This window comes from Blastococcus sp. CT_GayMR20 (assembly GCF_004570345.1).
Window position 1 is genome coordinate 1 of record NZ_SPQM01000012.1, and the last position, 56,100, is coordinate 56,100.

The window sequence follows — 56,100 nt, forward strand, 5'->3', positions numbered from 1 at the left end:
GTTCGCCACTGATCCCCCACCGAAGCGGGTTCACCGTTCGACTTGCATGTGTTAAGCACGCCGCCAGCGTTCGTCCTGAGCCAGGATCAAACTCTCCGTAGATGAACTCGATCACAGGCCGAGAACCAAGAGTTGGCACTCTTGATATCAATCAACCAAAGGAATCCCAAACCAGAACCCGAAGGCCCCGGCACGGGGTATTACTTGGCACTGACTTTCGGCACGCTGTTGAGTTCTCAAAGAGCGGACGCGCACGGACCCGACCCTCGCGGGCTTCGTCCGAGACGTTTTCTCGTTGTACACCGCACAACGGTCAGGCCCCGCAGGACCTTCCCGCCGGCCCCAGACGGGGTCTCGCGCGGCGCAGAGAGAAAGTTACGTCCGTGTGGGCCCCGGTGTCAAACCGGTGGAGCCGTGACGCCCGACACGCGCGAGCCACCTCGCTGACACGCTGCCGAAACACACCGGCAGGGGTCGTCAGGCCGTCCGCTGGACCCCCGCGATCGACCGCTTCCCGCGCCGCAGGACCAGCCAGCCACCGGCCAGCCAGGCGTCCTGGTCCGGCACCGCGTCGGCGTCCGTCACGCGCTCGTTGTTCACGTACGCGCCGCCCTCCTTCACCGTCCGGCGGGCCTCCGACAGGCTTCCCACCAGGCCGGTGAGCTGGAAGAGCTGGGCGACCGTCGGCATCTCGCCGTCCACGGTGACACTGCCGGCCTCCCGCAGGGCGGCGCCGAGGGTCTCCTCCCCCAGTGCGGCCAGGTCGTCGCGGCCGAAGAGCGCCCGACCGGCGGCCTCCGCCTGCTCGAGCTGCTCCTGGCCGTGGACCAGGACTGTGAGCTCCTCGGCCAGCGCCCGCTGGGCGGTACGGGCCGCCGGCCGCTCCACGCTCTCCGCGATCAGCGCCTCGATCTCCTCGGCCGGACGCTCGGAGTACAGCGGTAGCCAGGTGCGGGCGTCGGCGTCATCGGCGTTGAGCCAGAACTGGAAGAAGGCGTACGGCGAGGTGAGCGAGGGGTCGAGCCAGACGGCGCCGCCTTCCGACTTGCCGAACTTCGTCCCGTCGGACTTGGTGACCAGCGGCGTCGACAGGGCGTGCACCGAGGCACCCTCGACGCGGCGGACGAGATCGATCCCCGCGGTCAGGTTGCCCCACTGGTCCGAGCCGCCGGTCTGCAAGGTGACGCCGTTGCGGCGGAACAGCTCGAGGTAGTCGTTGGCCTGGAGGATCTGGTAGCTGAACTCGGTGTAGCTGATGCCGGCCTCGGAGTTGAGCCGGGCAGCCACCGCCTCCTTGGCGAGCATCCGGCCGACCCGGAAGTGCTTGCCGAGGTCCCGCAGGAAGTCGATCGCGGAGACGGGCGCCGTCCACTCGAGGTTGTCGACGTAGATGGGCCCCTTGAGTCCCTGCGTCTCAGCCGGGAGGTCCAGGAACGGCGCCACCTGCTCGCGGATGCGGTCGACCCACTCCGCCACGGTGCCGCGGTCGTTGAGCTGCCGCTCGGCCGTCGGCCGCGGATCCCCGATCAGTCCCGTGGCACCGCCGACGAGCACGACCGGCTGGTGCCCGGCCCGTTGCAGGGCGCGCAGCACCATGAACTGCAGCAGGTGCCCGACGTGCAGGCTCTGCGCGGTCGGGTCGAAGCCGGCGTAGTACGCGATCGGGCCCTCGGCCAGGTGGCTCCGCAGGGCGGCCTCGTCCGTGCTCTGGGCGATCAGCCCGCGGCGGTGCAGCTCGTCGATCACGTCTTCCGTCACAGGACACCATCCTGCCCGGCGGTGCGTCGCCGGGACTTGCCGCCCGGTCGGAACACGCTGACCGACGCCGCATCCGTCTCCCAGAACCGCCACGGCAGATCGGTCGCCTGGGTGATGCCCACGCGGGGGCCGGCCGAGATCGCCGGGGGCGGGCATCCGGAGTGCAGCCGCACCGAGCTGTCCGGCGAGAGGAGGTCGGCGTCCAGGTCGTCCGGGCCGATGCCCAGAGCCTGGCTGAGTCGCGCCGGGCCGCGGGCGAGGTCCCGGGGCACGCGGGCCGCCGGTCGTCGGGATCGCGCGAGCTCCTCCCCCACCACTATCTCTCCGGCACGCAGCAGGACCGCCGACCCCTCGCCCGGCCGACCGACGACGACGTTGGCGCACCAGTGCACCCCGTAGCTGAAGTACACGTAGAGCCGACCGGGCGGTCCGAACATGATCGCCGCGCGCGGCGTCGGGCCGCGATGCGAATGGGCCGCCGGATCCGTGCCGTTCCCGGAATAGGCCTCGACCTCGGTGAGCCGCAGCGCCACCTGCCCGTCCGGTCGGTCGGTGACCAGCACACAGCCCAGCAGGGACGGCGCCACGGCCTCCGGTGGACCCAGCAGGTCGTCGACGCGAAGGAGCTCGCCCGGCTGCACGATCAGAGGACGGCCGCCACCGGGGACGACGTCGCCCAGTCGGCGTGCTCGCTGGCGAGCTGCTCGAGCGCCGTCATCTGCTCCGCCACCCGCTCCGGCGCCGTCCCCCCGCGGGCCTTGCGGGCGGCGAGCGCGCCGGACACCGACAGCACCGACCGGACCGCCGGGGTGAGCCGCTCGTCGATGCCTGCGAGCTGGTCGTCCTCCAGCTGGTCGAGCTCGAGGCCGGTCTCCTCGCAGAACGAGACCATCGCGCCGGAGATCTCGTGCGCCGAGCGGAACGGCACCCCGTTCGAGACGAGCCACTCGGCCACGTCGGTGGCCAGGGCGAAGCCCTGCGGCGCGGCGGCCTCCAGGACCTCGGGGCGCAGGGTCAGTGTCGCGATCATGCCGGTGACCGCGGGCAGCAGGAGCATCAGCTGCTCGAGGGAGTCGAAGACCGGCTCCTTGTCCTCCTGCAGGTCGCGGTCGTAGGCCAGGGGCAGGCCCTTGAGCATCGTCAGCAGGCCGGTCAGGTTGCCCACGAAGCGACCGGACTTGCCGCGCGCCAGCTCCGCGATGTCAGGGTTCTTCTTCTGCGGCATGATCGACGACCCGGTCGCCCAGGCGTCGTCGAGCCGGGCCCAGCCGAACTCCGTCGACGTCCAGAGGACGACCTCCTCGCCCAGCCGGGAGAGATGGACGCCGAGCAGCGCCGCGGCGAAGCAGAACTCGGCCGCGAAGTCACGGTCGCTGACGGCGTCGATGGAGTTGTCGGCGGCCCGGTCGAAGCCGAGCTCGGCCGCGACCGCGTCGGGGTCCAGCTTCAGCGACGAGCCGGCGAGGGCGCCGGCGCCCAGCGGACTGACCGCCGTCCGCCGGTCCCAGTCCTGCAGCCGGTCCACGTCCCGCGCGATCGCGTGGGCGTGGGCCAGCAGCTGGTGGGCGATGAGCACGGGCTGCGCGTGCTGCAGGTGGGTCATGCCCGGAGCGGCGACGTCCTGGTACCGCTCGGCCAGTCCCAGGAGCGCGTACTCCAGCGACGACAGCTCCGAGACCAGCGCACGGACGTTGTGCCGCAGGTACAGGCGGAGGTCGGTGGCCACCTGGTCGTTGCGGCTGCGACCGGCACGCAGCTTGCCGCCCAGCGGCCCCAGCTTCTCCAGCAGACCGCGCTCGAGCGCCTCGTGGACGTCCTCGTCGGCCTCGATGGGTGCGAACGTGCCCGCCGCGACCTCGGCCGACAGCTCGGTGAGCGCGCCGACCATCGAGGCGAGCTCGTCGTCGGTGAGCAGCCCGGCCCGGTTCAGCACGCGCGCATGCGCCCGGGACGACGCCAGGTCGTAGGGCGCGAGCCGCCAGTCGACCTCCGTGGACTTGGACAGTGCGGCCATCGCCGGCGAGGGGCCGCCGCCGAAGCGGCCGCCCCACAGCCGGGTCTGGCTCGCCTGGGAGGGGGTGCCGGGATCGGCGGCGGGTGGCACGGCTCCCGTCACGAACCCAGCCGCTGCTCGCGGGCCGCGGCGAGCTTCGACGGCATGCCCCAGAGCTGGACGAAGCCCTTGGCCAGGCCCTGGTCGAAGGTGTCGCCGGTGTCGTAGGTGGCGAGGTTGAAGTCGTAGAGCGAGGCCTCGCTGCGCCGTCCGGTGACCGTGGCCCGGCCGCCCTGCAGCGTCATCCGGATCTCGCCGGTGACGTGCTGCTGCGACTCGGCGATGAAGGCGTCCAGCGACCGCTTCAGCGGGGAGAACCAGAGGCCGTCGTAGACGAGCTCGGCCCAGCGCTGCCCGACGGTCCGCTTGAAGCGCGCCAGGTCGCGCTCGACGGTGACCGCCTCGAGCTCCTGGTGCGCGGTGATCAGCGCGATCGCGCCGGGAGCCTCGTAGACCTCGCGGCTCTTGATGCCGACGAGCCGGTCCTCGACCATGTCCAGCCGGCCGACGCCGTGGGCACCGGCGCGGGCGTTGAGCTGCTCGATGGCCTGCAGCATGGTCACCGGCTGCCCGTCGATCGAGGTGGGGACGCCGTGGGTGAAGCCGATGGTGACCTCGTCGGCGTCCTTGGGGACCGTCGGGTCCTGCGTGTACTCGTAGACGTCCTCGATCGGGCCGTTCCAGATGTCTTCGAGGAAGCCGGTCTCGACGGCGCGGCCCCAGACGTTCTGGTCGATCGAGTACGGCGACTTCTTGGTGGTCGCGATGGGCAGGCCGCGCTCCTCGGCGAAGACGATCGCCTTGTCGCGGGTCATGCCGGAGTCCCGGACCGGGGCGAGCACCTGCAGGTCCGGCCCCAGGGCGCCGATGCCGACCTCGAAGCGCACCTGGTCGTTGCCCTTGCCGGTGCAGCCGTGGGCGACCATCGAGGCGCCGTGGTACTTCGCGGCGGCGACCAGGTGCTTGACGATCAGCGGCCGGGACAGCGCGGAGACCAGCGGGTAGCGGTCCATGTAGAGCGCGTTCGCCTGCAGCGCCGGGAGGCAGAAGTCGTCGGCGTACTCGTCCTTCATGTCGGCGACGATCGACTCGACGGCGCCGCAGTCCAGCGCCCGCTGGCGGATGACCTCCATGTCCTCGCCGCCCTGGCCGACGTCGCCGGCGACGGCGATCACCTCGGCCCCGGTCTCCTCGGCGATCCAGCCGATGGCAACGGAGGTGTCCAGGCCACCGGAGTAGGCCAGGACGACACGATCAGTCACGGGATGCACTCTCTTCCAGGTCGGTCTTCAGTTCGGGATAGATGGCGGGCGTGCGCTCGGCGAGAGAGCGGAGGCGGTCGGCCAGGGCCGGTCCGCCGTCGGGATCGCGTGAGACGACGAGCAGCGTGTCGTCGCCTGCGATGGTGCCCAGGACGTCGGGCAGCCCAACCTTGTCCAGCGCCGAGGCGAGGAACTGGGCGGCACCCGGCGGGGTCCGGAGGACCGCCAGGTTGGCGCTCCCCTCGGCGTTGGTGAGCAGGTCGGCCAGCAGACGGGTGAGTCTGGCGGGGGCGGCCTGCGCCGGTCGCAGCGGGGCGTTCTCGGGCGGCAGCACGTAGCTGGCCGGGGCGCCGTCCGAGCCGCGCAGCTTGACGGCGCCGAGCTCCTCCAGGTCGCGGGAGAGCGTGGCCTGGGTGACCTCGATGCCGGACTCGGCGAGCAGCGCGGCGAGCTGCGTCTGCGAGGTGACCGGCTGTGCGTCGATCAGCTGGACGATCCGCGCCTGGCGGGCGGACCGGGTGAGGGCCGTCGTCACGAGCGCTCCAGGAGCCGAGGCGAGCCTGCGGAGCAGAGGTGAGCCGACCGGTCGACCGTCACGAGTTCTTCTCCAGGAGCCACATGAGCAGGGCCTTCTGGGCGTGCAGGCGGTTCTCGGCCTCGTCCCAGACGGCGCTCTGCGGCCCGTCGATCACCTCGGCGGCGATCTCCTTGCCGCGGTAGGCCGGCAGGCAGTGCAGGACGACGGCGTCGTCCGCGGCCCGGGCGAGCGCGGCCTCGTCGAGCGCGTACGGCAGGAACGGCGCGATGCGCGCGTCGTACTCGCCCTCCTGCCCCATCGAGACCCACGTGTCGGTGGCCAGCACGTCGGCGCCGTCCGTCGCGGCTGCCGGGTCGGCGGTCCAGAGCACGGATCCGCCGGTCTCGGTGGCGATGTCGGCGGCCCGCTCCAGGACGTCCTTGGAGGGCCGGAACTCCTCCGGCGAACCGATCCGGACGTGCATCCCGGCCGTCGCGCCGCCCAGCAGGTAGGAGTGCGCCATGTTGTTGGCGCCGTCGCCGAGGTAGGTCAGGGAGCGTCCGGCGAGGGAGCCCTTGTGCTCGACCACGGTCTGCAGGTCGGCCAGGATCTGGCACGGGTGGTACTCGTCGGTGAGCGCGTTGACCACCGGCACACGGCTCGCCGACGCCATGGCCTCGATCCGGTCCTGGCCGAAGGTGCGCCAGACGATCGCCGCCACCTGCCGGTCCAGGACGCGGGCGGTGTCCTCCACCGGCTCGCCGCGACCGAGCTGGCTGCTGCCGGCGTCGATCACCAGCGGGTAGCCGCCGAGCTCGGCGACCCCGATCGAGAAGCTCACCCGGGTGCGGGTGGACGGCTTGTCGAAGAGCACGGCCACCGCTCGGGGGCCGGCCAGCGGCATCGGCGCCTCCGCGGTGTGCCGGGTGGCCTTGAGCGAGGCGGCCAGCGCCAGCACCTCGGCCTGCTCGGCCGGGCTCAGGTCGTCGTCCTTGAGGAAGTGCCGGGTCATGAGGTCGTCTCCATCGAGGAGTCAAGGGCGGCGGGGAGGGCGGAGACGAAGGCGTCCACCTGCGCGTCGGTGAGGACGAGGGGCGGGGCGAGTCGCAGCACGTTCGGAGCCACCGCGTTGGTGAGGAACCCGGCGGCGCGCAGCTTCGTCTCGAGCGCCCCGGCGACGTCCGCGGTGAGGACGACACCGAGCAGTGCCCCGCTCCCCCGGACGCCGCTGATGCCGGCGTGGCCGAGACCCTCGATGCCGGACGTGAAGCGGGCCTCGAGCTCCTTGGCCCGCTCGAGCAGACCCTCGTCACGGATGGTGTCGAGGACGGCGAGGGCGGCCGCCGCGGCGATCGGGTTGCCGCCGAAGGTCGAGCCGTGGGCTCCGGCGGTCAGCAGCTCGGCCGCGTCGCCGAAGGCCAGGAGTGCGCCCATCGGCAGTCCGCCGCCCAGCGCCTTGGCCAGGGTGATGATGTCCGGCTGCAGGCCGTCGGCCTGGTGGGCGAACCAGTGCCCGGTCCGGCCCATGCCCGTCTGCACCTCGTCGACGGCGAAGAGCGCGCCGGCACCCGCGGCCACCGAGGCGGCCGTGGTCAGGTAGCCCGGAGGCGCCGGCAGCACGCCGCCCTCGCCCAGCATCGGCTCCAGGAGCACCATCGCCGTCCGGTCGGACACGGCCCCGGCCAGCGCCTCGCCGTCCCCGAAGGGCACGTACCGGACGCCGCCGGGCAGTGGTGCGAACGCCGCAGCCTTCGACGGCTGCCCGGTCAGGGCCAGCGCGCCCATGGTCCGGCCGTGGAAGGCACCCTCGGCGGTGATCACCTCGGGCCGCCCGGTGAGCCGGCTGATCTTGAAGGCCGCCTCGTTGGCCTCGGCGCCGGAGTTGCAGAAGAAGACCCGGCCCGGCCGGCCGGCGAGGTCGAGCAGGCGCTCGGCGAGGTGCAGACCGGGCTCGTGCATCGCCAGGTTGGAGACGTGGCCCAGCTTGTGCGCCTGCACGCTGATGGCCTCGACGACCTTCGGGTGGGCGTGGCCGAGGATCGTCGTCGCGATGCCGCCCAGGAGGTCGATGTACTCGCGGCTGTCGACGTCCCAGACGGTGGCGCCCTCGCCGCGGGCCAGCGCGACCGGCGGCACCTTGTAGTTGCTCATCATCACGGCCGACCAGCGGGCGGCCAGCTCCTCGGTACGCGTCATGCTGTCGCCTCCCTGCTCTGATCGGCCGGGACGACCATCGTCCCGGTGCCTTCGGTGGTGAACATCTCCAGGAGCAGGGCGTGCGGCAGGCGCCCGTCGACGACGGTCGCCCGCTTCACCCCGCCCTCGACCGCCCGCAGGCAGGCGGCCATCTTCGGGACCATGCCGGCGTCGAGCGCGGGCAGGATCTCCGCCAGCTCGCGGGCGTCGATCTGCTCGACGAGGGAGTCGCGGTCGGGCCAGTCGGCGTAGAGGCCCTCGACGTCGGTGAGGACGACGAGCTTGACGGCCCCCAGCGCGACGGCGAGCGCCGCGGCCGCGGTGTCGGCGTTGAGGTTGTGCAGCTGGCCGGTGGCATCGGGCGCGACGGTCGAGACGACGGGGATGTGGCCGGCGTCGAGCAGCGCGGTCACCGGCGTGGGGTCGACGTCCACGACGTCGCCCACGAAGCCGATGTCGACGAGCTCACCGTCGACCACGGCGTGGGTACGGGCGGCGGTCATGAGTCCGCCGTCCTCACCGGACAGGCCCACGGCCCGGCCCCCGTGCTCGTTGATCAGGCCGACCACCTCGGGGCCGACCTGCCCGACCAGAACCATGCGGACGACGTCGATCGACTGCTCGGTGGTGACCCGCAGGCCGCCGCGGAACTCGCTCGGGATGCCGAGGCGGGTCAGCATCGAGGAGATCTGCGGGCCGCCGCCGTGCACGACGACCGGGAAGATCCCGCAGGTCCGCAGGAACACCATGTCCTCGGCGAACGCGCGACGGCACGCGTCGTCGACCATGGCATGCCCGCCGTACTTGACGACGACGACGTTCCCGTGGAACTCCTTGAGCCACGGCAGCGCCCCGGTGAGGACGGCGACCTTCCGCGCGTCGCCCTCCGGGTCGTACTTGCGCATGACCCGGCTCGTGCCGACCTTCTTCGGCAGCCGCGGCTGCGGCGAGGGCTCGTCGATCCGGACGTCCGGCGGGGTGGGGTCCTGGTGTGCGGTCACGTCGAGTAGGCCGAGTTCTCGTGGACGTAGGCGATGGACAGGTCGTTCGTCCAGATCGTCGCCCGTTGCGCGCCGGCCTTCAGGTCGACGTCGATCGTGATGGCCCGGCCGGTGAGGTCGACGCCCTCCCGGGGGTCGCCGATCGCGCCGCCGCGGCAGACGGTGACCCCGTTGATGGTCACGTCGACCTGGTCGGCCTCGAACGCGGCGTCGGTGGTGCCGATCGCGGCCAGCACCCGGCCCCAGTTCGGGTCGTTGCCGAACAGCGCCGTCTTGAGCAGGTTGTTGCGCGCGCAGGCCCGGCCGGCGGTCAGGGCGTCCTCGACGCTGGCGGCGTTGCGGACCGTGATCGCGATGTCCTTCGTCGATCCCTCGGCGTCGGCCAGGAGCTGCATCGCGAGGTCGGTCGCCGCGGCGGTGAGGGCCTCGGTGAACTCCTCGGCGCTCGGCGTGACCCCGCTCGCCCCGCTGGACAGGACGAGCACCGTGTCGTTGGTCGACAGGCAGCCGTCGGAGTCCACGCGCTCGAAGGACAGGCTCGTCGCCGTCTTCAGCGCCGACGGCAGCACGCCGGGCGGCACGACGGCGTCGGTGGTGAGGACGACGAGCATCGTGGCGAGGCTGGGGGCGAGCATCCCGGCGCCCTTCGCCATGCCGCCGATCGACCAGCCGTCGCACTGCTGCACTGTGGTCTTGGGGACGCTGTCGGTGGTCATGATCGCGCGGGCGGCGTCGGGTCCGCCGTCCTCGCTCAGGGCCGTCACCGCGGCGGTGACCCCGGCGGTCAGCTTGTCCATGGGCAGCCGGACGCCGATCAGTCCCGTGCTCGCCACAGCGACGTCGATCGCGCCGAGGCCGAGCTCGGCGGCCGCGTGCTCCGCGGTGGCGTGGGTGTCCTGGAAGCCCTCGGTGCCGGTGCACGCGTTCGCCCCTCCGGAGTTGAGGACGACGGCCCGCGCCCGCTCCCCCGCGAGGACCTGCCGGCTCCACAGCACGGGTGCGGCCGGGAAGCGGTTGGTCGTGAAGACGGCCGCCGCGGCGTCGTCCGGGCCGTGGTTGAGGACGACGGCGACGTCGGGGTCGCCGCTGGACTTGAGCCCGGCGGCGACACCGGCGGCGGAGAAGCCCCGGGGCGAGGTGACGCTCATGGCGCGACTCCTACGAGCGGGAGGCCCGTGGTCTCGGGGAGGCCGAGGGCGAGGTTGGCGCACTGCAGCGCTCCCCCGGCGGTGCCCTTCGTCAGATTGTCGACCACGGCGACGACGACCAGCCGGCCGGCGTCGGGGTCGACGGCGATCTGCAGGGCCACGGTGTTGGCGCCGAGCACCTGCGCGGTCGTGGGCCACTGCCCTTCGGGCAGCAGCTGCACGAACGGCTCGTCGGCGTAGGCGTTCTCGTACGCGGCCCGTGCCGCCGTGGCGTCCGTCCCCGGGGCGAGCTTCGCCGAGCAGGTGGCGAGGATGCCGCGGCTCATCGGCACCAGCGTCGGCGTGAAGCTGACCCCGACCGGCCGTCCGGCGGCCTGCGACAGGTTCTGGATCATCTCGGGGGTGTGCCGGTGGACGCCGCCGACGCCGTACGCGCTGACCGAGCCCATGACCTCGCTGCCGAGGAGGTGCGGCACGGCCTTCTTCCCGGCGCCACTCGTCCCGCTGGCCGCGACGACGACGATCTCGGGCTCGACGACGCCGGCGGCCAGGGCCGGGGTCATCGCCAGGGTGACCGAGGTCGGATAGCAGCCAGGGACGGCGATCCGCCGGGCGTCCGCGAGCTTCTCCCGCTGCCCCGGCAACTCGGGCAGCCCGTAGGGCCAGGAGCCCGCGTGCTCGCCCCCGTACCAGCGGGCCCAGGCCGCTGGGTCGTTGAGCCGGTGGTCGGCACCGCAGTCGATGACGAGGGTGTCGTCGGGGAGCTGCGCGGCGATGGCCGCGGACTCCCCGTGCGGGAGCGCCAGGACGACGACGTCGTAGCCGGCCAGGTCCTCGGCGCCGCTCGGCCGGACCTCGAGGTCGGCGTACGGGGTCAGATGGGGTTGCAGTTCGCCCAGGCGTCGACCGGCGCTCGAGTTGGCGTGCACCCCGCCGAGGCGGAGGTTCGGATGACCGGCCAGCAGCCGGCACACCTCACCACCTGCGTACCCGGTGGCGCCGGTGACCCCGACCGTCCACTGCCCTGTACCCACGGTGCATGAACATACACTGCCCTGCATGACCGTGCACGGGGGGGGTCTCAGCCGACCGGGTCACCGTCCCCGTAGGGCTGCAGGCGGAGCTGGCGGGCGGAGCCCTCGGGCGTCGTCCGCCGCACCGTCTCCAGGTCGTCGCCGCCCGCGCGCAGGTAGCGGCCCGACCAGGCGTCGAGCTCACCGGCGGCGATCGCGGCGACCATCTCGACGACGCGCTCCGGCGGCGTCCAGTCGGTGAACCCCTGCCACATGTCCATCGAGCGGGTCATCGGGGTGTCCACGACACCCGGCGCGACGTCGAAGGACATGACCCCGCTGCCCTGCAAGGAGAGGTCGAGCGCCTCGGTGAGCCGCATGAGGCCGGTCTTGGCGACCGAGTAGGCGGAGTAGTCGCGGTTGGCCGTGGCGCCCATGCCGCTGGCCAGGTTGACGATCCGGCCGTGGCCGCGGGCGAGCATGCCCGGGACGACCGCCCGCACCAGCAGCTGGGCGCCGCGGATGTGGCTGCTCACGACGTCCCACCACTGGTCGGCGTCTGCCTCCCAGACCGGCACCTCCGCGGCGTCGATGATCCCGGCGTTGTTCACCAGGAGGTCGACGCGCCCGAGCTCGTCGGCCACCCGGGCCACAGCGGCATCGACGGCCGCACGGTCGGTGACGTCCGCCGCGACGGCCAGGGTGCGCACACCGCTGGCCTCGGCGACCTCGGCCATCGCCGCGCTCAGGCGCTCCTCGTTGCGCGCCAGCCCCGCCACGGCGACCCCGCGCGCGGCCAGCCCGTCGACCAGGTGCCGCCCGATCCCGGTGCTCGCCCCGGTGACGAGCGCGACCTGGCCGGCGAGACTCATGGCCTCGTCCGGAGGCTCGCGCCGAGCCTGCGAGGCGTGAGAGGGACGAGGTCCTTACGCACGCAGCTCCGCCCCCGTCCGCTGTGCCGCGGCGGCCACGGCGGCGTCGCGCACGGCGGTCGCCTCCTCGCTCGTCAGCGTCCGGTCCGGCGCCCGGAGGGTCAGCGCGTAGGCCAGCGAGCGCGAGCCGGCCGGCACCGGGGCGCCGGTGTAGACGTCGAAGAGCCGGATCGACTCCAGCAGCTCGCCCGCCCCGGTCTCGAGGGCGGCAGCCACCTCGGCCGCCGGAACCTCGTCCTCCACGACCAGCGCCAGGTCCAGCAGCACCGGCGGGAACGCCGAGATCGGCGGCCCGACCGGGACCTCCGACGCGGGCAGGGCGTCGAGGTCCAGCTCCATGACCGACGTGCGCGCCGGGAGCTCCAGCGCGGCGCAGACCCGCGGGTGGAGCTCGCCCGCGTGGCCGACAACCGTCTCCCCCACCAGCAGCTCGGCGCAGCGGCCGGGGTGCCAGGGCGCCCGGTCGCCCGCCCGCACGGTCAGCTCGCTGCCCGCCGCGGCGGCCACCAGGCGGGCAGCCTGCACCGCGTCGGCCCACGTCGCCGGCCGGCCGGACCCCCACCAGCCGCGCGGCTCGCGATTGCCGGCGAGCGCCACGGCCACGTGCCACGGCTGCTCCGGGACGGCGCCCAGCAGCGCGGCGAGGGTCTCGTCGTCCGGCCGCCGGTCGACACCCGGCAGCGGAGCCGGCGTCCGCCGGTCGCCCGGGAAGACCGCACCGTGCTCGAAGAGGGCGAGGTCGCGCTGCCCGCGCGAGAGATTCCGGGCGAGCGTCGCCAGCAGCCCCGGCAGCAGGGTGGTGCGCAGCGCCGGCTCCTCCTCCGACAGCGGGTTGCGGACCACGACCACCTGGCGGCGCGGATCGTCCTCGGGGAGGCCGAGCGCGTCGAGCACCGGCAGCCCGATGAACGGGTAGGACGGCGCCTCGACGTAGCCCGCCTCGGCGAGCGTGCGGCCGACGCTGCGCCGGCGGCGCTGCCGTTCGGTGAGCCCCCGGCCGGGAGGCGCGGTGGGCAGCACCGACGGGATGTCGTCGTACCCGGCGAGGCGCACCACCTCCTCGACCAGGTCGGCCGGGTCGGTCAGGTCGGGCCGCCAGGTCGGGGGGGTGACGACGAGCGGGTTGCCGCCGGCGTCGACGTCGCAGCCGACGGCGCCGAGGAGCTCCACGACCTGCGCGGCGGTGTAGGGCACGCCGGCGACCCGGGCTGGCTTGGCGGCGTCCAGCTCGATCGTCGGCCGCGGGGCGCGGGTGTCGAGGTCGACCACTCCACCGATCACGCGCGCACCGCCGTACTCGCTCAGCAGCTGGGCGGCCCGGGCGAGGGCGACGACGGTCATCTCGGGGTCGACGCCGCGCTCGAAACGCTTGGCGGCCTCGCTGGGCAGGCGGTGCCGGCGCGCGGTGCGGGCCACGCCGGTCGGCTCCCAGTGCGCTGCCTCGAGCAGGACGGCGGTGGTGCCGTCGCCGATCTCGGTCGAGGCGCCGCCCATCACGGCGGCCAGCCCGATCGGGCCGCTGTCGTCGGTGATCAGCAGGTCGTCCGACGTCAGCCTGCGCTCGACGCCGTCCAGCGTCGTCAGCTCCTCGCCGTCGCGCGCCAGCCGGACGGTGATCGGCCCGTTGACGGCATCGCGGTCGAAGGCGTGCATCGGCTGGCCCAGCTCGAGCATCACGTAGTTGGTGACGTCGACGGCCAGGGAGATGCTGCGGACGGCGGCCTGGGCGAGCCGTCGCCGCATCCACCAGGGGCTCGGCGCCGTGGGGTCGAGCCCCTCCATGGCGATCATCGAGAAGCGGTCGCAGCGGTCGGGGTCGGCGACGGTGACCTTCCACGCCGGCTCCCCCGACCAGGCCGGCGGGGTGACCGCGCCCGGATCGCGCCAGGGGGCGGCCAGGCCGGTGCCCATCTCGCGGGCGATCCCGCGCATGGCCAGGCAGTAGCCGCGGTCGGGCGTGACGGCGAGTTCGATGACGACGTCCTCGAGCCCGACGATCGGCGCCGCCGGCGTTCCCGGCGGCGGGACGTCGTCGGTGCCGGAGCCCAGGACCAGGATCCCGGCGTGGTCGTCGCCGACGCCCAGTTCGCGGACCGAGCAGATCATGCCGTCGGAGACCCGGTCGTACGTCTTCCGGGCGGCGATCTCGAAGCCGCCCGGCAGCACGGCGCCGGGCAGCGCGACGACGACCGTGTCGCCGGCGGCGAAGTTGGTGGCCCCGCAGACGATGCCCCTTACATCCCGCCCTCCATCCCCGGCAACGCCCTCGCCGACGTCGACCTGGGTGTAGCGGATGGGCTTCTTGAATCCGGTCAGGTCCTCGATCTCGAGGACCCGGCCGATGACGAGCGGGCCGGCGACGCCCTCGGGCCGGTGGATCTCCTCCACCTCGAGGCCGAGGCGCACGAACGCGGTGTCCAGGTCCTCGACGGACGTTCCCGCGGGAAGGTCGACGTACTCGGCCAGCCAGCCGATGGGGACTCTCACTCTGCTGCCCCTTGCCTGTGACGGTCGGTCACTGTTCAACCCCGAACACTCGTGTGAACCGGACGTCGCCCTCGACGATGTCGCGCATGTCGCCGACGCCGGAGCGGAACTGCAGGGCGCGCTCGATACCCATGCCGAACGCGAACCCGGAGAACTCCTCGGGGTCGATGCCGCAGGCGACGAGCACCCGGGGGTTCACCATCCCGCAGCCGCCCCACTCGACCCAGCGCGGGCCGTCGCGGTGCTCGGGGAACCAGACGTCGAACTCCGCCGACGGCTCGGTGAACGGGAAGTACGACGGCCGCCACCGGGTGAGCGCGTCGGCGCCGAACAGCGCCCGGGCCAGGTGGTCCAGCGTGCCGCGCAGGTGCGCCATGGTCAGGCCGCGGTCCACTGCGAGCCCCTCCACCTGGTGGAAGACCGGGGTGTGCGTGGCGTCCAGCTCGTCGGTCCGGTAGACCCGGCCGGGCGCCACGACGTAGATCGGCGGCTGCCGCTCCAGCATCGTGCGGGCCTGGACTGGGCTGGTGTGCGTGCGCAGGACCAGCCCGGAGTCCTCGGGCGCGACGAAGAAGGTGTCCATCATCGTGCGGGCCGGGTGGTCGCGGCCGATGTTGAGCGCGTCGAAGTTCAGCCACTCCGCCTCGAGCTCGGGTCCGTCGGCGACCTCGTAGCCCATGCCCACGAAGATGTCGGCGATGCGCTCGGTGAGCGTCGTCAGCGGGTGGCGGGCACCGCGCGGGAGGCGGTCCCAGGGCAGCGTGACGTCGACCCGCTCCTCGGCCAGCACCCGGGCGTCGCGCTCGGCCTCGAGCTCGGCGAGCCGGGCGTCGTACGCCTTCTGCACCGCCTGGCGCGCTGCGTTCACGCGCTTGCCGGCGTCGCTGCGGGCGGCGGGCGGCAGCGCACCGAGCTCACGGCGGGCCAGCAGGACCGGCGCCCGGTCGCCGAGGTGGGCGGGCCGCACGGCGGCCAGCGCCTCCAGGTCACCGGCGTCGCCGAAGGCCTTCTGCGCGGCGGTCACCGCGTCCTCGAGGGCCTCCGGTGAGAGCGCGGCGACCTGCTTGGGGTCGTAGGGATCATTGGCGCCAGACACGGGAGTCCATTCTGCCCGGCTGTCCCGCCGCCCCGCGCCTGGGTTGCCGGCCGCGCGGGTCGGCCGTCGGGAGCGGGTGCTACAACGGCGGGACGGGGGCGTCCGGGCCCGCCCGGGGATCGGAGGTCGGCGTGGCAGTGGTGCTGGCCCTGGCGTCGGCCGTCGTCTACGGCACGGCGGACTTCCTGGGCGGCCTCTCCAGCCGGCGTGCCTCGGTGTTCGGCGTCGTGGCCGTCTCCCAGCTGGTGGGCCTCGTGGCGCTGCTCGCCCTGCTCCCGTGGCTCGGCGGGCCGGTCGGCGCCGAGGACCTCGCGTGGGGTGCGGCCTCGGGACTGGCCGGCGCGACCGGGCTGGTCATCTTCTTCCGCACGCTGGCCGGCGGCGTCATGAGCGTGATCGCGCCCGTGACCGCGGTGACCGCGGCCGCCGTGCCGGTCCTCGTCGGGGTGCTGGGCGGCGACACGATCGGTCCCTGGGCGGCGGCCGGGATCGTGCTGGCGCTCGCGGCCGTCGTCCTGGTGTCCGCGGAGGGTGGCCTGGCGGCGCTGCGCTCGGCGCGGCCGGCGACCCTGGCGCCCGCCCTCGCCGCCGGAGGGGCGTTCGGCCTCTTCTTCGTGCTGCTCGACCGCACGTCCCAGGACTCCGGGCTGACCCCGCTGGTCACCGCGCGGCTGGCGTCGGTCGGGCTGGTCGTGCTCATCGCCCTGGCCGGGAAGCGGTCGCTGACGGTAGGCCGTACGGCCCTGCCGCTGGTCGCGCTGTCCGGGGTCGCCGACATGACGGCCAACGCGCTGTTCCTGCTCGCCACCCAGCAACCGGGACAGCTCGCGATCACCGGGGTGCTCGCCTCGCTCTACCCCGTCAGCACGGTGATCCTCGCCCAGGTGCTGCTGCGCGAGCGGCTCGCGGGGGCGCAGGTGGCCGGTCTGGGCACCGCGGTCGCCGCCGTCGTCCTCATCACGCTGCCCGGCTGACCTGGGGTCAGCGGTCCAGGTCCGCGCCGTCCAGGACCTCGACCGGGAACGGCGGCCGGTCGCCGCCGGTCACCCGGGTGTTGCCCCAGACGTCGTGCTCCGTGGCCTCGGCACGGGCGCGTCCGTGCGGCGTGGTGAGGACGAGGGGAGCGCGCAACGGCAGCTCCGCGGCGACGCGGCCGGTCCAGACGACGTGGCCGGCCAGGGGGTCGAAGCGTGCGGCCAGGACGGCGCGGGCGGTGCGCGGGGGTTCGCCGTCCACGTCGACGGTGACCTCGCCGTCGTAGCCGTCGGGTTCCCCGTGGTCGGTCATCCGCCGTCCCTCCCGTTCAGCCCCGGCGCGGGGGCAGCAGTGTGCCGAGCCCGCCGTGGGCGAGCGCGGTGAGCTGCTCGATCAGCTCGAGGGCGGGCACCGTCCGCGCGGTCGACCACCAGTGCGCGGCCAGCTGCACCATGCCGACGACGCCGTAGGCCCACGTCCTCGCCGCGGACGTCGGTTGCCCGGCCTCATCGAGACGCAGCGAGATCAGTCCGGCCAGCGCATCGGCGATCTGGTGCTCGGTCGCGGCGACCAGGTCGGCCCGCCCCGAGCGGCCGGTGTGGGCGTACGCGAAGCGGTACAGCTCGGGCTCGTCCTCGATCAGCGAGACGAACGCGGTGATCACCGCCTGCAGCGCCGCGCGGTCGTCGGGGTGCTCGCGGGTGATCTCACCGAGGAGCCGGGGCAGCAGGATCGCCCCGGAGATCCGCTCGAGGACGGCGTCGACCAGCTCGTCCTTGTCCGAGAAGTAGCGATAGATGACGGTCTTCGAGACCCCGGCGCTGCGGGCCACGTCGTCGACCGCGAAGTCGGGACCGGTGCTGCGCACCGCCTCGACGGCGGCGCCCACCAGATCCTCCCGGCGGGCCCGACGGTGCTCGGTCCAGCGCGCACGGCGCCCGTCCAGCGCGGGCAGCGGAGCCTCCGGGGGCTCGCCGGATCGCGGCGGAGTGCCAGGGAGTTCGACCACCCGTTGCATGTGTTTCACGGTAACAGCTACCTTTCAGTCACAGCCGCGTCCGACGCCCGGGGGGAACTCGCCGATGACCGCCACCATCCCGACCATGCCCAGCCCGCCCACCGGTCAGTCAGGCCGGAGGCGTGTTGATCGCGAGGAACTGTCCACCCGCCTCCTCGGATCCGCCGCGAAGAAGTCCTACGACCCGGTCGTCGACATCGACTGGGACGCTCCCATCCCCGACGGCCTCTACGGTCTGTCACCGGAGTGGTCGACGCTCTACGGCACGCCGATGTGGGACTCGTTGACCGAGGACCAGCGGATCACGCTGACCATCCACGAGTACTGCTCGATCTCCGGCGTCGGCATCTTCTTCGAGTGCCTGCTCATGCAGCTCGTGCTGCGCGACATCTACGGCGACGACCCGGCCCAGCCGCACGTGCAGTGGGTCCTGACCGAGATCGCGGACGAGTGCCGGCACTCGGTCATGTTCGCCCGCACGGCGGAGACCTTCGGGGCGCCGTCCTACCAGCCGCCGGCGTCGATCCTCCGGCTCGGCAAGGCGTTCGTGAAGCGGTTCGACGGCCCCGCCGCGTACGCGGCGATCCTGGTCGCCGAGGAGATCCTCGACATCTTCCAGCGCGACCTGATGAAGGACGGCCGCGTCCAGCCGCTGACCCGCGCCACGAGCCAGATCCACGTCGTGGAGGAGGCGCGGCACATGCGCTTCGCCCGCGAGGAGATCGCCCGGCGGACCCCCGAGCTGTCGTCGTGGCAGCTGCGCCGGCACCGGACGGCGGTGGCGTCCGTCGCCGCGATCGTCGCCGACAACCTGGTCCAGCCGGCGGTCTACGCCTCCGTGGGCCTGGACCCGAAGGCGGCAAAGGCGGCGGCGCGGTCCAACGCCCACTACGGGGACAAGCTGCGCGACGCCTCGAGCGGGCTCGTCGACTTCCTGCGCGACGTCGGCCTCGTCGGCGGACCGTCGGAACTGCTCTGGAGGCGCGCCCGCCTGGTGTAACGGCCCCGCTGCAGGGGCCCGCGGGGAGCTTGCGAGCCGTGGGGGCAGCGGGGTCCTTCACCATCCCTGGGCGAGCTGGGTGGCGTAGAGGCAGATCGCGGCGGCCGCCGCGAGGTTGAGGCTCTCGGCGCGCCCCCGCATCGGGATCCGGACGCGCGCGTCGGCGCGGGCGGCCAGGTCGGCCGGCACCCCGCGGGCCTCGTTGCCGAACAGCCACAGCACCGGCCCTGCCAGATCGGTGCCGAGCTCGTCGAGCGCCGCCTCTCCCCCGCCGTCGGCGGCCAGCACGGTCACGCCGGCGGCGCGGCAGCCCTCGATCACGTCCTCGAGCGGGGCGCTGCGGACGACGTCGACGTGGAACAGGCTGCCCGCGCTGGCCCGCACCGCCTTGCCGCCGTACGGGTCGGCCGAACCGGCGCCGAACACGACCGCTCCGGCACCGCACGCATCCGCCGTCCGGAGGATGGTGCCGGCGTTGCCGGGGTCTGCGAGCTCGGCCAGGGCGACGGCCAGGCGTGGCGGTGCGGCCGTCACCGACTCGACGGCGACGTCCCGGAAGTCGCAGACAGCGACGAGGCCCTGTGGCGTGACGGTCTCGGAGAGGCCGGCCGCGGCCTTGTCGGTCACCAGTCGCACGGGGACCTCGGCCGACCCGAGGAGCTCACGGTGGGCGTCGGCGGCGGCTTCCGTCGCGAACACCTCGCGCACGGCGTCCGGATCGGCGAGGGCCTCGACGACGGCCTGCCGCCCCTCGGCGAGGAAGAGGCCGGTCGCGTCCCGGCCGGCGCGCCGGGTGAGCTTGCGCGCCGCGACGATGCGGGCGGACCGCTCGGTGAGCAGCTCGGTCACGAAACCTCCTGGACAGACACCGACGCCGCCGGTGCCGGCCCCGCAGGGCCGGTCACCGACGGCGTCGGGAAGGTGCCTGGATCAGGCAGCGGCGTCGTTGGCCGGGGCGGCGGCCACGGCGGCGCGGGACGTCTCCACCAGGGCAGCGAAGGCGGCCGGCTCGTTGACGGCCAGCTCGGCGAGGACACGACGGTCCAGCTCGATGCCGGCCAGCTTGAGGCCCTGCATGAACCGGTTGTAGGTCATGTCGTTCAGGCGGGCGGCAGCGTTGATCCGGGTGATCCACAGCTTGCGGAAGTCCCCCTTGCGCGCCTTGCGGTCACGGTAGGAGTACGTCGCGGAGTGGAGGATCTGCTCCTTGGCCTTGCGGTACAGCCGGGACCGCTGACCGCGGTAGCCGCTGGCGGCCTCCAGGGTCGTCCGGCGCTTCTTCTGGGCGTTGACCGCCCGCTTCACGCGTGCCACGGAAGTGCTCCTGTCTTCTTGTCAGTCGATGGGCGCCGGTCAGAGACCGAGCAGCTTCTTCATCCGGCTGGTGTCGGCCGGGGACAGCACCCCGACGCCCTTGAGCCGCCGCTTGCGCGAAGAGGACTTGTGCTCGAACTTGTGCTGGTTGTTGGTGTGCTCGCGCACCAACTTCCCGGTGCCCGTCAACCGGACCCGCTTCGCGGTGCCCTTGTGGGTCTTCTGCTTCGGCATGTTCCTCGTCCTGTCGTCTGTTTCGGTGCGTCGTCGGGCCCCGTCGCGAGCTCGCGAGTGGCGGGGGCAGGAGGGTCCTTCTTCAGGCGCTGGGCGCCTGCTCCTCGGTCGCGGAGGCCTCGGCCGCGGATGCCTTCTCCTGCTTGGCAGAGCGGCGCGCGGCGTCGCTCGCAGCCTGGTTGCGGTGAGGTGCGATCACCATGACCATGTTGCGGCCGTCCTGCTTGGGGTTGGACTCCACGACGCCCAGTTCTGCGACGTCGGCGGCCAGCCGCTGCAGCAGCCGGTAGCCCATCTCCGGGCGGGACTGCTCCCGGCCACGGAACATGACGGTGATCTTGACCTTGTCGCCGCTCCTGAGGAAGCGCTCGACGTGGCCCTTCTTGGTCTCGTAGTCGTGCGGGTCGATCTTGAGGCGCAGCCGCATCTCCTTGATGACGGTGAGCGCCTGGTTCCGCCGGGCCTCGCGAGCCTTCTGGGCGGACTCGTACTTGAACTTCCCGTAGTCCATGAGGCGGGCGACGGGCGGCCGGGCCATGGGAGCGACCTCGACGAGGTCGAGCTCCGAGTCCTGCGCCAGACGCAGTGCTTCGCCGATCGACACGATGCCGACCTGCTCGCCCTCGGGTCCGACCAGACGGACCTCGGGGACGCGGATACGGTCGTTGATACGGGGCTCGGTGATGGCCTCTCCTCTGCTCTTGCCTGTGAGGAGCCGCGCCCGTCCCGGGTGCCGGAGAGAACGAAGGCCCCGCGAGCGTCAGCTCACGGGGCCCACTCTCTCCGGACGGCACGCAACCCGAAAGGTGCGTGCGCGACGCGACAACCGACCGGGGCCGGTTCTCGCGATCCGGGGACCTGAGCGCCTGGAACGGCGTCAGGTGGGAGCGGGCTCCTCTTGGATCAGCAGCCCCGGAGGACTGCTGGATGGTTCGCGCGCCTCATGTAGCGGGGGGAGGCGCGCCCAGACTACAGCGCCACGAGCCCTGAGGTCATTCCCGGGGGTCAGTACAGCAACGGCGGGGGCTTCGGATCGTTGGCCCGGGCCGCGGCGCGCAGTGCACGGAGCCCCTCGACGGCAGCCACCGCCCGCTCCCGGTCGACCGCCTGGATGGCCAGCAGCGCCACCTCGTCACCGTTCTCGAGGACCAGGGACGCCCAGGGTGACTTCCGTTCGAAGGCGACCGCGCGCACGGCCGACCAGGGCAGTTCATGGCCCAGGGCGATGTTCCGGAAGCGGACGCCGTCGGCGTCGGCGTCGACCCGCGACCGGCCCAGCGCCAGGATCATGGCGGCCAGAGCGAGCCCGAGGCCGGCCATCGCGACCTGGTCCGCGGCGCCGTAGGCGACGACCGTGTTCGTCGTCGACGGCAGGGTCAGCGCGACGTAGGCCATGACCCCGACGACCACCGCAGCCACGGCCGCGCAGACCTGCCGCATCCGCCGGGGAACGGCGGTGACGGGTGCGGGCTCGGCCTTCTCGGACATGCCCCCATGGTCGCAGCACGCGGCTGGCAGAGTGCGGAGACGTGGAGATCAGCGGCACCGCGCAGCACGACGCCTGGCAGGCCCGGGCCCTCCCCCCGGTCGAGCAGCTGCGCGAGGACCTCTGGTCGATCCCCGTGCCGATGGGCGGGCCACTGCGGTACGTGAGCGTCTACGCGTTCGCCCTCGACGGCGGCGGGCTCGGGCTGATCGACACCGGCTGGGAGAGCGACGAGGGCTGGGCGGCGCTCAGCGACGGACTGGCCTCCCTCGGCGGCGGCATCACCGACGTCCGCGGCGTGCTGGTCACCCACCTGCACTTCGACCACCTCGGGCTCGCCGAGCGCGTCCGGCAGGCGTCGGGCGCCTGGGTCGCCATGCACCCCGCGGACGCGGCGATCGTGGCCTCGCCCGGTCACCGGGACGCGGACCGGTTCATCGCCGAGGAGGTCGACTTCCTCGTGTCCCTCGGCGCGGACCGCGACGGGGCGATCGCGGACGTCGGCACCAGCGAGAACCTCGTCCACTTCACGAGGATGGCCGTCCCCGACCGCCACCTGGAGGACGGGGAGCACGCCGACTTCCCCGGGTGGCGGCTGCGCGCCGTCCACACCCCGGGGCACACGCCCGGACACCTGTGTTTCGCCGAGGAGCGGACGGGCCTGTTCTTCTCCGGCGATCACGTGCTCCCGCGGATCAGCCCCAACATCTCCACCACGGCCACCGGCGCGGAGGACCCGCTGCGGGACTACCTCGACGCGCTGGCGTCGGTGGGTGCGACGGAGCCGGCGGAGGTGCTGCCGGCGCACGAGTGGCGGTTCCGCGGGCTGGCCGACCGGACGGCCGCGCTCACCGCCCACCACGAACACCGGCTGGCCGAGTTGCTCGACGCCATCCGCACCCACCCCGGCGGCACGCCGTGGCAGCTGGCCGGCCACCTCACCTGGTCGCGGCCGTGGGAGGAGTACGAGCGGCGGATGCGGATCTTCGCGGTCACCGAGACCGACGCCCACTTGCGGTTGCTGGCCAGCCGCGGCCTGGTGACCAGCGACGGCGGACCGGTGCCGACGTGGACGCTCGCCGTCCGCTGACCTTCGCCGCGCTGGCCGACCGCGTGCTGGGGTTCCCACCACGGCTGGGCGGCACGCGGCTGGTCTGCATCGACGGGCCGGCCGGCTCGGGCAAGACCACCTTCGCTGGGCGGCTCGCCGAGGCCCTCGGTCCGGACGTGGTGGTGCTGCACCTCGACGACCTCTACGCCGGCTGGACGCTGACCGGAGCGGTGGCCCGGCTGGCTGCGGGCGTGCTCCGGCCGCTGGCCGACGGCCGCCGCGGGGGGTACGCCCGCTACGACTGGGCCGCCCGCCGCTTCTCCCCCGACCCGACCCCGGTGCCCGTTGCGTCGGCGCTCGTCGTCGAGGGCTGCGGGAGCAGCCCGCGCGCCCTGGACCCCTGGGCGGTGCTGCGGATCTGGGTCGAGGCACCGGCCGACCTGCGGCTCGGCCGGGGGCTGGCGCGCGACGGCGACGCAATGGCGGCGGAGTGGCGGCGGTGGCAGTCGACCGAGGCGGCGGAGTTCGCCCGCGAGGACACCAGGGCGCGGGCCGATCTCCGGGTGGACGGGGCCGCCACCTCGCCTTCCGGGGCCTTCCGACCGCTCCCCTGAGCGAGGAAACCACCCGGTACGGGATCGCACGTATTGCTGGGCCTGGTTCACTTCTCCCAGGACGGCGCACGTCGAGATCACGGTGGAGCGGCGTCCGACGTGGATGAGAGCCGTCATGACTCGAACGTCCCCCGCGACCGCAACCCTGCCGTTGACCGACGAGCTCGCCGCCGTCTTCGCGCGGATGTCGGGCCTCCTGCTCTCCGCGGAGACCGTGGACACCGCCCTGGGGCTGCTCAGCGCCCTCGCTCAGGAGACCGTTCCCGGGTCGACCGGCGCAGGCGTGTCGATCGTCGACGAGGAGCGACGACGGTCCTCCGGTTCGACCGACGACCGGGTCGAGGAAGCAGACGCGCTGCAGTACGACCTGGACGAGGGCCCCTGCCTGACTGCCGCGTCCACCCGGGAGCTCGTCCGGGTCGACGACCTGGCCGTCGACCGACGGTGGCCCCGCTGGGCGGATGCCGCACTCCCCCTGGGGCTGCGGGCCGCGATGAGCGCCCCACTCGTCGTGGCGGACCGAGCTCTCGGTGCGATCAAGGTGTACGCCGAGCAGCCGGGGACCTTCGACCGGCACAGCGAGCGGCTGCTCACGCTCTTCTCGGCCCAGGCGGCGATCCTGGTCGCGAACATCCAGTCGCACGACCGGGCGACGCGGCTCAGCGCCGGTATGCGGGAGGCGTTCCGCGACCGCGACGTCGTCAGCACGGCCAAGGGGGTGCTGATGGGCCGCAACGCGGTCGACGAGTCCACCGCCTTCGGGATGCTCCTGGCCCGGTGCCAGGAAGAGGGCGTGACGGTGGCCCAAGCGGCGCGGGCCGTCCTGGACTCGGCTGCACGCCGGCGACGCTGATGGCCGGGGCCGAGCGAGCCCAGCCCGCGAGACAACCGTCGGAGGACAGGGAGTCGGCCCTGCGGGCCGCCTACGAGGTCGCCGGGCTGACCCTCGAGCAGCTGTGGACGCGGTACTTCGCACTCGGCGGGAGCGCCGATCTCCTGGAGGTGGACGGGGAACTCGCCGGGTTGGTGCAGCTCCCCCCCGGCGAGCGGGACGTCCTCGCGCACGCGATCAACGAACGCATCGACGAGCTGGCTGCGCGGCACCGGGCTCCCTACTCCCGGCTGTTCCGGGAGAGCCGCCCCACCACCGGCCCCCTGGCCGCGCTCGTCGGCTTGCTGGAGGCGGCCGGATCGGCACCGCCGGAGCGGCTGCCCGTGCTCGCGGCAGCCGCAGGACGGGCACTGGGGGTCGAGGTCGGCGTCCATCTGATCGACCACGAGCATCGCGCCCTCGTGCTGGTGGGGCCCGGCGGCGGCGCGCTCGCGATCCCCGGGCAGGGAATCGACAGCACGATGGCCGGCCGGGCGTTCCGGACGTCGCAGATCCTGTCCTCCGACCGGAGGGACCAGCCACGGCTGTGGGTCCCGATGGTGGACGGCGCCGACCGGGTCGGTGTGCTGGAGGTTCGGCTGTCCACGGCTGACGAGCTCTACGACCCTGCTCTGCGATCGCAGTGCACGTGGCTGGCGGGCCTGCTGGCCCACCTGGTCGCCTCGATGGAGCCGTACGGGGACGAGCTCGAACGGCCCAGACGGCGGCAACGTCTCGCCCCCTCCGCGGAGCTGATCTGGCAGCAGCTCCCGCCTCTCACGGCGGCGACGGACGCCTTCGTGCTCGCCGGGATGCTCGAGCCCAGCTATCACGTCGGCGGGGATGCGTTCGACTACGCGCTCTCGGAGCGGACGGTGTCGCTGGGCATCTTCGACGCCGTGGGCCACAGCCTCTCCGCCGCCCTGATCGCCGCAGCGACGCTGGCCGGCTACCGCAGTGCTCGTCGCGACGGCCGGGGAGTCTTCGACCAGGCGACGACCATCGACGACGTCATATCCGGCAGCTTTCCCCGCAGCACCTTCGTGACCGGCGTCCTCGCGGAGGTGGACGTCGCCTCGGGCAGGCTCAGGTACGTCAATGCCGGCCATCCGCCGCCCCTGCTGCTGCGCCAGGGCAGGGTCGTCAAGGAGCTCTCCGACGGCCGACGGATCCCCTTCGGGCTCGACCCCGGGGGCCTGACGGTCGCCGAGGAGATCCTCGAACCCGGCGACTGGCTGGCGCTGTACACCGACGGCATCACCGAGGCGCGTGACCAGGACGGGAACTGGTTCGGGGAGCAGCGCCTGAGGGAGTACCTGACCCGCGCCATCGCGGCCGGCCAGCCGCCCCCCGAGACGGTCCGGCGGCTCACGCAGGCCGTGCTGGATCACCAGGGCGGGCTCCTCCAGGACGACGCCACGGTCCTGCTCGCCCGCTGGACGCAGCTCGAGCACCCGGACTCTGCCGCGCCCTGAGAACGTGTCCGGCATCACCCTGCTTTACGGGGCCCGCCCGGACGCGAGCGGCGAATCGACACATGCCTGCAACGCGGACGCCGCACCATGGTTCCGTGACCGAGACCGCTCGAGAGACGGACCTCCTGCCGCTGGCCGGCTACACGGTCGCGGTGACGGCCGCGCGCCGGAAGGAGGAGCTCGGCGCCCTGCTGGACCGCCGCGGCGCCCGCGTGGTCTACGCCCCGGCCATCCGCATCGTGCCGCTGTCCGACGACGCCGAACTGGTGGCGGCGACGAAGGAGGTGCTCGCCCAGCCGGTCGACCTGGTGATCGCGACCACCGGGGTCGGCTTCCGCGGCTGGCTGGAGGCCGCCGACGCCTGGGACCTCCCGCTCGTCGAGCACCTGAGCTCGGCCCGGGTACTCGCCCGGGGCCCGAAGGCGCGCGGCGCGATCCGCGGCGGCGGCCTGGTCGACGCCTGGTCGCCGGAGTCGGAGTCCTCGGTCGAGGTCCTGTCCCACCTGCTGTCCGGTGCCGAAGGTCCGCTCGAGGGACGACGGATCGCCGTCCAGCTGCACGGGGACCCGCTGCCCGAGCTGGTCGCCGGCCTGCGCGCCGCCGGTGCCGACGTCCTGACCGTTCCGGTCTACCGCTGGGTGCTGCCCGAGGACGTCGCCCCGGTGCGCAAGCTGGTCGCGACCATCGTGGCCGGAGGCGTGGACGCGGTGACGTTCACCAGCGCTCCCGCGGCGGCGAGCCTGCTCTCGGTCGCCGACGAGCTCGGGCTCACGAGCGAGCTGGTGGCGGCGCTGAACGACCGGGTGCTGGCGATCGCCGTCGGACCGGTCACGGCCGGCCCCCTGGACGCCGCCGGCATCCCGAGCTCCCAGCCCGAGCGCGCCCGTCTCGGCGCACTCGCCCGCGAGGTCGTCGCCCGCCTGCCCGAGCGGGACCCCGTGCTCGAGGTCGGCCCGCACACGCTGCAGGTGCGCGGGCACGCCGCCGTCCTCGACGGCCGGGTCGTCGAGCTGGCGCCGGGACCCATGACGGTGCTGCGCGAGCTGGCCCGTCGTCCCGGGAACGTCGTCCCCAGGCCCGAACTGATCGACGCGCTCCCCGGCGGCGGCGACGGCCACGCCGTCGAGATGGCGGTGACCCGGCTCCGTGCCGCGCTCGGGGCGCCGGTGGTCGAGACCGTCGTCAAACGGGGTTACCGCCTCAAGCTCTGAGGACCGTGCTGCGATCCCTTGAGGCGGCGTGCCCGACGGTCCACATTGAGCGCCGACGACCGCGGAGCCGACGAGGGGAGCTGCCATGACCGTGCTGGTGGCCTACGCGAGCAGGGCCGGAGCAACCCGCGGGGTGGCCGAACGGATCGCCGGCCGGCTGCGCACCCACGGTCTGGACGTCCACATGGATCCGCTGCTGGGTCGCGAAGAGGTAGGCCGCTTCCAGGGCGTCGTCCTGGGCAGCCCCGTCTACTCCTGGAAGTGGGAGAAGGAAGCGGTCGACTTCTGCCACCGCAACGCACCTGCCCTCGCCGGGCACCCCGTCTGGACCTTCAGCGTCGGCTGGCTCGGCCACGGCGACGACGGCCCGTACGACGCCCGGCAACTGGACGACATCCACCGCCTGATCGAGGTGCGTGACCACCGCTTCTTCCTCGGCGCCCTGAACCCGACCGACCTGCCCCTGCTCCAGCGGCTGACCTTCCGCATGCGCGGTGGCCGCGCCGGCGACTTCCGCGACTGGGCGGCGATCGACGCATGGGGCGAGGAGATCGCCCGGGAGCTGGCTGAGAGCCGCAGCGTCCGGTCCTCGTAGGACGGGCCCGAGCCTCGAGCGAGCAGCGCAGGTCGAGCCGCATGAGCACGCGCGGAAAGCCGTTGATCACCGATTCCGTGTCGGCCGCTTTCACGAACCCGGCCCGCTCGAAGAGTCTCCGGGTTCCGACGTAGGCCATCGTGAGGTCGACCTTCCTGCCGTCGTTGTCCACCGGGTACCCCTCGACAGCGGGCGCGCCACGGGTCCGCGCGAACGCCACGGCCCCGTCGACCAGGTGATGGGCGATCCCGGATCCTCGGTGCCCCGGCCGCACCCGGACGCACCACAGCGACCACACGTCGAGGTCGTCGATCCGCGGGATCTTGCGGTTGCGGGCGAAGGTCGTGTCGGCGCGCGGATGGATCCCGGCCCAGCCCACCACCTCGTCGCCGTCGTAGGCGAGCACTCCGGGCGGCGGGTCCTCCTGCACCAGCTGCCGGACGCGCTCCGCCCGCGCCGGACCCTGCAGCGCCAGGTTCTCTTTGGACGGGATCCGGTAGCTCAGGCACCAGCACACGCTGGACTCGGGCCGCTTCGGTCCGACCATCGTCGCCACGTCGTCGAAGCTGCTCGCCGGCCGCACCTCGATCCTCATGCGGCGATCGTGGCACCGTCGGCCCCCTGCAGGGGCCCGCCGCGAGCGTGCGAGCGGTGGGGGGCACGGGGTCCTTTCATACTGTGTGGACGGCCTGGGGCCGCAGGTAGACGACCCAGGTGACGGCGACGCAGACGACGTAGAACGCGATGAACACCAGGTAGGCGGAGTCACCGGTGCCCGTCGTCATGAACGACTGGCGGAACGCGAGGTTGACCAGCACGCCGCCGAACGCGCCGATCGCGCCGGCGATCCCGATGAGGGCGCCGGACATCCGGAGGGCCTTGCGCTCCGCGGCCACCGGGTCGCCGCCCGCGGCGACGGTCTGCAGCGCCTGTGACCGGAAGATCGCCGGGATCATCTTGTAGGTCGAGCCGTTGCCGATGCCGCTGAGCACGAACAGCAGCACGAAGCCGACGACGAACAACGGCAACGACTCCAGCTGGCTCGCCGTCCACACGACGGCCGCCCCCAGCGCCATGGCGATGAAGTTCCAGAAGGTGATCCGGGCACCGCCGAACCGGTCGGCGAGCGTGCCGCCGACGGGCCGGATCAGCGAGCCCAGCAGCGGCCCGAGCCAGGTGAGCGACGCGGCGGCGAGCGGCGTGGCGAAGGACTCGGTGAACTGGTTCTGCAGCACCTGCCCGAAGGCGAAACCGAAGCCGATGAACGAGCCGAAGGTCCCGATGTAGAGGAACGACATGATCCACGTGTGCGTCTCGCGGGTCGCCTCCCGCATGGCCTTCGGCTGGTTCCTCGCCGCCGTCAGGTTGTCCATGACCAGCGCGGCGCCGACGGCGGCGAGCACGATCAGCGGGATGTAGACCAGCAGGACCACCCGCGGGTGCTCCACCCCGACCGTGGCGAGGACGAGGAGACCCACGAGCTGGACGACGGGGACGCCGAGGTTGCCGCCTCCGGCGTTGAGACCGAGCGCCCAGCCCTTCAGGCGGTCGGGATAGAAGGCGTTGATGTTGGCCATGGAGCTGGCGAAGTTGCCACCGCCGACACCGGCTAGGCACGAGACGACCAGCAGGGTCGTGAACGAGACACCCGGCTCCAGGACGATCGCGATGGCGACGGTCGGCACGAGCAGGAGCGCGGCGCTGACGACCGTCCAGTTCCGTCCGCCGAACTTCGCCACAGCGAACGTGTAGGGCAGCCGGACGAACGCCCCGAGAGCGGTCGGCAGCGTCGTCAGCAGGAACTTCTGCGACGGGTCGAAGCCGTAGACCGCCTCCGGGAGGAAGAGCACGAGCACCGACCACAGGCTCCAGATCGAGAAGCCGATGTGCTCGGAGAAGATCGAGAAGAAGAGGTTGCGGCGGGCGACCTTCTTGCCGGTGCCCTCCCAGAACCGGGCGTCCTCGGGACGCCAGTCGTCGATCCACCTGCCCCTTCCCCTGCTCGGTGGCGGAGTGGGAGGAGCGGCGACCGTGTTCGGGGGGGCGCCGGCGAGATCGGGACGGGTGGGGGCGGCCATGACGACGACGGTTGCAATCCCCCGTTTCCCCGGCGTCGCCCTGCTGCTGAACTCGTGTTCCGTTTCCCTCACCGCGGCTGACCCCCAGTGGTGAGGGATCGGGCCGCCGGTGTGCAGCTCTCCCCCGGAACCGACGAAGATCACTGCGTGACCGCATCCGAGGACCTCGCGACGGGCCGCGCCCTCATCGAGGGCGGCAGTCCCGTCGCCGGGTCGATGAGCCGCGCCGCGGCCACAGTCGTCTTCGACCCCGGGTCCGCCGTCGTGCAGGTGAGCGGGCGCTTCGCAGCCTCCCTGCGGACGGTGGCGACCGAGGCAGCGGCCGTTCCGGTCGAGCGTGAGCGGGTGCGAGCGGGCGCGGTGCTCGCCTTCGCGATCGAGTACGCGGCGACAGTGCACCGCGCCGGCCGGACCGCCCGGCGCGACGGGTTCTTCGCCGAGCGGGCCGGGCTGCGCCCGGTCGCCGAGGAGCTCGCGGAGGCGGTCGTCGCGGCGGCCCGTCGGTCCACCGACGAGCGACGGGTCCGGCATCTCGGCTACCTCCTCGCCGAGGCCGCCGTGTCCCCCGACCTGGACGCCGACCTGATCGACACGGCGCTGCGGCTCGCCGGGGCGCTGAGCTGGCGGCAGCTGGCACTGCTGGCCGGCGTCGGCCGTCGGGACCGCGTCCCGTTGCCGATGGCGCCGCTGGAGCCCGAGCCGCGGGCCTGGACGGCCTGGGGCGCACGGGAGGACGTCGCGGGGCTGCAGCGCGCCGGCCTGCTCGAGCCGCCGGTGGCCCCGGTCCGGCCGGCCGCGACCCTGCCCCGGCTGCGGCCCGCCGACCTGCGGCTGACCCGTCGCGGTGTGCTCCTGCACCGGCTGCTGGTGCTCGACCTGCTGCACGAGGACGCCGTGACCGAGGCGCTGGCCGACCTCGGGCTCCCCCGCTCCTGACCTCCGCCATGGACGACGACCCGGCCCGCGCCTGGATCGCGCTGGGCGCGTTCGCGGTCGCCACCGCGCTGGCGTTCTCGGCCTGTGCGGCAGGCGCGACCACCGTCTGCCCGGCGATCGGCTGGTCGAACACGCTGACCGTGGGCCTGGCGGACGACTGGCCGCCCGTCGACGGCGGCACCCTCCTGGTGGACGACGAGCTGTCGGTGCCCCTGACGGGCAGCTCCACGGTCGTGCAGATGGACATGACTGCTCCCGACTCCGTCGTCCTCACGGTGCTCGGCCCCGACGGCACCGAGCTCGCGCAGCTGGCCGCCGACCTCGACTGGCGCCGGATCGGCGGTACCGAGGAGTGCGGCGGCCCCCACGCGGCGAGCGTGATGGTGCCGGTCCCGGCATGACCGGAGGACGCTCCCCCGTGTGGGTCTCCGGAGGCTCCCACCGCGTGTAGGAGGCAGGAACCCGCGGAAGGGGCCTCCGTGCGCACCCAGGAGAACCAGAGCTTCACGGACTTCGTGTCCGCGGAGCAGGCGGGGCTCCTGCGCCTGGCGGTCCTGCTCGCCGGTGACCGCGGACAGGCGGAGGACCTCGTGCAGACGGCGTTGATGAAGTGCTACCGGCACTGGGGACGGATCACCCGGTCCGGTCCGCCATCGGCGTACGTGCGACGGGCACTGGTCACCACGCACACCAGCTGGCGGCGCCGGTTGTCCTCCACCGAGCAGGTCATGGACACCCTGCCGGATCTCGCCGACCCCCATCCAGCGCTCGAGCCCGAGGACGAGGAGCTCCGGCGGGCACTGCGTGCGCTCCCGCCGAGGATGCGGACCGCGATCGTGCTCAGGTTCTACGAGGACCTGTCCGAACTGCGCACGGCCGAGCTCATGGGCTGCTCGGCCAGCGCGGTCAACACGCAGACCGCCCGCGGTCTGGCGCGGCTCCGCGCGTCCGTTCCTGCCCCGGCGGTCGTCCGGGAGGAGCGGTGGTGATGGAGGAGACCGAGCTGCGCGAGCGCCTGGGGTTCATCGCCACGCGCACGTCCCCGCCGCTGCACGACCCCGAGGAACTGACCGCCGCGGTCGTCGAGCGGCACCTCGCCCGGCGGAGGCGGGAGCGTGCCCTGGGCGCGGTGGCCGCCGCGGTCGCCGTGATCGTCGTGGCCGTGCCGGTCGTGGTGTCACGGACCGGACAGGACTCCGGGCCCGCCGCTCCGGCTCCGTCGTCCGCCGTCTACACCACACCGACCCGCGGGAACCTCTCCGACGAGGCCTTCTTCGTCGACGGCGTCCGCCGGCTGCCGTGGACGGACGGACCCGCCGGCGCGGACGTGCCCGAGCCACCCCTGGACACCCGGCACGTGGTGTTCGCGGGCGAGAGCCCCCGGGCGCGGTGGGTGCTCGTGGCCGGCGCGGATCCCCGTGCCCCACTTCCCCCGGACGACGACGGCGACGGTCGGCGCGACCTCGACCGGCTCGACTCGGTCGCGATCGCGTGGTTCACCGGTCCACGGGATGCGGCGGCCGAGGACATGAGGGTGTACGGCGAGCCACGCATGGTCGACGCCGACGAGCCGGCCGCCGTCCTGGCGCATACGGAGCCGTACCGCTCATCGAGGGTGAGCCACTGGATCGTGGTAGGCGCACCCGGCGACCAGGTCGAGGACTCCTGGAGCCGGCAGTTCACACCCGACGGCGAGATCTTCCGCGAGTTCGGACCGATCGACACGGTGGACGGGGTCGCCTCCGGCGGCGCAGGGCAGGTCGACGCGTCTATCAACCGGGCACTGCGGTACCGCGTCGTGCGGGGCGGCACCGAGTTCACGGGCCTACCGGAGACCGAGCCGCGCCCTGACTTCGTCCCGCCCCGGGTCGACCTCGCCCGGCTGCGGCCGGCACCACCACCCGCACCGGGCGACGCCGCCGTGGCATCGGCGATCGACACGCTCATCTCCCATCTCGGCGTGTGGGCCGAGATCTTCGACTTCACGGTGCTGTGGGCAGGAGACCTGCCGACCGCGTCCGGCGGCGCGCGGGTAACCGTCCTGGCAGCCCAGTACGACGACTGGGGCGTCTACCTCACGGGGGCTCTCGGTCGCGACAACGCCGGCCAGGTGAGCGCGGGCACGTGCGGCTCGGAGATCCGGCCGTCGGACACCCCGGTCGACGAGATGGTGGTGGTGCTCCGCTGCGGCTCGGCCGACGGTGCGGAGAATGCACCCACGGACAACCTCGTCGTCGTGGCACCGGCCGGAGCAACCACGGCTCGGGCCCTCGACGACCGCGGGGAGCCGATCGCGAGCTACCCCCTGGTCGACGGCGTCGCCGTGGTGCCGATCCCGGCGGACCTTGCGTCCGTCGCGGTCATCGGCGCCGACGGCGAGATGATCGACGACCGCGCGCCGATGGGTCAGGTCGACTGGGGCGACTGACGCCGTCCGTGCCGGCCGGAATCGTTACCGGATCGTGTCCGACGGGTGTGTCCCTTTCCGGCCGCCGGCGCGTCTCTACAGGTAGCGGCCGACGAGAGGAGCCTGCAGTGCGTGGTGGGGACGGCCGGCAGTCGGAGAGCGCGTCCCTGATCGCCGCCCGGCAGCTGGCCGAGGAGGCCGACCAGGGACGGCGCCCGGCGGGTCCGCGCCGGCGCCGGCGGCCGCTCGTCGTCCCCCCGCCGCTGCTCCCGCCTCCGGACGAGCCGGCGCCCGACGCCGAACCGGAGTGGGACCCCTCGTCCTGACGCGTCAGACCTCGACGACGAGGTAGCCGTCGCGTTCGCGCACCGGGTACGTCCGGATCGGGCCGCCGCCGTTCGTCGAGGCACCGTCGGACCAGCGGTAGGCGTACTGGTGCAAGGGGCAGACCAGCACGTTGACGTCGGTCAGGCCGTCGGCGAGCGGTCCCCCGGCATGCGGGCAGGCCGCCTGCGTCGCGTGCAGCGACCCGTCGCGCAGCCGGAAGATCGCCACCTGGGTCCCGGCGACCGCGAACGCCCGCCCCTCCCCCAGCGGGACGTCGTCCACCATGCCGACCATGTGGGCCTTCGGACCCGCGGATGTCGCGGTCGTCGTCGTCAGGTCGGTGACGCTCATCGGACCGGCACCTTCGGGAGAGCGATCAGGGGAAGCGAGGGCCGGAACTGGCCCGGGGTCGCGGGCTGCTTGGCGTCCTGGCCCCAGGGGTCGGTGTAGGCGTCGATCGAGCGCTGCATGCCGGCGTCGAGGTCGGCGCAGATCCCCTCACTGTTCTCGAGCAGCACCTGCTGGATCTTCTCCAGCCCCACCCGCGGCACGAAGTCGTAGGTGCGCTCGAGCCAGTTCGCGTTCTCGCGGTAGTACTGCAGGAACCGGCCGGTCAGCTCGAGCACGGCCTCCGGTGAATCGACGGTCGCGAGCAGGTCCCCCTTGCGGACGCTGGCCCCGGCGGCGCCGCCGACGTACACCTCCCACTTGCCGTTGCCCACGGCAACGACCCCGACGTCCTTCACGTAGGCCTCCGCGCAGTTGCGCGGACAGCCGACGACGGCGAGCTTCATCTTGGCCGGGCTCTCGATGCCCTGGAACCGGGTCTCGAGGTCGATGCCGAGCTGGGTCGAGTCGCCGAGACCGAAGCGGCAGAAGTCCGATCCGACGCACGTCTTCACCGTGCGGAAGCTCTTGCCGTAGGCGTACCCGGACGGCATGCCCAGGTCCTCCCACATGGCCGGCAGGTCCTCCTTGCGGACGCCGAGCAGGTCGATCCGCTGGCCGCCCGTCACCTTGACCATCGGCACCTCGTACTTCTCCGCGACGTCGGCGATCCTCCGCAGCTGCGCCGGGGTGGTCACGCCGCCCTTCATCTGCGGGACGACGGAGAACGTGCCATCGCGCTGGATGTTGGCGTGGACACGGTCGTTGATGAACTCGCCGTCCTTCTCCGGGACGAGGTCGCGCCCCCAGAGCATCTTCAGCAGCGACGTCAGGCCCATCTTCGACTTCGCGTCGTCGACACCGCCCGGGGCGAGGGCCGCGAAGACGGCGGACACGCTGCGCAGGTCCTGCTCGCGGATCGCCGCCATGAGCTCGGGCTTGGCCATCGGGATGCCGGGGACGTACCAGCTCGCCGACGGGTCCTCGGTCAGCTCGCCGTCGGCGGCCCACTCGACGATCTGCTTGACCAGCGACGTGCAGGAGCCGCAGCCCTTGCCGGCGCGGGTGCGGTCCATGACCTCGCCGACGCTCGAGCAACCGCCCGACACCGCGCCGCAGATGTCACCCTTGGACACCCCGTTGCAGTTGCAGACCTGCGAGTCGTGCGGCATCTCGGCGACACCGACCTCCTCGGCACCGTCGGAGAGATCGACGAGCAGCCGGATGCGTTCCTCCGGCAGTGGCGCGCCGCGGTCGAACGCCTGGGTCAGGAAGGCGACCTTGCGGGTGTCGCCGAGCAGGGTCGCACCCACGAGCTTGTCGTCGCGGATGACGACGGAGAGGTGCACGCCGCGCCGGGGCTCGGAGATCACCAGGAACTCGTCGTCGTCCCGTTCGGGGGTGTTGATCCCCATGACGGCGACGTCGACGCCGGCCACCTTGAGCTTCGTCGCCGTCCGGCTGCCGTGGTACTCCGCGTCGGGGTCGGTGCCGGTGAGCACGTCGGCCAGCACCTTCGCGTGCTCCCACGCGGGGGCGACCAGGCCGTAGACCTCGCCGCGGTGCTGCGCGCACTCGCCGATCGCGTAGACGTCGGGGTCGTCGGTGCGCAGCTGGTCGTCGACGACGATGCCGCGCTCCACCTCGAGCCCCGACCGCACGCCGATGTCGGTGCTGGGCCGCACGCCGGCCGCGACGACCAGGAGGTCGGCCTCGATCTGCCTTCCGTCGGCCAGGCCGACGCCGCGCACGCGGTCACCGCCGATCACCTCGGTGGCGAGGACGTCGAGGTGGACGGCGATACCGAGGGACTCCACGCTCTTCTTGAGGATCGCCCCCGCTTCGGGGTCGAGCTGCATGTTCATCAGGTAGGGCATGGCGTGCACCAGCTCGACGTGCAGGCCGTGGCCCTGCAGCGCACGGGCGGCCTCGAGGCCGAGGAGGCCGCCGCCCATGACGACGGCCTTCCTGCAGCGCCCGACGGCGTCGAGCATCGCGCGGGTCTCGTCGATGGTCCGGAAGCCGTAGACGCCGGCCAGCAGGTCGCCGTCCTCGGTACGGACGCCCTTCATGGGCGGGATGAACGAGTAGCTGCCGGTGGCCAGCACCAGGTGGTCGTAGGGCGTGACGGAGCCGTCGTCGCAGTGGACGACCTTGGCGGCGGTGTCGATGCGGTCGGCCCGGACGCCGGCCCGCAGCGTGACCCCGTTGTCGGAGTACCACTCGTGGCTGTTGAGGACGATGTCGTCCTCGGCGGACTCACCGGCGAGGACCGGCGAGAGCATGATCCGGTTGTAGTTGCCGTGCGGCTCGTCGCCGAACACGGTGATCCGGAACTGCTCGCCGCCGCCGCGCTCCAGCACCTCCTCGACGAAGCGTGCGCCGGCCATGCCGTTGCCCACCACCACGAGGCGGGAGCGGGTGTCGAACTGGTCGTCGTCGAGGTGCAGGGACGTGAGGCCTTCGGGGCGGCCCCCGAGAACGGCTGTCATACCTCGACCAGCCCGAGGTCGATCACGATCTCGCCGCTGACGCCCTCGGGGGCCGCGGCGTGCAGCTCGACGACGGTCCCGCCGGGCAGGTCCTCCACCACCCGCAGGGGCACGTGGACGTCGCCCTTCGCGCCGATCGGGAACCAGCGCATCGGCTCGCCGTCGCGCACCAGCAGGACGTAGACCAGCTCGCCGGTGGAATTGCCGCCGCGGAAGTACAGCGCCTGGGCGGAGGCACCCTGAGGCACCGTGTACTTCAGGGCAGGGTCGATCGGGCCGGGCTTGGCCAGCCCCTCGCCGGCGATCGGAAAGACTCCTTGCAGGAAGCGTGGGCTGCTCTTCACGCGGGTGCTCCTCTTCCGGGACGGGGTGCGGGGCTCGGGGGCGGTGGGTTGCTGGTGGGCCGTCGGTTGCGGCAGGCCCGCGGTCGCCGGTGGGGCGATCAGCTCCGCGGGTCCGTCGACGCGGGCGACGGCGACCGCGCAGACCTTGAAGGCGGGCATCTTCGACGTCGGGTCGAGCGCGTCGGCGTCGGTGAGGGCGTTGGCGCTGGAGCCGCCGCCCCAGTGGAAGGGCGCGAACACGACGTCGGGCCGGATGGCGTCGGTCACCTGCGCGTGGAAGCGGGCCCTGCCGCGGCGGGTGGTCAGCTCGACGACGTCGTCCGGGGCGATGCCGAGCCGGCGCGCGAGGTCGGGGTGCAGCTCCGCGCGGGGAGTGGGGGCGACCATCTGCAGGCTTCGGGTGCGGCGGGTCTGGGTGCCGGACTGGTACTGGGCGAGCACCCGGCCGGTGGTCAGGACGTAGGGGAAGTCGGCGTCGGTCGGCTCGTGGGCGTCGACGTGCTCCACGCGCAGGAAGCGGGCCCGCCCGTCGGGGGTGGGGAAGCGTTCGGTGAAGAGCCGTGGCGTGCCGGGGTGGGTGGCCGACGGGCACGGCCAGAAGACACCCTGCTCGTCGTCGATCCGGTGGTAGCTGATCCCCGAGTAGTCCGCCGCTCCACCGGCGCTGGCCCGGCGGAGCTCCTCGAACACCGTCTCCGGGTCGCCGCTGAAGTGCTGCCCCCTGCCGAGCCGGTCGGCCAGCGTGGCCAGGAGCTGCAGGTCGTCGGGGACGCCGGCCGGCGGGTCCAGCGCCCTGCGGCGGCGGATCACCCGGCCCTCGAGGTTGGTCATCGTGCCGTCCTCCTCCGCCCACATGGCGCTGGGCAGGACGACGTCGGCGAGCTCGGCGGTCTCGGAGAGGAAGAAGTCGCTGACGGCGAGGAAGTCGAGATCCGCCAGCCGGCTGATCACCCGCCGGGCGTCGGGGGCGGACACCGCGACGTTGCTCGCCAGCACCAGCAGGGTCCGGACCCCGCCGTCCGTGCCGAGTGCGTCGAGCAGCTCGAAGGCGCTCTTCCCCGGCATCGGCAGGTCGTCGGGGTCGACGCCCCAGACCGCCGCGACGTGGGAGCGGGCGGCGGGATCCCTCAACGACCGGTAGCCGGGCAGCTGGTCGGCCTTCTGACCGTGCTCGCGGCCACCCTGCCCGTTGCCCTGGCCGGTGACCGTGCCCCAGCCGCTCCCCGGCCGGCCCGGGAGACCGAGCGCCAGCGCCAGGTTGATCCAGGCCTGGGCGGTGTCGGTGCCGCTGCGGTGCTGCTCGGCACCGCGCGCGGTCAGGACGATCGCCTTCTCCGCCCGGGCGAGGGCGAAGACGGTGCGGCGCTGGTACTCCACGGGGACGCCGGTGAGCCGCTCGACGCGATCGGGCCAGTACGCGGCGACGCCCGCCTTCACGTCGTCGAAGCCGGTCGTGCGGGCCGCGACGTACTCCTCGTCGACGAGCCCCTCGGCGATCGCGATGTGCAGCAGCCCGTTGGCCAGTGCGAGGTCGGTGCCGGGCAGCGGCTGGAGGTGCAGCTCGGCGTTCTTGGCGGTGTTCGTGCGTCGGGGGTCGACGACGACGTGCTGGGCGCCGCGGGTCCGGCCCTCGTCGAAGTACTGCATGGCCGGCGGCATCGTGTCGGCCGGGTTGCTGCCGACCAGGACGACGGCGTCGGCCCCGGCGATGTCGCTGAGCGGGAACGGCATGCCGCGGTCGAGCCCGAACGCGCGGTTGGCCGCACCCGCGGCCGAGGACATGCAGAAGCGGCCGTTGTAGTCGATGGCGCTGGTGCGCAGGGCGACCCGGGCGAACTTGCCGAACTGGTACGCCTGCTCGTTGGTCAGCGACCCGCCACCGAAGCAGCCGACCGCGTCGCGGCCGTAGCGGGCCTGGGTGCGCTCGATCGCGTCGACCAGCCGGCCGAGGGCGTCGTCCCAGGTCGCCTCGACGAGCGGGCTGGTGCGGTCGCCGTCCACGGCCCGGACGAGGGGGCGCAGCAGCCGCTCCGGGTGGTCGAGCAGCTCCGTGGAGGACCAGCCCTTGCAGCACAGGCCGCCCTTGTTCGTCGGGAAGTCGGCGGGGAGGAGGGTGGCCGGGCGGGCGCCGGCGGTGACCTTCATGCCGCACTGGAGGGAGCAGTACGGGCAGTGGGTCAGCGTCGTCCGCGACGTGCCGGCGCCCCGCACGGGCGACTCGGGAGACACGGCTGCGGGCATGCGTCGAGGGTCTGTCGCCGTCGTTTCCCATCCTCGACACCGGCGTCAACGCTGAGTTCCATCGACCTCACGGCGTCCGGCAGGCAGTTGTGCGGTCCCTGGCGGTGCCGAAATGGCGGTTTCGGCCCCTTCGGGACGGTGCCGAAATCGCGATTCTGGCTGCGGTGGTCGAATGGGGGCGTGACCTCGCGCCGTCCCACCGTCCAGCGGATCGACTCCCCGGACGAGGAGGGCCCGGACGTCCGGCTCGCCGAGCAGCGCGACGTCCCCCGGATCGCCGCCACGCTGACCGTCGCCCTGGCCGACTCGCGCTGGACCCGATGGGCCCTGCCCGACGACGGGCGCATGCAGCGGCTCACCCGCCTGCACGAGCTCGACGCCGGCCACCGCGGCGTCGCCACGCGCTCGGCGTGGGTCACCGATGACGTCGACGCCGTCGCGGTCTGGGAACCGCCTGCCGGCACCGCTCCGGTGCCGGACGACGTCCGGGCCGCCCTGTCCGCCGAGCTCCCCTACCTGTCCGGGCACCGGATCGGCCCCGTCCGCGACACCGATGCCCTGGTCGACCGGCACCGCCCGAGCGCGCCGCACTGGTGGCTGCGCCACCTCGGCGTCCGGCCGTCGTCCCGGCGACGGGGTCTCGCCGCGGCCGTGCTGGCGCCGGTCCTCGTCCGCTGCGACGTCGAGGGCACACTCGCCGCGGCCGCCGTCTTCTCCTGGTCCAACGTCCGTTTCCTGCGCGGCTTCGGCTTCGAGGTCACCGAGACGACCCGGACGACGGACGACGAGCTGCCGCTGTGGGTCCTGGTGCGGCAGCCTCTCCCCCGCTGAGAGATTTCCGCGACCTGTCGATCCGGGCGGAGCCCGTTCGTACAGGGGATGAGCAGCCGGCGAGGGGCCGGCGCCGACCCCAGGAGGAACGAGATGCCGCGCTATCTGATGACCGTGGTCGAGCCGAGCACGGGACCCGGCCTCGCGCCCGGCCAGCTGGACCAGATCATGAAGGACGTCGACGCCCTCCACCAGGAGATGCAGGATGCCGGCGTTTGGGTGTTCGGCGGCGGTCTGCATCCGCCGGGCACCGCCACCACGCTCCGGCCCCGGGGCGACGAGGTGCTGCTGACCGACGGGCCGTTCGTCGAGGGCAAGGAGCACGTCGGAGGGCTCTCGGTGATCGACGTCCCTGACCTCGACGCCGCGTTGGAGTGGGGCCGCAAGCTGGTCCGGGCCACCACGATCCCGATCGAGGTGCGCCCGTTCTACGACACCGCGGGATGACGGCGGGGCGCGTGGTGCCCACGGCCGCGGCGGAGGTCGAGCGCGTCTTCCGGGACAGCTACGGCCGGGCGGTCGCCGTCCTCACCCGCCTCCTCGGTGACATCGACGCGGCCGAGGAGGCGGTGCAGGAGGCCTTCCTCACCGCGGTGCGGCGCTGGCCGGTCGACGGTGTCCCGCCGAGCCCGCCCGGCTGGATCATCACGACCGCCCGCAACCGCGCGATCGACCGGCTCCGCCGCGAGTCGACCCGCGCCGACCGGCACGCGCAGGCCGCGCTGCTGCTGGCACCCGACGAGCCGCTCGAGGAGTCCGCCGTGCGCGACGACCGGCTGAGGATGGTGTTCACCTGCTGCCACCCGTCGCTGTCGACCGCGGCTCAGGTGGCCCTGACGCTCCGGCTGATCGGCGGCCTGACGACGGCGGAGATCGCGGCGGCCTTCCTCGTGCCCGAGGCGACGATGGCGCAACGGCTGGTGCGCGCGAAGGCCAAGATCCGCGACGCCCGCATCCCCTACCGGGTGCCGACGGAGGCGGAGCTGCCCGACCGCCTGGGCGCCGTCCTCGCGGTGGTGTACCTGGTCTTCACCGAGGGGCACGACGCGACGTCCGGCGAGCGGCTGGTCCGCGACGACCTGTGCGCGGAGGCCATCCGGCTCGGCCGGCTGCTGGCGGAGCTGATGCCCGACGAGCCGGAGGTGACGGGCCTGCTCGCGCTGATGCTGCTGACGGAGTCGCGCCGGGCGGCGCGCACCGGTCCCGAGGGCGGCCTGGTGCTGCTGGCCGACCAGGACCGTTCCCGCTGGGACCGGTCGCTGATCGCCGAGGGTCAGGAGCTCGTCCGGCGCTGCCTGCGGCGGAACCGGCCCGGGGCGTACCAGATCCAGGCGGCGATCAACGCCGTCCACAGCGATGCCCCGTCGACGGCCGCCACGGACTGGGCCCAGATCGTCGCGCTCTACGACCAGCTGATGGTCGTCGCTCCGAGCCAGGTCGTGGAGCTGCACCGGGCCGTCGCCGTGGCCGAGGTGTCGGGACCGGCGGCCGGGCTCGCGCTGGTCGACCGGCTCGGTCTCGGCCGTTCCCACCTGTTCCACGCCGTCCGCGCCGACCTGCTCCGGCGCCTGGGCCGGCCGGCCGAGGCCGCGGAGGCCTACCGGACGGCGATGTCGCTGACGCAGAACGAGCCGGAGCGGGCTTACCTCCGGGCCCGCCGTGATGCGCTCGATCACTAATGCGAAGGCCGGCCTGCTGATGACGTCCGTCGGGTTCACTCCACCCAATGCTCCGCCAGCGGCCCCCAATGGTAGGAGCCGATCGACGCCGCCGACACGCCGACTTGGAGTGTGCAAAGTCAGCAATGGGGCGTGAGCGCCAGCCTGGCGCTCACTCCGCAGGACAGAAAGTCGGATCCGTGGAGGCCAGGTACTCGAACCGTATCGAAACATCGTCTTCGATCACGACCACGGCGTCGCGGCCACGCTCCCAGTGCTCCGGCAGGAGGAAATGCTGGCTATCGGACCGGATCAGGTACCGCAGTCCGCCGTAGCAGAACCGGTATGCCGAATCGTCGCCGTCAATGGTCTGGACGGTGAGGCCCGAGCCCCGCAGGTGCAGTTCCCGCTCGCTTAGCAGAATCACGCTGGGGCGCGCGGCGAGGTCGCGGACGATCGCGATCGCATTCGTCGTCCCGCGGAAGTTGGCGTAGCTGGACACGAGCCAGAACACCAGGAGCAGGAGTATGCCGGCAACGAGCAGCCGGGCTGTCCTCGGAATGGGATCGGTCCCGGTGCTCTTGGTCCGCAGCGCCGCACCGTAGACGCAAGCCAGGGCACCTCCGAGAAGGATCGCGGGCACCGTCGGCCACGCTGTTCGGAACGTCACGACACCCGCGTTCGCGATCAGACCGACGAGCAGACCAACCGCTCCGACGACCACCAGGCCGCCTCCGAGAACAGGAGCGTGCGCGGAGTTGATCACCCGGCGGTGCAATAGAACCGCGCCGAGGCCGAGCACAGCGATCAGGAGAAGCGGGAAGTACGTCGACCGGACGCTCCGGAGCAGGAGATCTGTGAACGACAGGTCGAGAAGCCCGATCTCGATGCCGAAATAGCGAAACGTCGCCGCCGCCCTGGTCCAACCGAAGTAGAACAACAGCGCACCGAACAGGCTGGCGGCTCCGGCGAAGCCGGCGATCAGCTCCACGTATTGCTGCACCGAGCCATCGGGGCCCGTCCGGGTGCTCGCTGGGAGGGGATTCTGAGCCGAGCGTCGTCGTGTTGCAACAGGCGCCCGGCGTCTGGGGCGCAACGGTGCCGCGGTCATGCCGCTGCGCATGAATCGTCGAAAACGGATCTGGCGATCCACAGGTCGTCGAGGCAGCCGCCGAAAGACGCGGCCGATGTGCCGCGCACTTCCTGTTCTCCCGCGGGGCGGCCCGCGGCCCCCTCCGCAGAAGGCGCAAGGTCCTGATCAGCTCGCCCGGCGGCACAGGGCTGCCCGTCCGGCATCCTCGGCACGGCGGCCCGCCCGCCACAGTCGAGCCACAGCGGAAGCCCTGTCAGGGGCATCGGAACCCCCTCTTCCTCCACGGGCCCGCCCGCACCTCCGTCGTCGTCCTGGAGAGGCGGAACGCCGGCCTCCTCCTCCGGCCCGCCCGCACCCCCGTCTGCAGGTGGAGGGCTCCCAGGACCTCCGCTGCTGCTGCACGAGCCAACACCCAACCCGACGCACAGGGCTGCGAGAAAGACCAAGAATGTCCGAAACCGAGGATGCACAGCGCACCTCCGCCATCTGTGCAGGGAGACGCATGGTGGACCGTAGGGAGATTTCGTGTACGCGCGGCCCTTCCGATCGTCCTCGGTCGACGAACGGCTGGGTACCCACACCGCGACGCCTCGTGGGCGACGAACGCGGCCCCCTCGGCTAATCCCAGGTGCGGCGCTGCTTCTTCAGCTGGCCGCGCTGCTTCTTCGCCTCGATCCGCCGCTCCTGCGAGCCCCGGGTCGGCTTCGTCCGGCGCCGGTTCGGGGGTGGCGGGGCGAGGGCGGCACGGAGGACGGCGGCGAGCCGCTCGCGGGCGGCCTGCCGGTTGCGCAGCTGCTGACGGTGCTCGCTCGCGGCGATCGTCAGGACGCCGTCGACCAGCCGGCCGCCCAGGCGGGCGGCCAGGCGCTGCTGCTGGTGCTCGCTCAGGCCGGGGATTTCCAGCGGCGCGAGCGACAGCTCGACGCGGGAGTCGGCGGTGTTGACGCCCTGCCCGCCGGGCCCAGAGGACCGGGAGAACCGCCAGCTCAACGCCGATGCGGGCACGACGACGGAGCCGGTGACCACGAGGTCACCGGAGGCGTCGTCGGGTCCGGGCACGGACTCAGTCTGACCGAGCCCGGTGCGTCCAGGGCTGGTGGCCGGTCTCACCACCCGCCGGCCCCCCCGCTGTGACAACCTGGGAGCGGGTCTGCAACCGGACTCCCGGACGAGTACGCCGTACCCGGACAGCGACAAGACGGCGTTCCAGGAGTACCCCGTGTACTGGCTCGTCCTCATCCTCTCCGGTGTCCTCGAGGCCGTCTGGGCCACTGCCCTCGGCCGGTCGGAGAACTTCACCCGCCTCGCGCCGACCGCCGTGTTCGCGGTGTCCCTGGCCGCCAGCATGGCCGGGCTGGCCTACGCCATGCGCGGCCTGCCCGTCGGCACCGCCTACGCCGTCTGGGTCGGCATCGGCGCCGTCCTGACCGCGGCCTACGCCATGTGGTCGGGACATGAGCCGGTGACCGTCGTCCGGGTGCTGCTGCTCGCGGGCATCGTCGGGTGCGTCATCGGCCTCAAGCTGACGCACTAGCGGCCGGCACCGGATCGGCGCCCCCCATGGCGCCCGGCCGGCAGCGGACCAGCCGCCGGACGGTCAGCCAGGCGCCGCGTCCGGCACCGTGCCGCTCCAGCGCCTCGACGGCGTACGCAGAGCAGGTCGGTGTGAAGTGGCAGCACGGCGGCCGCTTCGGACTGATCTCCCGCTGGTAGACGCGGACCGCGGCGATCATCCGGTCGACCAGGGGGGTGCCCCGCTCCCCCGTGCCGGTGCGCCGCACCTCGCGGACCGTCGACGGCGCGAGCAGGAACGAGTCGGTGCCGCAGCCGAGCATGTTGGCCAGGCAGCAGCCGGTGTTCAGCAGCAGCAGATCCCGCAGGCAGCTGTCGTTGCGCCGTCCGTAGGCATAGCCGGCCGGTGGGCCGTAGCCGGCGCCGTAGTGCGGCGGATACCCGGGGCCGTAGCCACCTCGGCGCCGGGGACGGCGCCGCCGCGGACCCCAGCCACTGCTCCAGATGAACACCATGGGTACCGCAGTACCGCGGGAGGATCGTCGGCATGCCCTCCCTCGCTGATGCGTTGCTCACCGGCCCCGTCGTCCTGGACGGCGGGCTGTCCACCGAGCTCGAGGCGCGGGGCTCGGACGTCGGGTCGGCGCTCTGGTCGGCGCGGCTGCTGCGCGACGACCCGGCGGCGATCGTGGCCGCCCACGCCGCGTTCGCGGCGGCCGGCGCCCAGGTGGCGACGACGGCCAGCTACCAGGCGAGCTTCGAGGGGTTCGTGGCCATGGGAGCCACCTGGCGCGAGGCCGAGTCGCTGATCGAGCGGTCGGTGGTCCTCGCTCGGGAAGGGCAGGGCGACGGCTGGGTGGCCGGGTCGGTCGGGCCGTACGGCGCGATGCTCGCCGACGGCTCGGAGTACACCGGCGGCTACGTGGACGAGATGGACGTCCGCGCGCTGCGCGCCTTCCACCGGCCGCGGATGGAGGCCCTGGCCGGTGCGGGCGCCGACGTCCTCGCCTGCGAGACGGTGCCCGCCGCAGCCGAGGCCGGGGCGCTGGTGGCGGAGGCAGTGGACATCGGGGTGCCCATCTGGCTCTCCCTGACCACGGTGCTCGGCGCCGACGGCGTCCCCCGCACCCGGCGCGGGGAACCGGCCGAGGAGGTGTACGCGCTGGTGGCCGGTGTCCCCGAGGTGATCGCGGTCGGGGTCAACTGCACCGCGCCGGCCGCGATCGGCCCGACGGTCACTGCGGCGGCCGTAGCCGGCAAGCCGATCGTCGTCTACCCGAACAGCGGCGAGATCTGGGACGCCGCCGCGCGAGGCTGGACCGGGTCGCCCGGGATCTCGGCGGACGACGTCCCCGCCTGGGTGGCAGCCGGCGCCCGGCTCGTGGGCGGCTGCTGCCGGGTCCGCCCCGAGCACATCGCCGCCATCGCCGCCGCCCTGCCCTGAGGGGCCATCTCCGGAGAGGGCACCTCGGGCGCTAGAGGATCGGGTTGCCGCCGGTGACCGCGACCCGCGCGCCGGAGACGTAGGACGCCTCGTCGCTCGCCAGCAGCACGTAGACCGGCGCGAGCTCGGCCGGCTGCCCGGCGCGGGCCAGCGGCACCTGCTCGCCGAAGCTCTCCACCTTCTCCGGAGGCATGGTGGCCGGGATGAGCGGCGTCCAGATCGGGCCCGGCGCGACGCTGTTGGCCCGGATGCCCTTGTCCGCGTACATCTGCGCCATGCTCGCCGTGAAGTTCGCGATCCCGGCCTTCGTCATCGCGTACGGCGCCAGGTTCGGGCTCGGCATGTCGGAGTTCACCGACGACGAGTTGATGATCGCGCCGCCCGGTGGCATGTGCGGGATCGCGTCCTTGGTCAGCGTGAACATCGCGCTCAGGTTCACCGCGACCGTGTAGTCCCACTCCTCGTCGGTGACCTCGTCGAGGCTGTCGTGGTTCATCTGGTAGGCGGCGTTGTTGACCAGGATGTCGACCTTGCCGAACTCCTCGACGGCCTTCGGGACGATCGTCTTGCAGTGCGCGCGGTCGGAGATGTCGCCGGGCACCAGCACGCACCTGCGGCCGGCCTCCTCGACGTACTTCGCGGTGTCCTTCGCGTCCTCGTGCTCGTTCAGGTACGAGATGAGGACGTCGGCCCCCTCCCGGGCGAACGCGATCGCGACGGCCCGGCCGATTCCGCTGTCGCCACCGGTGATGACGGCCGCCTTCCCCGTGAGCTTTCCCGAGCCGCGGTAGCTCTCCTCGCCGTGATCGGGCTTCGGGGTCATCTCGCCCAGGACGCCGGGCGGCTCCTGCTGCTGGGCGGGCTGACTGTCGGGGCGGGGCTCGGACACGGGCTCCTCCAGGCGGGTGCGGTCGGCTGTCTCGCCGACCGCTACCCGTCCTCCCAGCCCCGGAACCCGATGGGCGCCCGGATCAGGCGGCTCGCGCGGCCTTCGCCTGCGACGCTCCGACCAGCGGTTGCCACCGCATCTCGAGGTGACGCCGACCCGCGGCATCGACGACGAACACCCAGTGGCACTCCGGGCAGTTCTTCGCGCGCATCGCTCATCCCTCCGTTCACCTGCCGTTCACCTTCCGTTCCATCATCGGCCACTTCGACGCGACGACTGAGCAGGCGTTACCGGATCGTGATCGATCGCAATGGAGGCGCGGGTGGGGCTGAGGCGCGGAAGGCCCGGAGTTGTGGGGCACGCTGGTGCCCACGATGTCCACTCCCCTGCTCGACGACGCCGCCGACCTCGCCACCCTCCGGACGCAGGGGGCCGACGCCGACGAGCTCTTCGCATCCTTCGCCGCATGGGCCGAGTCGAACGGCACGGTGCTGTACCCCGCGCAGGAGGAGGCGCTGATCGAGCTGGTCAGCGGGGCGAACGTCGTCCTCGCCACCCCGACCGGCTCCGGCAAGTCGCTCGTCGCCACGGGTGCGCAGTACGCGGCTCTGGCGGCCGGCCGGCGCAGCTACTACACCGCTCCCATCAAGGCGCTGGTCAGCGAGAAGTTCTTCGCCCTGTGCGGGATCTTCGGCGCGGCCAACGTCGGCATGCTCACCGGCGACGCGGCCGTCAACCACGACGCCCCGATCATCGCCTGCACCGCCGAGGTGCTGGCCAACATCGCGCTGCGCGAGGGCGCCGACGCCGACATCGGACTCGTCGTGATGGACGAGTTCCACTTCTACGGCGACCCCGACCGCGGCTGGGCCTGGCAGGTGCCGCTGCTCGAGCTGCCGAAGGCGCAGTTCCTGCTGATGAGCGCCACGCTCGGCGACGTCACGTTCCTGCGCGAGGACCTCACGCGGCGCACCGGCCGGCCCACCGCCCTGGTGGCCAACGCCGAGCGCCCGGTGCCGCTGCACCACTACTACGCGACGACGCCGATGCACGAGACGATCCAGGACCTGCTCGACACCCAGCAGGCGCCGGTCTACGTCGTCCACTTCACCCAGGCATCGGCGCTGGAGCGGGCGCAGGCGCTGATGAGCGTCAACGTCTGCTCGAAGGAGGAGAAGGCGGCGATCGCCGAGATGATCGGCGGCTTCCGGTTCTCCTCCGCCTTCGGGACGACGCTGTCGCGGCTGGTCCGCCACGGCATCGGCGTCCACCACGCCGGGATGCTGCCCAAGTACCGGCGGCTGGTGGAGCAGCTGGCGCAGGCCGGCCTGCTCAAGGTCATCTGCGGCACCGACACCCTCGGCGTCGGCATCAACGTGCCGATCCGCACCGTCGTCTTCTCCGCGCTGTCGAAGTACGACGGCACCCGCACGCGGCTGCTGCAGGTGCGCGAGTTCCACCAGATCGCCGGCCGGGCCGGGCGCGCGGGCTACGACACCGCCGGGACCGTCGTCGTCCAGGCGCCGGAGCACGAGGTGGAGAACCTCAAGCAGTTCGCGAAGGTCGCCGACGATCCGAAGAAGCGCCGCAAGCTGGTGCGCAAGAAGGTCCCCGACGGCATGGTGCCGTGGAGCGAGTCGACGATGAACCGGCTGGTCGAAGGGGAGCCCGAGAAGCTGACCAGCAACATGCGGGTGTCCACGTCGATGATCCTCGACGTCGTCGACCGGCCCGGTGACCCCGTCGTCGCCATGCGCCGGCTGCTGACCGAGAACCACGAGCCGCGGAAGAAGCAGCTCCAGCACATCCGGGAGGCGATCGGCATCGCCCGGTCGCTGCTGCAGGCCGGCGTCCTGGAGCGGCTGCCGGAGCCCGAGCCGGACGGACGGCGCTACGACCTGACTCTCGACCTGCCGCCGGACTTCGCCCTCAACCAGCCGCTGTCGACGTTCGCGCTGGCGGCGATCGACCTGCTCGACCCGGCCTCGGAGACCTACGCCGTCGACGTGGTCAGCGTCATCGAGGCGACGCTGGACGACCCCCGCCAGATCCTCGCCGCCCAGCTGAACAAGGCGAAGGGCGAGGCCGTCGCCCAGATGAAGGCCGAGGGCATCGAGTACGACGAGCGGATGGAGCTGCTCGAGGAGGTCAGCTACCCCAAGCCGCTCGACGAGCTGCTCGGGCACGCCTTCGAGGTCTACCGGCAGTCGAACCCGTGGGCCGCCGACGGGCAGCTGTCGCCGAAGTCCGTCGTCCGGGAGATGTGGGAGCGGGCGTTCACCTTCCGCGAGGTCGTGAACACCTACGGGCTGACCCGCGCCGAGGGCGCCGTGCTGCGCTACCTCTCCGATGCCTTCAAGGCGCTGCGGTCCGGCGTCCCGGCGTCGGCGCGCACCGAGGAGGTCACCGACGTCGTCGAGTGGCTCGGCGAGCTGGTCCGTCAGGTCGACTCGTCGCTGCTCGACGAGTGGGAGCAGCTCACCTCACCCGACCAGCCGCTCGACCTGCCCGTGTCCGTGCCCGCGCGGCCCCGGCCGCTCACCGGCAACGAGCGGGCGTTCACCGCGATGGTGCGCAACGCGCTGTTCCGCCGGGTCGAGCTGTTCGCCCGCCGCCGCTGGTACGACCTGGGCGAGCTCGACGGCGACTCCGGCTGGGACGCCGACCGCTGGGAGGAGGTCGTCCGGGGCTACTTCTCCGACCACGACGAGGTGCGCACCGGAGCGGACGCCCGCGGTCCGGCGCTCCTCGTCGTCGACAAGAGCGACAAGCGGCTGTGGCGGGTCCGGCAGATCCTCGACGACCCGGCCGGCGACCACGACTGGGGGCTCGACGTCGAGGTGGATCTCGACGCCTCCGACGAGGAGGGCACCGCGGTTCTCCGGCTGGTGGACGCCGGCCGCAAGGACTAGCGGCGCGTCGTCCGGCGCGTCACCGGATTGTGTCCGAAGCCGTGCCGGTTCTGTCGCCGCGGGTGCCGGAGCGGCCCTACCCTCGTAGGCACAGGACGCCTCCCCGCGTCCGCGCCGTCGGAGGACCCGATGACCGAGCGCCTGCAGCCGCCCCACGGTTCCGGCCAGAAGACGGCGCGCAGACGGGGGGCGCGGTCGCGCGCGGGCGGTCCCAGGGGCCCCCGGACCGTCCCCGCCGACACCATCGGCGAGCCGACGATCCTCGGCTTCCCCGCGGACGTCCCGGAGGAAGGCACGGCCCTCCCCCAGCCGGAGCTGATCGTCCTCAAGCGCCCCGACCGGGTCGCCGGCGGTGCGCTCGTCCTCGCCGGCGTGGCCGCGAACCTCAGCCTGCTGCTGTCCTGGTCGACCGGCGAGGGCCCCACCGGGCTGGCGCTCCTCCAGCGCAGCGTCGAGGGGCTGGGCGCCGGGGTCGCCGAGTGGGCGGGCGGCGGCGTCTGGCAGCCGTTCGTCGTCGTGGCGAGCGGCGGGCTGCTCGTCGTCCTCGGCCTGCTGCTCCTGGTGCCCGCACGTGCTCACCGGCTCGTCGGCCTCGTGGCCCTGGTCGTCGCCCTGGGTTGCGCGGCCGCGGTCGTCCTGCTGCTGGCCGACACCGGCTGGACGCTCGACCGGTACGGCGCCGGCATGTGGTGCGCCGTCGCCGTCCCCGTGCTGGGGCTCCTCGGCGCCCTCAAGGCGATGCTGACCACCCCGCTGGTCACGCTCGACGCCCGCTGACGACGGCGACCGCCGCGACCTGCTCGAGCAGCGCCAGGGCCGTCGTCCGCATCCTGTCCTCGATGTCGTACGCAGGGTCGTAGGACGCGAGCGTCGCCGAGACGACGGGCAGCCGGGCAGCGGTCGCCAAGAGCACGCCGAGCACCTCCTCCGCCGTCAGTCCGTCAGGGGCGGCGTACCCGTTGGCCGGGGCGATCGACGGGTCGTGGACGTCGAGGTCCACGTGGAAGTGCACCGCGTCCACCCGCCGGGCCAGCCCGTCGAGCGCTCCCGCCAGGTCCGCCGGCCGGCGGACCTGCTCCGGGCGCAGCCAGGTGAGCGCCGAACGCTCCAGCACGGCGACCTGGGCCTCGCTCAGGTCACGCGCCCCGACCAGGACGACGTCCCGTTCCGGCAGCGGTTGGAAGCCGGGCACATCGCCGGCGAGCGCCCGCCAGCAGCGGCCCACCATCATGGCGAGGCCCTGCCCGTCGAGGAAGCCGGAGGTGTCCTCCTCGGGCGTGTTGAAGTCACCGTGCGCGTCCAGCCAGACCAGGCCGACCCGGCGGTGGTCCGCCCTCATCCCCGCGAGGACGCCCAGCGTCGTGTTGCAGTTCCCGGCCAGGAGCAGCGGCACCTCCCCGGCCGCCCGGGCATCGGCGACGGCTGCGGCCACGAGCCGCTGGAGTTCGAAGGCGGTGGCGAGCTCGGCCTGCCAGTCCGACGCCGGGGCGACCAGCTCCTCCCGGACGGCGTGCCCCCGGCTGCGCAGTCGGGAAGCGGCACCGGCCCGGCTCAGGGCGGTGGGGCCCGCCCCCATCCGGACGTCGCGGTGACCGGAGTCGTACGGGGCACGGAGCAACCGCACGGGCGGTCGCTCCGGCGTCGGTCCGGGCATGGCGGCGATCACACCACCGAGCCGCCGTCCGGACCAGCGGCCTGTGTCAGGCTCGGAAGCGATGAACGCATGACCGGCTGGGAGATGGCCGCCGTGGCCGCGGCCGGCCTCGCGGCGGGCGGGATCAACGCCGTCGTCGGCTCCGGCACCCTGGTCAGCTTCCCCGTGCTGCTCGCCGTCGGGCTGCCGCCGGTGCCCGCGACGATCAGCAACTCCCTCGGCCTGATCGCGGGCAACCTCAGCGGGGCGGTCGGCTACCGGCGGGAGCTCCGGGGCCAGCGACGGCTGCTCCTCCGGCTCCTGCCCGCCTCCGTCCTGGGCGCGCTCACCGGCGCCTTCCTGCTGCTGCACCTGCCGGCGTCGAGCTTCGAGGCGATCGTCCCCGTCCTCATCGGGATCGCCGTCGTCCTGGTCGCCGTCCAGCCGGCCCTGCAGCGGAGGCTGGCCACGCCCGCGGGCTCGCCGGACCGTCCGGTCGACGGCGCGCGGCTGGCCGGACTCTTCGCCGGGGCGTACGCCACGGGCACGTACGGCGGCTACTTCGCGGCCAGTCAGGGTGTGCTGCAGATCGGCATCTTCGGCCTGCTGCTCCGGGAGTCCATCCAGCGCCTGAACGCGCTCAAGAACGTGCTCACCCTGACGGTCAACACGGTGGCGGCCGGGGCCTACGTCGTCGTCGCCTCGAACCTGGTCGACTGGACGGCCGCGGCCCTGCTCGCGGGCGGCTCCCTGGTCGGCGGGCACGTCGGCGCCCGCTTCGGCCGCCGGCTGCCGTCGTGGCTCCTGAGGACGGCGATCGTCGTCCTCGGCATCATCGCCATCGTGGTCCTGGTGACGAGGTGAACCCCCTCGAGTTCGGCTTCCTCGTCCTCGCCGGCATCGGCGCCGGTCTCGTGGGCAGCATCGCCGGTCTCGCCTCGCTCATCAGCTATCCCGCGCTGCTCGCGATCGGCATCCCGCCCGTGACCGCCAACGTCACCAACACGACGGCGATGGTCCTGACCGGCGTCGGCTCGGTCAGCGCGTCCCGGCCGGAGCTGACAGGGCAACGGTCGCGGGTCCTGCGGCTCGCCGGCGCCTCGGCGCTGGGCGGCGCCGCCGGGGCGGCCCTGCTGCTGTCGACGCCGACGTCGGCGTTCGAACGGATCGTCCCCTGGCTGATCGCCGCGGCCGCGATCGCCCTGCTGGTCAGCCGCCCGCCGCAGGCCCTTGCGGTCGAGGGGGCGCTGGAGCACCCCGAGCACCGCGACCCCTGGTGGCTGCCGCTCGGGACGTTCACGATTGCCATCTACGGCGGCTACTTCGGCGCCGCGGCCGGCGTGATGATGCTGGCGATGTTCCTGCTCACCACCGGCGAGGGCCTGCCCCGCGGCAACGCGCTGCGCAACGTCGTCCTCGGGATCGCCAACGGCACCGCCGCCGTCGGCTTCATCGTGTTCTCGTCGATCGCGTGGTCGGCCGCGCTGCCGCTGGCCATCGGGCTCTTCGCCGGGGGCCGGCTGGGCCCGCGCGTCGTCCGCCGGGCCCCGCAGACGCTGCTGCGCCGACTGATCGCGCTCGCCGGCATCGGCCTGGCGATCCACCTCGGCATCCAGGCCTACACCTGAGCGCGGGCGGACGGCGTCCGAGCAACCTCAGCGGCTGACGTAGGCCGCCAGGAACAGCACGAAGCCGCTGACCAGGAGCAGCAGCCGGGCCGGCGTCAGCCCGTTGAGCAGGCCGGCCGTCGCCTCCACCCACGCTGGGCGGACGACGGCGTCGCGGGCACGCTGCCGGATCATCCGCACCTCGTCGGCGAGCAGGATGCCCGACGTCCCGAGCAGGCCCAGGCCGAGGACGGTGAAGGCGAGTGCCAGCCGGTCCTCGAAGCTGTCGGCCACTCCGCCCAGCAGCAGCACGACGACCAGGCCCAGGAGCAGCCCGATCAGGGCGCCGGCCACGGGAGCCCACGGGCCCATGACGGTCAGCGGGCCGCGGCGCGGCATCCGCGGCGCCGGCCGGACGGTGACCGGTGCGGTCATGTGGGCGGCGTCCTGCTGCGGCGCGGCGCCGGCCTCCTCCGCCGCCGTCGGGACGACCTCCGGCTCGCCCGGCACACCCGGACGGACCACCGGGATCTCCGCCGTGCCCGTGCCGACCGACGTACTTCCGTTGCGTTCACTCATGACTCATCACCTCATCCGTCACGCTAGGCGCATCCGTCCCAGAAGCTCGGACGACGCCCCGAGGACGCGCGAGTGGCCTACGACTCAGTGGCCGGCGAACTCAGTGGCGGCGACCTCAGCAGGTGGCGAGCAGCCCGGCCAGCGCGTCGGCCTCGGCGGGCGTGACGGCCAGGGCGTAGCGGTCCTTCACCGTGACGACGACGGTCGCGTAGGAGCAGCCGTAGGCCGGGTCCGCGGGAACCCACTCCTCGGCGGTCGAGTCGCCCTTCGAGGAGTTCTCCGCCCGCGTCGTCGCGATCAGGTTGGCGAGGTCGTTGGCGAACGCCTCCCGCTGGTCGGGCGCCCACGCCGCGGCCCCCTGCACCCAGGCGGCGGCCAGCGGGACGACGTGATCGATCGGCACCAGGGCGGCGTCGGCCTTCTCGAAGGGGACCATCTCGCCGGTGTACGGGTCGTCGAGGACACCGGCGATGACCACGCACCCCTGCGTCCCGTCGCGCACCTGCACCTCGGTGAGGTCGCGGTGCAGGACGTCGTTGCGCTGGTCGCAGCCGTTGCGGTCGACGTCGGACCACGCCGGGCCGAACACGCAGGCCTCCCCGTCGCCGCAGCCGCGCTCGTAGCCGTCGAGTGCGGTCTTCTCCGCGACCCGCAGGCCGGCCAGTGCCGTGGCCGCGGCGGCGGGCTCGAGCGTTCCGGTTGGGACGTCCGCCTGTCCCACCGACGCGGCGGGCTCCGGCGGACCCGACTCGATCTGCCACTCGAACTCGCAGCCGGTGAGGGTGAGGAGGACGGCGAGCAGCACGAGGACGACGGAACGGGGCACCCCCCGACGCTACGAGCGACCACCGACGGTTCCCGGCACCGACACTCGTTGCGGCTAGACCAGGCGGCGGCTGTCCTGGGCCACGACGCGCAGCCAGCGGTAGCCGTAGCCCTCCAGCGGGACCTCGGCCCCGCCCTTGTCCGACAGCGACGTCTCGCCCGCCTGCAGCAGGTCGACCAGGCGGTGCGAGGCGTCGCAGCCCTCGAGCGTGATCGGCACGGTGCGCGGTTCGGCGCACAGGTTGTGCAGCGCCACGAGTGCCCCGTCGTCCCAGGAGCAGAGGTGGGCGAGCACCTCGGGGCAGGGGTGCTCCAGCACGTGGAAGTCGCCCCACCCGAGCTCCGGCGACTCCCGGTACCGGCGGATCAGCAGCTTCATGAACGACAGCAGCGAGTCGGGGTCGTTGCGCTGGGCCGCGACGTTGACGAACTCGGGAGAGAAGCCGCCGCTGACCACCGGGCCGGGCAGCTTCCGGGGCTCGGCGGGCGAGAAGCCGCCGTTGCGCCCCGACGTCCACTGCATGGGCGTCCGGACGGCGAGGCGCCCCTCGGCATCGAGGTCCTCCCCCATGCCGATCTCCTCCCCGTAGAAGAGCACCGGGGTGCCGGGGAGGGAGAACAGCAGGCTGTAGACCATCCGGATCCGCCGCGGGTCGCCGTCCAGCATCGGCGGCAGCCGCCGGCGCAGACCCCGGCCGTAGACCTGCATCCGCTCCTCCGGGCCGAAGGCGGCGAACACCTCAGCGCGCTCCTCGTCGGACAGCTTGTCGAGCGTGAGCTCGTCGTGGTTGCGCACGAAGGTCGCCCACTGCGAGTCCGGTGACAGCGCCGGCCGGCCCTCGAGCGCGGCGGCCAGCGGTCCGGCGTCGGCCCGGGCCAACGCGAGGTAGAGCGCCTGCATGCCGATGAAGTCGAACTGCATCGTCAGCTCGTCCCCGTCCCTGCCGCCGAAGAACTCCAGCTGCTGGTCGAACGGCAGGTTCACCTCGCCGAGGAGGACCCCGCTGCCCGAGCGACGGCCGACGAGCTGGCGCAGCGCCCGCAGGTACTGGTGCGGCTCCGGGAAGGCGCCGTCGTCCGCCCCCGCCGTCTCCAGGAGGAAGGGGACGGCGTCGACGCGGAAGCCCGAGAGCCCGAGCTGCAGCCAGAACCCCATCACCTTGGCGATCTCGTCGCGCACCCGCGGCTCGGTGACGTTCAGGTCCGGCTGCTCCTTGTAGAACTTGTGCAGGTACCACTCCCCCGTCGGCTCGGACAGCGTCCAGATGCTGGTCTCCTGGTCGGGGAAGACGACGTCCTTCGTCGTGTCGGGCGGCGGGTCCGAGCGCCAGACGTAGAAGTCGCGGAACGGCGAGTCCTTGCTCCTCTCGGCCGACCGGAACCAGGGGTGCTTGCGCGAGGTGTGGTTGACGACGAGGTCGGCGATCACCCGCATGCCGCGGTCGTTCGCCGTCCGGATGACCTCGACGAGGTCGCCGTGCGTGCCCAGCCGGGGATCGACGCCGTAGAAGTCGGTGATGTCGTAGCCGTCGTCGCGCTCGGCGGTCGGGTAGAAGGGCATCAGCCACAGGCAGGTGACGCCGAGGTCGGCGAGGTGGTCGAGCCGCTGGGCCAGGCCGGCGAAGTCCCCGATGCCGTCGCCGTTCCAGTCCATGAACGTCTCGACGTCGAGGCAGTAGACGACGGCGGTCTTCCACCAGAGGTCACTGGTGTCGGTGATCCTCATACCGCCACCGCCGGCTCCGGCTTCTCGACGTCCAGCTGGGGCAGCACGTGCTCGCCGAACGCGTCGAGGAAGCCGCGCTGCTCCTGGCCGACGTGGTGCAGGTAGATGTCGTCGAAACCGAGCTCGACGTACTCGTCGATCCAGGCGGCGTGCTGACCGAGGTCCGACGACACGCGCACGACCTTCGCCACGTCGTCCGGGGTGACGTGGGCGCTGGCCTGCTCGAACGCCTCCGGGGTGTCGAGGTCCCAGCACAGCGGTGGGGGGAAGACGTTGCTGTGCCACTCCTCGAACGCGATGGCCAGCGCCCGGTCGGGGTCCGGGTCGTAGGAGACGTGCACCTGGAGGACGAGCCGGCCGCGTCCGCCCGCGTCCCGGTACGCGGCGATCATCTCGCGCAGGTGCCCGTGCGGCTGGTTGATGGTGACCATGCCGTCGGCCCACTCCGCGCCCCGGCGTGCGGTCGCGACGGTGACTGCGGGCGCGATCAGCGCCGGTGGCTGCTCGGGCAGGGTCCAGATCTTCGCCCGGTCGACGGTCACCAGCCCGTCGTGCGTGACCTCCTCCCCCGCCAGCAGCGCCCGGATGACGTCGACGCACTCCCGGAGGCGGGCGTCGCGCACGTCCTTGCGGGGCCACCGGTCCCCGGTGATGTGCTCGTTCATCGCCTCGCCGCTGCCCAGCGCCACCCAGAACCGGCCGGGGAACATCGCGCCGAGTGTCGCGATCGCCTGCGCCACGATCGCCGGGTGGTAGCGCTGGCCGGGCGCGTTGACCGCGCCGAACGGCAGGTTCGTCGTCGCCAGCGCGGCGCCGAGCCAGGACCACGAGAACCCGGAGTGCCCCTGCTCGAGGTTCCACGGCGCGAAGTG

56 protein-coding genes, 1 rRNA gene, 1 pseudogene and 1 riboswitch (1 of these 59 only partly in view) are annotated in these 56,100 nt (G+C 73.0%); of the genes and pseudogenes, 22 read left to right on the top strand and 36 right to left on the bottom strand.

All coding sequences use genetic code 11. The features are described from left to right. From E4P40_RS05050 to pheS, 14 genes are all read right to left on the bottom strand, one after another. Positions 1-102, bottom strand: a 16S ribosomal RNA gene (locus tag E4P40_RS05050); the annotation flags it as partial. A gap of 375 nt (positions 103-477) precedes the next feature. Further along, positions 478-1,758 (bottom strand): tyrosine--tRNA ligase, encoded by a 1,281-nt coding sequence (gene tyrS / locus E4P40_RS05060; protein ID WP_135157772.1) that lies wholly within the window; start codon positions 1,756-1,758, stop codon positions 478-480. Further along, the gene (locus tag E4P40_RS05065) at positions 1,755-2,399 is read right to left on the bottom strand and encodes a DNA-3-methyladenine glycosylase (protein WP_135157774.1); all 645 of its coding nucleotides are present in this window, start codon (positions 2,397-2,399) and stop codon (positions 1,755-1,757) included. Before E4P40_RS05065 ends, tyrS begins: the two co-directional genes overlap by 4 nt. 2 nt (positions 2,400-2,401) lie before the next feature. Continuing rightward, positions 2,402-3,874, bottom strand: coding sequence for an argininosuccinate lyase (argH, locus tag E4P40_RS05070; RefSeq protein ID WP_135157776.1), 1,473 nt, complete (start codon positions 3,872-3,874; stop codon positions 2,402-2,404). Further along, positions 3,871-5,073, bottom strand: coding sequence for an argininosuccinate synthase (locus E4P40_RS05075; RefSeq protein WP_135157778.1), 1,203 nt, complete (start codon positions 5,071-5,073; stop codon positions 3,871-3,873). Before E4P40_RS05075 ends, argH begins: the two co-directional genes overlap by 4 nt. Continuing rightward, positions 5,066-5,608 carry an arginine repressor gene (locus E4P40_RS05080; protein WP_135157779.1) on the bottom strand — a complete coding sequence of 181 codons (543 nt, stop codon included), beginning with the start codon at positions 5,606-5,608 and terminating at the stop codon, positions 5,066-5,068. The genes E4P40_RS05075 and E4P40_RS05080 overlap by 8 nt, the downstream gene beginning before the upstream one ends. 58 nt (positions 5,609-5,666) lie before the next feature. Then, a complete protein-coding gene (gene argF / locus E4P40_RS05085; RefSeq protein ID WP_135157781.1) occupies positions 5,667-6,602 on the bottom strand; it encodes an ornithine carbamoyltransferase in 936 nt (311 codons plus the stop codon). Then, positions 6,599-7,786: an acetylornithine transaminase gene (locus tag E4P40_RS05090; protein ID WP_135157783.1), complete on the bottom strand. Its 1,188-nt coding sequence runs from the start codon at positions 7,784-7,786 to the stop codon at positions 6,599-6,601. Before E4P40_RS05090 ends, argF begins: the two co-directional genes overlap by 4 nt. Beyond that, positions 7,783-8,787 (bottom strand): acetylglutamate kinase, encoded by a 1,005-nt coding sequence (argB, locus tag E4P40_RS05095; RefSeq protein ID WP_209305194.1) that lies wholly within the window; start codon positions 8,785-8,787, stop codon positions 7,783-7,785. The genes E4P40_RS05090 and argB overlap by 4 nt, the downstream gene beginning before the upstream one ends. Continuing rightward, on the bottom strand, positions 8,784-9,935 hold the full coding sequence (argJ, locus tag E4P40_RS05100; RefSeq protein WP_135157785.1) for a bifunctional glutamate N-acetyltransferase/amino-acid acetyltransferase ArgJ: 1,152 nt from the start codon (positions 9,933-9,935) through the stop codon (positions 8,784-8,786). Before argJ ends, argB begins: the two co-directional genes overlap by 4 nt. Then, on the bottom strand, positions 9,932-10,969 hold the full coding sequence (gene argC, locus E4P40_RS05105; protein ID WP_245160144.1) for an N-acetyl-gamma-glutamyl-phosphate reductase: 1,038 nt from the start codon (positions 10,967-10,969) through the stop codon (positions 9,932-9,934). Before argC ends, argJ begins: the two co-directional genes overlap by 4 nt. Before the next feature lie 47 nt (positions 10,970-11,016). Beyond that, positions 11,017-11,820 (bottom strand): SDR family oxidoreductase, encoded by an 804-nt coding sequence (locus tag E4P40_RS05110; RefSeq protein ID WP_135157789.1) that lies wholly within the window; start codon positions 11,818-11,820, stop codon positions 11,017-11,019. Positions 11,821-11,874: 54 nt separating this feature from the next. Further along, positions 11,875-14,367: a phenylalanine--tRNA ligase subunit beta gene (gene pheT, locus E4P40_RS05115; RefSeq protein ID WP_135157791.1), complete on the bottom strand. Its 2,493-nt coding sequence runs from the start codon at positions 14,365-14,367 to the stop codon at positions 11,875-11,877. A 28-nt stretch (positions 14,368-14,395) separates the two neighbouring features. Continuing rightward, a complete protein-coding gene (gene pheS, locus E4P40_RS05120; protein WP_135157792.1) occupies positions 14,396-15,463 on the bottom strand; it encodes a phenylalanine--tRNA ligase subunit alpha in 1,068 nt (355 codons plus the stop codon). A gap of 131 nt (positions 15,464-15,594) precedes the next feature. Here pheS and E4P40_RS05125 point away from each other — a divergent pair, with 131 nt between their 5' ends. Then, positions 15,595-16,437, top strand: a complete 843-nt coding sequence (locus E4P40_RS05125; RefSeq protein ID WP_135157794.1) for an EamA family transporter — start codon at positions 15,595-15,597, stop codon at positions 16,435-16,437. Between the two features lie 7 nt (positions 16,438-16,444). Here E4P40_RS05125 and E4P40_RS05130 read toward each other — a convergent pair whose 3' ends face one another. Both E4P40_RS05130 and E4P40_RS05135 read right to left on the bottom strand, forming a co-directional pair. Then, a complete protein-coding gene (locus tag E4P40_RS05130; protein ID WP_135157796.1) occupies positions 16,445-16,750 on the bottom strand; it encodes a DUF4873 domain-containing protein in 306 nt (101 codons plus the stop codon). A 16-nt stretch (positions 16,751-16,766) separates the two neighbouring features. Then, on the bottom strand, positions 16,767-17,456 hold the full coding sequence (locus E4P40_RS05135; RefSeq protein ID WP_135157798.1) for a TetR/AcrR family transcriptional regulator: 690 nt from the start codon (positions 17,454-17,456) through the stop codon (positions 16,767-16,769). 64 nt (positions 17,457-17,520) lie between these two features. Between E4P40_RS05135 and E4P40_RS05140 the strand changes: the two genes are divergently transcribed. Further along, positions 17,521-18,456, top strand: coding sequence for a diiron oxygenase (locus E4P40_RS05140; protein WP_135157799.1), 936 nt, complete (start codon positions 17,521-17,523; stop codon positions 18,454-18,456). Positions 18,457-18,513: 57 nt separating this feature from the next. On the opposite strand, the gene E4P40_RS05145 is transcribed toward E4P40_RS05140, so the two are convergent. From E4P40_RS05145 to E4P40_RS05165, 5 genes are all read right to left on the bottom strand, one after another. Then, on the bottom strand, positions 18,514-19,305 hold the full coding sequence (locus E4P40_RS05145; protein ID WP_135157801.1) for an RNA methyltransferase: 792 nt from the start codon (positions 19,303-19,305) through the stop codon (positions 18,514-18,516). A gap of 81 nt (positions 19,306-19,386) precedes the next feature. Further along, positions 19,387-19,770, bottom strand: a complete 384-nt coding sequence (gene rplT, locus E4P40_RS05150; protein ID WP_135157802.1) for a 50S ribosomal protein L20 — start codon at positions 19,768-19,770, stop codon at positions 19,387-19,389. Positions 19,771-19,809: 39 nt separating this feature from the next. Then, positions 19,810-20,004, bottom strand: coding sequence for a 50S ribosomal protein L35 (gene rpmI, locus E4P40_RS05155; RefSeq protein WP_135157804.1), 195 nt, complete (start codon positions 20,002-20,004; stop codon positions 19,810-19,812). A gap of 82 nt (positions 20,005-20,086) precedes the next feature. Continuing rightward, positions 20,087-20,689, bottom strand: coding sequence for a translation initiation factor IF-3 (gene infC, locus E4P40_RS05160; RefSeq protein WP_135157806.1), 603 nt, complete (start codon positions 20,687-20,689; stop codon positions 20,087-20,089). Positions 20,690-21,009: 320 nt separating this feature from the next. After that, on the bottom strand, positions 21,010-21,492 hold the full coding sequence (locus E4P40_RS05165) for a PH domain-containing protein (protein ID WP_135157808.1): 483 nt from the start codon (positions 21,490-21,492) through the stop codon (positions 21,010-21,012). Positions 21,493-21,533: 41 nt separating this feature from the next. Here E4P40_RS05165 and E4P40_RS05170 point away from each other — a divergent pair, with 41 nt between their 5' ends. The 6 genes from E4P40_RS05170 (at position 21,534) to E4P40_RS05195 (ending at position 27,307) form a co-directional block, all read left to right on the top strand. After that, the gene (locus E4P40_RS05170) at positions 21,534-22,580 is read left to right on the top strand and encodes an MBL fold metallo-hydrolase (RefSeq protein WP_209305195.1); all 1,047 of its coding nucleotides are present in this window, start codon (positions 21,534-21,536) and stop codon (positions 22,578-22,580) included. After that, entirely contained in the window at positions 22,559-23,155 is a 597-nt protein-coding gene (locus E4P40_RS05175) for a uridine kinase (protein ID WP_135157809.1), read from the top strand. Before E4P40_RS05170 ends, E4P40_RS05175 begins: the two co-directional genes overlap by 22 nt. A 115-nt stretch (positions 23,156-23,270) precedes the next feature. Beyond that, positions 23,271-24,008, top strand: coding sequence for a GAF and ANTAR domain-containing protein (locus tag E4P40_RS05180; protein ID WP_167762110.1), 738 nt, complete (start codon positions 23,271-23,273; stop codon positions 24,006-24,008). Then, complete coding sequence (locus E4P40_RS05185; RefSeq protein WP_135157813.1) at positions 24,008-25,501, top strand: PP2C family protein-serine/threonine phosphatase; 1,494 nt, start codon at positions 24,008-24,010, stop codon at positions 25,499-25,501. Before E4P40_RS05180 ends, E4P40_RS05185 begins: the two co-directional genes overlap by 1 nt. Positions 25,502-25,596: 95 nt before the next feature. Further along, positions 25,597-26,712: a uroporphyrinogen-III synthase gene (locus E4P40_RS05190; protein ID WP_245160145.1), complete on the top strand. Its 1,116-nt coding sequence runs from the start codon at positions 25,597-25,599 to the stop codon at positions 26,710-26,712. 85 nt (positions 26,713-26,797) lie between these two features. Next, positions 26,798-27,307 carry a flavodoxin domain-containing protein gene (locus tag E4P40_RS05195; protein ID WP_135157816.1) on the top strand — a complete coding sequence of 170 codons (510 nt, stop codon included), beginning with the start codon at positions 26,798-26,800 and terminating at the stop codon, positions 27,305-27,307. Between the two features lie 103 nt (positions 27,308-27,410). Here E4P40_RS05195 and E4P40_RS28805 read toward each other — a convergent pair. After that, positions 27,411-27,902 (bottom strand): annotated as a pseudogene (locus E4P40_RS28805) (GNAT family N-acetyltransferase); the annotation flags it as partial. 76 nt (positions 27,903-27,978) lie between these two features. Further along, on the bottom strand, positions 27,979-29,385 hold the full coding sequence (locus E4P40_RS05205; protein WP_135157818.1) for a nitrate/nitrite transporter: 1,407 nt from the start codon (positions 29,383-29,385) through the stop codon (positions 27,979-27,981). Positions 29,386-29,532: 147 nt separating this feature from the next. On the opposite strand from E4P40_RS05205, the gene E4P40_RS05210 reads away from it, so the two are divergent. The 5 genes from E4P40_RS05210 (at position 29,533) to E4P40_RS05230 (ending at position 33,054) form a co-directional block, all read left to right on the top strand. After that, positions 29,533-30,321 (top strand): hypothetical protein, encoded by a 789-nt coding sequence (locus E4P40_RS05210; protein ID WP_135157820.1) that lies wholly within the window; start codon positions 29,533-29,535, stop codon positions 30,319-30,321. 8 nt (positions 30,322-30,329) lie between these two features. Further along, the gene (locus E4P40_RS05215; RefSeq protein WP_135157822.1) at positions 30,330-30,722 is read left to right on the top strand and encodes a hypothetical protein; all 393 of its coding nucleotides are present in this window, start codon (positions 30,330-30,332) and stop codon (positions 30,720-30,722) included. Between the two features lie 78 nt (positions 30,723-30,800). Then, entirely contained in the window at positions 30,801-31,310 is a 510-nt protein-coding gene (locus E4P40_RS05220) for a SigE family RNA polymerase sigma factor (protein WP_135157824.1), read from the top strand. After that, on the top strand, positions 31,310-32,749 hold the full coding sequence (locus E4P40_RS05225; RefSeq protein WP_135157826.1) for a hypothetical protein: 1,440 nt from the start codon (positions 31,310-31,312) through the stop codon (positions 32,747-32,749). The genes E4P40_RS05220 and E4P40_RS05225 overlap by 1 nt, the downstream gene beginning before the upstream one ends. A 107-nt stretch (positions 32,750-32,856) precedes the next feature. After that, positions 32,857-33,054, top strand: a complete 198-nt coding sequence (locus E4P40_RS05230) for a hypothetical protein (RefSeq protein WP_135157828.1) — start codon at positions 32,857-32,859, stop codon at positions 33,052-33,054. A 4-nt stretch (positions 33,055-33,058) separates the two neighbouring features. Here E4P40_RS05230 and E4P40_RS05235 read toward each other — a convergent pair whose 3' ends face one another. The 3 genes from E4P40_RS05235 to E4P40_RS05245 are packed head-to-tail and all read right to left on the bottom strand — an operon-like array spanning position 33,059 to position 38,519. Then, complete coding sequence (locus E4P40_RS05235; protein WP_135157830.1) at positions 33,059-33,406, bottom strand: Rieske (2Fe-2S) protein; 348 nt, start codon at positions 33,404-33,406, stop codon at positions 33,059-33,061. Then, positions 33,403-35,934 carry a nitrite reductase large subunit NirB gene (gene nirB, locus E4P40_RS05240; RefSeq protein ID WP_135157832.1) on the bottom strand — a complete coding sequence of 844 codons (2,532 nt, stop codon included), beginning with the start codon at positions 35,932-35,934 and terminating at the stop codon, positions 33,403-33,405. Before nirB ends, E4P40_RS05235 begins: the two co-directional genes overlap by 4 nt. Continuing rightward, positions 35,931-38,519 carry a molybdopterin oxidoreductase family protein gene (locus E4P40_RS05245; RefSeq protein ID WP_135157834.1) on the bottom strand — a complete coding sequence of 863 codons (2,589 nt, stop codon included), beginning with the start codon at positions 38,517-38,519 and terminating at the stop codon, positions 35,931-35,933. Before E4P40_RS05245 ends, nirB begins: the two co-directional genes overlap by 4 nt. A gap of 180 nt (positions 38,520-38,699) precedes the next feature. Here E4P40_RS05245 and E4P40_RS05250 point away from each other — a divergent pair, with 180 nt between their 5' ends. The 3 genes from E4P40_RS05250 (at position 38,700) to E4P40_RS05260 (ending at position 41,029) form a co-directional block, all read left to right on the top strand. Next, positions 38,700-39,350, top strand: coding sequence for an N-acetyltransferase (locus tag E4P40_RS05250; RefSeq protein WP_135157836.1), 651 nt, complete (start codon positions 38,700-38,702; stop codon positions 39,348-39,350). Between the two features lie 93 nt (positions 39,351-39,443). Continuing rightward, positions 39,444-39,797 carry a YciI family protein gene (locus tag E4P40_RS05255; RefSeq protein ID WP_135157837.1) on the top strand — a complete coding sequence of 118 codons (354 nt, stop codon included), beginning with the start codon at positions 39,444-39,446 and terminating at the stop codon, positions 39,795-39,797. Further along, positions 39,794-41,029 (top strand): RNA polymerase sigma factor, encoded by a 1,236-nt coding sequence (locus E4P40_RS05260; RefSeq protein WP_135157839.1) that lies wholly within the window; start codon positions 39,794-39,796, stop codon positions 41,027-41,029. Before E4P40_RS05255 ends, E4P40_RS05260 begins: the two co-directional genes overlap by 4 nt. A 151-nt stretch (positions 41,030-41,180) precedes the next feature. On the opposite strand, the gene E4P40_RS05265 is transcribed toward E4P40_RS05260, so the two are convergent. Next, entirely contained in the window at positions 41,181-41,999 is an 819-nt protein-coding gene (locus tag E4P40_RS05265; RefSeq protein ID WP_135157841.1) for a hypothetical protein, read from the bottom strand. 720 nt (positions 42,000-42,719) lie between these two features. Beyond that, entirely contained in the window at positions 42,720-43,160 is a 441-nt protein-coding gene (gene arfB, locus E4P40_RS05270) for an alternative ribosome rescue aminoacyl-tRNA hydrolase ArfB (protein ID WP_135157843.1), read from the bottom strand. Between the two features lie 84 nt (positions 43,161-43,244). Beyond that, positions 43,245-43,309: riboswitch (guanidine-III (ykkC-III) riboswitch) on the top strand. An 11-nt stretch (positions 43,310-43,320) separates the two neighbouring features. On the opposite strand from arfB, the gene E4P40_RS05275 reads away from it, so the two are divergent. Then, complete coding sequence (locus E4P40_RS05275) at positions 43,321-43,635, top strand: multidrug efflux SMR transporter (protein WP_209305196.1); 315 nt, start codon at positions 43,321-43,323, stop codon at positions 43,633-43,635. Here the strand turns inward: E4P40_RS05275 and yidD are convergent. Continuing rightward, a complete protein-coding gene (gene yidD, locus E4P40_RS05280; RefSeq protein ID WP_135157845.1) occupies positions 43,619-44,128 on the bottom strand; it encodes a membrane protein insertion efficiency factor YidD in 510 nt (169 codons plus the stop codon). The genes E4P40_RS05275 and yidD overlap by 17 nt on opposite strands. 32 nt (positions 44,129-44,160) lie before the next feature. On the opposite strand from yidD, the gene mmuM reads away from it, so the two are divergent. Then, the gene (gene mmuM, locus E4P40_RS05285; protein ID WP_135157847.1) at positions 44,161-45,057 is read left to right on the top strand and encodes a homocysteine S-methyltransferase; all 897 of its coding nucleotides are present in this window, start codon (positions 44,161-44,163) and stop codon (positions 45,055-45,057) included. A gap of 31 nt (positions 45,058-45,088) precedes the next feature. Here mmuM and E4P40_RS05290 read toward each other — a convergent pair whose 3' ends face one another. Both E4P40_RS05290 and E4P40_RS29290 read right to left on the bottom strand, forming a co-directional pair. Then, complete coding sequence (locus E4P40_RS05290; protein WP_135157849.1) at positions 45,089-45,946, bottom strand: glucose 1-dehydrogenase; 858 nt, start codon at positions 45,944-45,946, stop codon at positions 45,089-45,091. A gap of 82 nt (positions 45,947-46,028) precedes the next feature. Continuing rightward, on the bottom strand, positions 46,029-46,157 hold the full coding sequence (locus tag E4P40_RS29290; protein WP_280790575.1) for a hypothetical protein: 129 nt from the start codon (positions 46,155-46,157) through the stop codon (positions 46,029-46,031). A gap of 163 nt (positions 46,158-46,320) precedes the next feature. Between E4P40_RS29290 and E4P40_RS05295 the strand changes: the two genes are divergently transcribed. Both E4P40_RS05295 and E4P40_RS05300 read left to right on the top strand, forming a co-directional pair. Next, on the top strand, positions 46,321-48,858 hold the full coding sequence (locus tag E4P40_RS05295; protein WP_135157850.1) for a DEAD/DEAH box helicase: 2,538 nt from the start codon (positions 46,321-46,323) through the stop codon (positions 48,856-48,858). A 129-nt stretch (positions 48,859-48,987) separates the two neighbouring features. Further along, complete coding sequence (locus E4P40_RS05300; protein WP_135157851.1) at positions 48,988-49,635, top strand: hypothetical protein; 648 nt, start codon at positions 48,988-48,990, stop codon at positions 49,633-49,635. Here the strand turns inward: E4P40_RS05300 and E4P40_RS05305 are convergent. Then, positions 49,616-50,512, bottom strand: a complete 897-nt coding sequence (locus E4P40_RS05305) for an arginase family protein (RefSeq protein ID WP_135157852.1) — start codon at positions 50,510-50,512, stop codon at positions 49,616-49,618. The genes E4P40_RS05300 and E4P40_RS05305 overlap by 20 nt on opposite strands. A 69-nt stretch (positions 50,513-50,581) precedes the next feature. On the opposite strand from E4P40_RS05305, the gene E4P40_RS05310 reads away from it, so the two are divergent. After that, positions 50,582-51,355: a sulfite exporter TauE/SafE family protein gene (locus E4P40_RS05310; protein WP_135157853.1), complete on the top strand. Its 774-nt coding sequence runs from the start codon at positions 50,582-50,584 to the stop codon at positions 51,353-51,355. Then, on the top strand, positions 51,352-52,119 hold the full coding sequence (locus E4P40_RS05315; RefSeq protein WP_135157854.1) for a sulfite exporter TauE/SafE family protein: 768 nt from the start codon (positions 51,352-51,354) through the stop codon (positions 52,117-52,119). Before E4P40_RS05310 ends, E4P40_RS05315 begins: the two co-directional genes overlap by 4 nt. A gap of 27 nt (positions 52,120-52,146) precedes the next feature. Here E4P40_RS05315 and E4P40_RS05320 read toward each other — a convergent pair whose 3' ends face one another. The 4 genes from E4P40_RS05320 to E4P40_RS05335 all read right to left on the bottom strand — a co-directional run. Next, a complete protein-coding gene (locus tag E4P40_RS05320; protein ID WP_135157855.1) occupies positions 52,147-52,677 on the bottom strand; it encodes a hypothetical protein in 531 nt (176 codons plus the stop codon). A 115-nt stretch (positions 52,678-52,792) separates the two neighbouring features. Further along, complete coding sequence (locus tag E4P40_RS05325) at positions 52,793-53,503, bottom strand: HNH endonuclease family protein (RefSeq protein ID WP_167762111.1); 711 nt, start codon at positions 53,501-53,503, stop codon at positions 52,793-52,795. 54 nt (positions 53,504-53,557) lie between these two features. Further along, complete coding sequence (locus E4P40_RS05330) at positions 53,558-55,228, bottom strand: alpha-amylase family protein (RefSeq protein ID WP_135157856.1); 1,671 nt, start codon at positions 55,226-55,228, stop codon at positions 53,558-53,560. Continuing rightward, positions 55,225-56,100, bottom strand: partial view of a TIGR03885 family FMN-dependent LLM class oxidoreductase gene (locus E4P40_RS05335; protein WP_135157857.1) — the 3' portion only. 111 nt of this gene lie beyond the right edge of the window; only the last 876 of its 987 coding nucleotides appear in the window; its start codon lies off the right edge, out of view; the stop codon is at positions 55,225-55,227. Before E4P40_RS05335 ends, E4P40_RS05330 begins: the two co-directional genes overlap by 4 nt.

Bases quoted from the DNA above. Each gene is read 5' to 3' on its own strand.
- argF (WP_135157781.1), bottom strand. From the start codon at position 6,602: ATGACCCGGCACTTCCTCAAGGACGACGACCTGAGCCCGGCCGAGCAG.
- E4P40_RS05090 (WP_135157783.1), bottom strand. From the start codon at position 7,786: ATGACGCGTACCGAGGAGCTGGCCGCCCGCTGGTCGGCCGTGATGATG.
- argJ (WP_135157785.1), bottom strand. From the start codon at position 9,935: ATGAGCGTCACCTCGCCCCGGGGCTTCTCCGCCGCCGGTGTCGCCGCC.
- E4P40_RS05110 (WP_135157789.1), bottom strand. From the start codon at position 11,820: ATGAGTCTCGCCGGCCAGGTCGCGCTCGTCACCGGGGCGAGCACCGGG.
- E4P40_RS05130 (WP_135157796.1), bottom strand. From the start codon at position 16,750: ATGACCGACCACGGGGAACCCGACGGCTACGACGGCGAGGTCACCGTC.
- E4P40_RS05135 (WP_135157798.1), bottom strand. From the start codon at position 17,456: ATGCAACGGGTGGTCGAACTCCCTGGCACTCCGCCGCGATCCGGCGAG.
- E4P40_RS05140 (WP_135157799.1), top strand. From the start codon at position 17,521: ATGACCGCCACCATCCCGACCATGCCCAGCCCGCCCACCGGTCAGTCA.
- rpmI (WP_135157804.1), bottom strand. From the start codon at position 20,004: ATGCCGAAGCAGAAGACCCACAAGGGCACCGCGAAGCGGGTCCGGTTG.
- E4P40_RS05165 (WP_135157808.1), bottom strand. From the start codon at position 21,492: ATGTCCGAGAAGGCCGAGCCCGCACCCGTCACCGCCGTTCCCCGGCGG.
- E4P40_RS05180 (WP_167762110.1), top strand. From the start codon at position 23,271: ATGACTCGAACGTCCCCCGCGACCGCAACCCTGCCGTTGACCGACGAG.
- E4P40_RS05185 (WP_135157813.1), top strand. From the start codon at position 24,008: ATGGCCGGGGCCGAGCGAGCCCAGCCCGCGAGACAACCGTCGGAGGAC.
- E4P40_RS05195 (WP_135157816.1), top strand. From the start codon at position 26,798: ATGACCGTGCTGGTGGCCTACGCGAGCAGGGCCGGAGCAACCCGCGGG.
- E4P40_RS05205 (WP_135157818.1), bottom strand. From the start codon at position 29,385: ATGGCCGCCCCCACCCGTCCCGATCTCGCCGGCGCCCCCCCGAACACG.
- E4P40_RS05215 (WP_135157822.1), top strand. From the start codon at position 30,330: ATGGACGACGACCCGGCCCGCGCCTGGATCGCGCTGGGCGCGTTCGCG.
- E4P40_RS05225 (WP_135157826.1), top strand. From the start codon at position 31,310: ATGGAGGAGACCGAGCTGCGCGAGCGCCTGGGGTTCATCGCCACGCGC.
- E4P40_RS05235 (WP_135157830.1), bottom strand. From the start codon at position 33,406: ATGAGCGTCACCGACCTGACGACGACGACCGCGACATCCGCGGGTCCG.
- nirB (WP_135157832.1), bottom strand. From the start codon at position 35,934: ATGACAGCCGTTCTCGGGGGCCGCCCCGAAGGCCTCACGTCCCTGCAC.
- E4P40_RS05245 (WP_135157834.1), bottom strand. From the start codon at position 38,519: ATGCCCGCAGCCGTGTCTCCCGAGTCGCCCGTGCGGGGCGCCGGCACG.
- E4P40_RS05255 (WP_135157837.1), top strand. From the start codon at position 39,444: ATGCCGCGCTATCTGATGACCGTGGTCGAGCCGAGCACGGGACCCGGC.
- E4P40_RS05260 (WP_135157839.1), top strand. From the start codon at position 39,794: ATGACGGCGGGGCGCGTGGTGCCCACGGCCGCGGCGGAGGTCGAGCGC.
- yidD (WP_135157845.1), bottom strand. From the start codon at position 44,128: ATGGTGTTCATCTGGAGCAGTGGCTGGGGTCCGCGGCGGCGCCGTCCC.
- mmuM (WP_135157847.1), top strand. From the start codon at position 44,161: ATGCCCTCCCTCGCTGATGCGTTGCTCACCGGCCCCGTCGTCCTGGAC.
- E4P40_RS29290 (WP_280790575.1), bottom strand. From the start codon at position 46,157: ATGCGCGCGAAGAACTGCCCGGAGTGCCACTGGGTGTTCGTCGTCGAT.
- E4P40_RS05295 (WP_135157850.1), top strand. From the start codon at position 46,321: ATGTCCACTCCCCTGCTCGACGACGCCGCCGACCTCGCCACCCTCCGG.
- E4P40_RS05300 (WP_135157851.1), top strand. From the start codon at position 48,988: ATGACCGAGCGCCTGCAGCCGCCCCACGGTTCCGGCCAGAAGACGGCG.
- E4P40_RS05305 (WP_135157852.1), bottom strand. From the start codon at position 50,512: ATGCCCGGACCGACGCCGGAGCGACCGCCCGTGCGGTTGCTCCGTGCC.
- E4P40_RS05310 (WP_135157853.1), top strand. From the start codon at position 50,582: ATGACCGGCTGGGAGATGGCCGCCGTGGCCGCGGCCGGCCTCGCGGCG.
- E4P40_RS05320 (WP_135157855.1), bottom strand. From the start codon at position 52,677: ATGAGTGAACGCAACGGAAGTACGTCGGTCGGCACGGGCACGGCGGAG.
- E4P40_RS05330 (WP_135157856.1), bottom strand. From the start codon at position 55,228: ATGAGGATCACCGACACCAGTGACCTCTGGTGGAAGACCGCCGTCGTC.